Source organism: Arenibacter sp. ARW7G5Y1 (assembly GCF_003201775.1).
GTDB lineage: Bacteria > Bacteroidota > Bacteroidia > Flavobacteriales > Flavobacteriaceae > Arenibacter.
Genome location: NZ_QJJZ01000005.1, coordinates 115343 through 173013 on the forward strand (window position 1 = coordinate 115343; position 57671 = coordinate 173013).

Consider the following 57671-nt stretch of genomic DNA (forward strand, 5'->3'; position numbering starts at 1 on the left):
TACAATGGGTGCTATCGGAAAAGAACAAAAAAGTACTTACCCCTAGACTATTCTGGCAATTAAGTTTATTGGCCTCATTCCTGTTATTCGTCTACGGCTGGTTACGTGACGACTTTGCCATTATGTTGGGACAGGCCATTACCTATTTTATATATATCCGAAACATCCAGTTACAGGGTGAATGGACTAAGTTACCCCGGGCCTTTAGGGTTTTTCTATGGGTTTTTCCAGCGATAATCATAGTTTATGGCTACAATAACAATGCCTATGACCTACGGAATTTCTTCCAAAACGAAAATATTCCAACATGGCTACTATTGTTGGGAAGTATAGCCCAGGTAATTTTCACCTTTCGGTTCATATACCAATGGATCTATTCCGAGAAAAAGAAAACCTCCAGCCTTCCTTTCGGTTTTTGGCTGCTAAGTCTGGTCGGGGCATCCCTAATCCTAACCTATGCCATTTTCAGGAAGGATCCCGTCCTATTTGCAGGCCATTCATTGGGAATGATCGTTTATTTAAGAAATTTAATTATCCTTAAAAATGAAGTTCATGACGTGGTTGAAAAATAATCCAATTGCACTGATCTTACTCGCGGGAATCACCATTTTTCTATTTCAATTAAACGTTATTCCCGTCACTATCATGGAAGCCAGAAATTTTATTACGGCAAGGGAAATGATTACCGACGGCAATTGGTTACTCACCACTATGAACAATCTTCCTAGATATGAGAAACCACCTTTACCTAGTTGGATCACCGCTATTTTTGGATTGTTATTTGGGCTGGAAAATACAGCTGCTCTAAGGCTACCGACCATGCTCATGGCCATATTTTTGGGATATATTGGGTATAAATTTTCAATGCAACTACTGAACAATAAAAGACATGCACTTATAAATGCCCTTATTCTTTTAAGTTCATTCTACATAATCGTCATTACCATTGAGGCTCCTTGGGATATTTACACCCATGGATTTATGCTGACAGGAATCTATTTTTTATATAATTTTTTTGCCCTGCCCGGGAACAATTGGAAGAATAGCCTATTGGCCGCCATTTTCATTGGCCTATCCTTTATGAGCAAGGGACCTGTTTCCCTATATGGTCTTCTCTTACCTTTCCTCCTAGCCTATGGGTTTGTCTTTAAATATGAGGGCTTTGGATTGAGCAGGAAATATGTCCCCTTGGTTGCCATGATCGTCCTGGCGAGTATTATTGGTATATGGTGGTTCCTGTACGTTCGCCTTGCCGACCCCGATGCCTTCTTGGCCATAACGAAAAAAGAAACGGCCAATTGGTCCAGCTATAATGTACGCCCCTTTTATTATTACTGGAGCTTTTTTATTCAGAGTGGAATTTGGACCATACCAGCCCTCACAGGTCTTTTATATCCTTATCTTAAAAATAGGGTAAGTGATAAAAAGGTTTACCGTCTTACTTTTCTGTGGACCATTTTTTCAGTAATACTACTTTCCGTCATCCCAGAAAAAAAGGCTAGATACCTTGTCCCTGTTCTAATACCCCTAGCCATGAATACAGGTTTTTACATGGAATATGTCATTGGGAATTTCAAAAACGCCTTTGCAAAGAAAGAAAGAATACCTGTGTACTTTCATTTTGGATTATTAGGGCTTGTAGGTATTGCTTTTCCCCTTGCGGCATATTTCTTCCTAAAGGGTGGGTTAAGTGAATATTGGGGATATTACACCCTATCATCCGCGGTAATATTCAGCATAGGGATTTTACTTTTCATCCAATTAAAAAAGAAGCACCTTTTTAACTGCTTTTTGTTGACCATAGCCTTGGTGGGGGCCATAAAATCCCTGGCATTGCCACTGTCCGGGGCCTTGGACAGAAACACCCAATATAAAAGTATTTCAAACCTAGCGACTTCCAAGTCATACGAGGGTTTGAAAATCTATTGCTTTGGAGACATTGCACCTGAAATGATATGGGACTACGGTAGGGCAGTCCCCGTCCTTAAAGGGGATGAGGAAATACGAATACCCGAGGGCCAAAAATTTGCCGTTTTGGTGATTCCAGTCGAAGAAAATGAATTTAAACGTATCTTTGACCCGGAATATAGGCTTACATTAAAAAGTGTGTACGACCTAAATTACAATGCCGACCTAGGGACCAAAGGACATAAGAACCGTTTGATAAGTAATTTATATATAGTTCAAAAACGATGATGAATATCTTTTCCAAAATTGAAAAAATAGGATACATTATTCTATTGGCAATTGTTTTGTTTGGTCTTTTTTTAGGCCTAAGGGACGACATTTTTTTTGATGTTAACTATGCCCAGGAAGATGGACCTGTTGAATGGGGTACGGCCATAATGCTATTTGGTATTTTTTTACTTTCCCTATACCACCTATTAACTTTATGGAACTCCAAAAAATTATTGTGGAAAATGGGAACCTTCCTATTTGTAGTTCTTTTTCTTTTTGCCGCAGGTGAGGAAATATCATGGGGACAACGCATATTCGGAGTGGAATCAAGCGAGTTTTTTATAGAAAACAATGCCCAGGGGGAAACCAACCTGCATAATCTTGTGGTAGGTGAAAAGAAAATAAACAAAATCATCTTCAGTCAGTTATTATTCCTAGTGATGTTTATTTATCTTATTATAACCCCTATCCTATTTAGAAAATATAAATGGTTTAAAAATTTGGCAAGTACTTTTGCAGTTCCTATTGTTAAATGGCATCATACCATAGCTTTTCTAGTGACCACAATTTTGGTTGCCCTTAACCCTGCAAGCCGTAAATGGGAGGTGTACGAATTGGCATTCGCTGCAATCTTTTTCCTGATTTTTCTAGGCCCCTTGAACAAGGATATTTTTGAACGGGAACAACCAAAATAAGGTAGGCATAAAAGATTCACATACATGGAATGGAATCTTGGATCAAGACTGGTATTTGGAAACGGCCTTTAAAAAAAGCTGCTGAAACATTCCTCCCAAAAAAGTTCCGATAATAATACCGGTTACCACATCCAACGGAAAATGTACCCCTATATATATCCTACTATAAGCGACCACCGAAGCCCACAGGAATAGAAAAAATCCTATATATTTATACTTTGTCCGCAATAAGGCGGTAAAGAATGTAGCTACGGCAAAAGAATTGGCGGCATGGGCAGAGAAATAACCGAATTTTCCGCCACAGGAGCTTTTCACCAACCGCATTACTGCCTGTAATTCATGGTCATGGCAAGGCCTCAAACGTTGCACCCCGTACTTGAAAAAATTGGCCAGTTGGTCCGTTACCAATATGAGCAACGCAATAGCCACTAGGGTCATTAATAGCCGTTTTAAACCAAATACCTTATAGGTAAAAAATGCCAACAATGCATATAGCGGAACCGAACTCCATTTATTGGTCATAAAAAGCCAAAAACCGTCCCACTGGGCCGTACCTAAGTTATTTAGAAAAAGGAAGAGCTCCTTATCGTATTGTGCCAATTGGTCTATCATTACTTACTCTTCGTATCGAGAAATTTCCCTATCATAGAAAACCGTAGCCTGTTCAATTAAATTTTCCGCTTCCGCTTCCAATTCCTTTTCATCTTCCTGGGTAAAATCTTCCAACCACTCTACCTCATCATTCTCCAGATTAATTATAAATCTTGGGTATTCGGTATGTATCACGAAAATCGCTGTTGGATAATCCGTATTATCACCTAATAAAAATTTTGGAAATTCCATACTATAACTTTTTATTTAATGATCGATATCCCTAGAACAATTCCATCCTAGTAGATAACGACTGGCCTTAATATCAATCAATCTCTTGTAACGCCCTTTGGGCAATAAGTTTCTTGGTCAAATAATTAAACCGAATATACAACATTATTGCAGAGGCCGTAAGTCCGGACAACAGGCCTATCCATATCCCGGTACTCTGCAGTGGCGTATATAGACCCAGGTAAAAACTAATTGGAAAACCTATTATCCAATAGGCCACAAAGGTAATTAAAGTGGGTATCCTAACATCCTGAAGCCCCCTTAACGCTCCCAATACCACCACCTGTAAACCATCCGAAATTTGGAATACGGCCGCAACCAAAATTAGTTCGGCTGCAATCTTGATAACTTCCATGTTATCCACCATATTGGAAGCATCACCCAAATCCAGATATATTGTTGGCAGAAAATCGTTTAAGGCAACAAAGGATACGGCAAAAACAACTTCCAATATTAAGGTGAGCAAAAAAATGGATAATGAAATGCGTCTCAATTCCTTAAAATCCATCAATCCCTTTTGATTTCCCACACGGATCATTGCAGCAACGCCAAGCCCCATCCCTACCATAAAGGTCATACTGCTCAGATTTAACGCTATCTGGTTGGCCGCTTGGGAATTCTTGCCCAAAACACCACTTATCCAAACTGCTGCCGTAAAAATGGCTACCTCAAAAAACATTTGTAGGGCCGAGGGAAATCCGAGGTCAATGATTTTCTTGATGACCTTTTTCTCGATAATTCCAAAGTTAAACCCCGTAACATAATCGCGAAATTTCTTTTTGTTCTTGAGTAGTACCCAAAGAAAAATTACCATAATTATTCTGGAAATCAACGTACCCCATGCCGCACCTACAATTCCCATTTTAAGGAAGCCCCAGGAACCAAAAATTAGAAGATAGTTCAAAAGGATATTTACGAAGTTGGCAATTACCGTTGCATACATGGGATATTTGGTCTGGGACAACCCCTCGGAGAACTGCTTAAAAGCCTGGAATATAATTAACGGAACCAAGGAAAACGCCACCAAATCCAAATATGGCATGGCCAATTCCACCACTTCTGGAGGTTGCTTCATTAAATACATAAGCGGCTTGGCCAATAGAATAATCCCAAAAAGGGATATCCCCATTACTGTGCACAATAATAGCCCGTGCTTAAGAGCGCTTTTTCCTGCCCCAACATTGCCGGCCCCATCGGCTTCTGCTACCAAAGGCGTAATGGCCGTAGAAAACCCAATACCAAGGGACATGGCTATAAAAACAAAACTGTTGCCCAAGGAAACCGCGGCCAGTTCAGCAGTACCCAATTGGCCCACCATAATATTATCGGCAAACTGCACAAAGGAATGCCCCAACATTCCCAGAATAACTGGAAATGACAGGGATAAATTATATCGAAACTCCTTGGTATATTTCTGCAACAAAACGCTTTAATTTGAAGGGGCAAATATAAGGGTTAGCATTGGTTTTAGAACAATGGATTTATTCCATGTTCGGCATTAATTTCATGATCTCCCATAAATGGATGCAAAAAACCTATATCCATCTCCACCCGACGATCTGTTATATATTTCCGGGTTATATTCCAAATATGTTGGTTTTACCACAGCAGCGCATGAATAGTATTTTAAAATGCAAAAAAAATACGCTATATTTAAGACTATCATGCAAGATGGAGATCAAAGAGCTTTTAATAGAGCATTTGATACGTCAATTGAAGGATAATCACCCCCCCAACAAACTTTATTATAACCTCAACCTTTATATCGTTGTAAAAATCCCTTATATGGATAGAATTGAAAAATCTACAAAAAAAACCTATCTGATTTATACTGCCAGTATTACCCTTATAGTTTCTATTGCTGTTATAATATTTACCGAAAACCTAAATATTGCGAAATCGGATTTGCATTCCATAAATATAGCTGGCCGACAAAGAGTATTATATCAAAAAATAACAAAAGGTCTAATGGATTTTAGTGAAATCAAAGAGGCCAAATTGGCACAGGCAAAGCTAAAAACCTTGTCTGGCCACCTTAGCGAATGGGAGACCAATCATGCATATCTACTAAATGCCAATAAATCAATAGGAGATTCGAGAATAGATTCCTTGTTCGCACTCATTGAACCCTTTTACCAAAAGACAGTGATGTCTGTCAACAAAATACTTGACCAAACAGATCATGTAAATAATAGTCCATCGTTAAACATTGACGCCACTGTGGACAATCGGAATCGATATTTGGATTTTATAGATCCGATCGTTAAAGAATATGAACACAATTCCAATGCCCATTTCTCCTCCTTAAAATTTCTGCTCTATGCCCTTGCATCTGGTATAATCCTTTTCATTATATCCCTATTTTACTTTGTTATAGTACCCACAACCATCAGATTAAAAGAAAAATCACAAGCGCTGCTCACCACGAAAAACACCCTTGAGGATTCCTATAAAGAAACACACAGAAAAATGTTGGAAATAACTGCCCTAAAAGCTGATGTGGAGACCGAAGCGGAATACAAAAAAATTTTCATTGAAGAAGCCCCCAACGCCATTGCCATGTTCGATAACAACATGGGATTCCTAGCCGCCTCTAGACAATGGCGAATGGACTACAACCTTTTGGACAACAAAATTATTGGAAAATCACTTTATGAAATATTTCCTTCCATAGATGAAAGATGGAGGAAAATTCACCTCGAATGCCTCGCCGGGGCTATTCACAATGAAGATGAGACCAAGTATACTTGGCCAGATGGAAGAGTGCAATGGCTTACTTGGGATATAAGGCCTTGGTACACTTCGAAAAAGGAAATAGGGGGAATATTAATTTATACCACAGACATTACCACTATAAAGGAAAAAGAAAAAGAAAAACTAAGGATAGAGCAAATCTTGGACAAAGCCAACCAAGTAGCAAGAATTGGTACCTGGGAAGTAAATATGATCAGTGGCAAAATCCACTGGAGTAAGGTAACATGTGAAATTCATGAAGTACCGCATGACTATGTACCTAAACTTGATACGGCCATAAACTTCTTTAAAGAAGGTGCAAGTAGGGAAAAAATTCAAAATGCAGTAAAAAATGCCATTGAAAAAGGCATCCCTTATGATGTGGAAGTAGAGTTGATTACCGCTAAAGGGAAAAGCCGTTGGGCACGTGCCATAGGACAGCCAGAAATGGTAAACGGCCAATGTGAAAGACTTTATGGGGTTTTCCATAACATCAATGAAATTAAAGTTTCGGAAAATGCCCTAAATAAAGCCAATGAGGAACTTACTGCCATTTTTAATGTGAGCCCCATTTCCATTATCGGAACCGACTTCAACGGTTTAATTACCCATTTTAATAAAGGAGCCGAAAATTTATTGCAATATTCAGCTTCCGAAATGATCGGGAAAAAGACTCCGGAAATTATACATCTGAAGGAGGAAGTAATAAGACATGGCAAGGTTTTATCCCGCTTATTCGGTAAAAATATTAGCGGATTCGATGTTTTTGTTGAACATGCAAGGAGAAATCATTTTGAAACCATGGAATGGACCTATGTACGTAAAGACGGTTCACAATTTCCTGTGCAATTAATAACAACTGCCATTAGGGACAAAAATGGAAAAATCAAGGGATTTTTAGGAGTGGCCACGGATATTACAGAACAGGTCAACAATCGAAAAAAATTAATAGAAACAAAAGAAAGTCTTGAAGTACTAACCAATAAACTTACCAACCAAAACCGACAATTAGCAGATTTTGCACATATAACATCCCATAATTTACGGTCACCGGTAGCCAACCTTCAAACCTTATCCGGTTTCTATAAAGATGCAGAGAGCGAGGAAGAACGAAACGAATTATTTCAAAAATTTGAAGTTGTTATCGGCCATCTCGCCTCTACCCTGAATACCTTGGTCGAAGTTATTCAGACAAAGGACCAAAGTACAAAAGCCACTCAAGAATTGTCCTTTGAAAAAATTCTGACCAAAACCCAGGAAATCATATCGAGCCAGATAACACAATCCGGAGCCATCATAAAAAGTGATTTCTCAAAAGCCCAAAAGGTGGTTTATAACGATATATATCTCGATAGCATTTTTCTTAATCTGGTTTCCAATGCCATTAAATACAAATCCGAGGAACGAGTGCCGGAAATATATATCGAATCAAGAATTGAAGGTCGTAATACAGTACTAACGGTAACAGACAATGGACTGGGTATAAATATGGAAAAACATGGTCATAAATTATTTGGGCTCAACAAGGTTTTCCACAAACATCCGGAAGCCAAGGGGGTTGGACTATATATGACCAAAGTACAGATTGAAGCAATGGGGGGTTCTATTTCAGCTTCCAGTAAAGAAGGTGAAGGCTCCACATTTACGGTGATATTTTAATAAATTGGAGTCACTAAATACAAATATCTGGATTTAAAAAATAGACTTTGATGGATGATGCTACCAATAGGTGGTATATAGTGTTGGGGATAGTATAAAAATCAAATGCTCTTGGCTTCCTCCCAGAAAACATCCATTTCGCCCAAGGTCATATCCTTTAAGGCCTTACCGCTTTCCTTGGCTTTGTTTTCCAAATATTGGAATCTTTTTATAAATTTCTTATTGGTCCGTTCCAAAGCATTCTCGGGATTTATATTTAAAAAACGGGCATAATTCACCATAGAAAACAAGACATCCCCAAACTCTGCCTCCATGGCATCCAACTTTCCTTCCTTCACTTCTTCCTGGAATTCCTCCAGTTCTTCCTGAACTTTTTCCCATACCTGTTCAGGTCTTTCCCAATCAAATCCAACTCCCGCCACCTTATCTTGGATACGATTGGCCTTGACAAGGGCAGGAAGACCATTGGGAACTCCTTCCAAAACACTTTTTTTACCTTCCCTCAATTTTATTTTTTCCCAATTCTGTTTTACTTCTTCTTCATTTTCGACCACAACATCCCCATAAATATGTGGATGCCTATTGATGAGCTTATCACATATATCATTGGCTACGTCCGCTATATCGAAATGCTGGGTTTCACTCCCTATTTTAGCATAAAAAACAATATGAAGGAGTACATCACCCAATTCCTTTTTAATCTCCTCCAAATCATTGTCCAAAATAGCATCGCCCAATTCATAGGTTTCCTCAATGGTCAGATGCCGTAGCGTTTCCATGGTTTGCTTTTTGTCCCACGGACATTGGGCCCGTAATTCATCCATTATTGTGAGTAGACGATCAAAAGCTTGTAATTGGGCTTCCCGAGAATTCATAAAGTTGACTTTTAAGCAAAAATACAAAGTCTCTACGGTTCCAACTATCGCATGTTCCGAGTTTTTTAGCTAACTTTAGTTCCTTACTTATCGGATCGAACCAATATGACCCACATAAAATCAATTCTTCCCCCTGCCGTTATTGGCGTTGACCTTATGTCTTGGGTTATAATAAAGGATTTGGAAGGGATGCAACACCATCGTGGATGGTCATGGATCCTTCGTCTTTTATCGATTGATAATATAATTTAATGAAACCATAGATACTTAAAAATCAAACCAAACAAATGAAACCTAAAACGAACCTAAAAAAAATAATATCAACTTCTTTGATCCTATTCCTTTTTGGACTGCTACCTGCACAGGATGTATTGCAAAAAGCCAATATTTTTCTTAACAGTTTATCCGAGGAGACAAAGGCCAAAACCCTATTTACTTTTGAGGATACTGAACGTTTTAATATGAATTACGTACCCATTCCAAGGGAAGGGGCCACCTTCCATGATTTTAACGAGACTCAAAAAAAGGCGGCACTGGACTTGTTAAGGGCCTCTTTGAGCGAAGAAGGGTATCGCAAGTCCCAGGAAATTATGGAACTGGAAAAGGTCCTGAGGATTATAGAAAATAATGATAACGATAAAATGCCCGATGGCAGACCAAGACGTGATCCGCTAAATTATCACTTTTGTATTTTTGGCAATCCATCCATGGACCAACCATGGGGGTGGCGCTTTGAAGGCCACCATCTTTCCTTAAATTTCACTTCCACCCACGGTGCCATTAGTTCTTCTACCCCTACCTTTTTTGGAACTAACCCAGGTATTGTGCGCAGTACGGAATACAAGGGCAAAGAAGTACTTAAAAAAGAGGCGGAACTTGGTTTTTCCCTTGTCAACTCCATGACACAGGAACAGTTAAAAACTACTTTGTATACAGATGTAGCCCCAAGCGATATTATATCATTAACCAAAAGAAAGGCAGCATCTGTGGAGCCTATGGGAATTTCATATTCAGAATTGTCCCAAATCCAGAAGAATACTATGATGAAACTAGTGGACCTTTATATTGAGAATTACGAAAGTGATTTTGCAGCCGGTTTTAAGGATAAAATATACAAGGCGGGAATAGAAAATTTAACATTTGCCTGGGCTGGAAGCCTACAGCCCGGAAAAGGACATTACTTCCGAATTCAAGGTCCTAGCCTACTCATTGAATATGACAATACCCAGAACAATGCCAACCATGTACACACAGTAGTTCGCGATCTGACCAATGATTACGGGGAAGACGTATTGAAGGCCCACTATGAAAAAGATCACAAACATTGATTTCAGAAAACATAACCTTACATATTACGGCATATAATAACAAGATGAAAAAAGTTATAAGACTAATTTTGGCATTACCCATTCTGTTTTCCGTATCCTGTAAATCCCTACAAACCTCTTTGATTGCCAAGGATGCCGAAGTACAATTGGTGGCCACCGACTATACATTTACCGAGGGGCCAGCATTAGCTCCCAACGGTGATGTTTTTTTTACGGACCAGCCCAATGATCGTATTCTAAGATGGTCTGCAAAGAACAAATCCGTATCTGTATATATGGAGCCTTCAGGAAGGTCCAACGGACTCTATTTTGACCACCAAGGAAACCTATTGTCCTGTGCCGATGATAAAAATCAGCTTTGGCAAATAGATCCCCAAAAAAATGTCACAGTCCTAATCGATAATTTTGAAGGCAAAAAACTAAATGGCCCCAACGACCTTTGGGTGGATCCAAAGGGAGGAGTTTATTTTACGGATCCATTCTACAAACGTCCTTATTGGACGAGAACCCAACAAGAGATTGAACAACAGCGGGTATACTACCTTACGCCTGACCATAAGGATATACATATTGTTGCCGAGGACTATGTGAGGCCCAATGGCCTAATTGGCAATAAGGATGGTAGTCTTTTATATGTTGCGGACATAGGCGACAAAAAGACCTATTCATATACCATAAATCCCGATGGCAGCCTAAGTAACAAGACCCTATTTGCCGATATGGGCTCGGATGGCATGACCATGGACAACCAGGGCAACGTGTATCTTACCGGTGACGGAGTTACCGTATTTGCTCCAAATGGCAAACAAATTTTACATATCCCCATAGATCAAAAGTGGACCGCAAATGTGACCTTTGGAGGGAAGAACCAAAAAACCTTATTTATTACGGCCATGACTTCTTTGTATACCCTGAAGATGAACGTATCGGGGATTAGATAAAACCATATTTTAAAGAGATCCTTATTGAAAATTTACAACCTTGCCAATAAAGGGCCATATAGTGAGAAACTCTATAAAATGGGGAACTTGCGACAAACATTTAAAAAATAATTAATACTTGCCACAATGGAAAAAGGAATGATAAAAGTTAGCGTATTGTATCCCAACGGAGAGGGCAAAAATTTTGATATGGATTATTATTGCAACCAACATGTTAGTCTGGTTGGGGAATTATTAGGAGATGCTGTAAAGGCTGCAACCGTTGAAAAAGGAATTGGTGGAGCTATCCCTGGATCTGCTGCTACTTATGCAGCTATGGGAAATTTATATTTTGCATCGATGGACTCATTTCAGAATTCCTTTGGTCCCAATGCTGAAAAAATTATGGGCGATCTTCATAATTTCACAAATATTGAACCTATTGTTCAAATTAGTGAAGTAATGCTATGATTGGGCTAGGATGGTGCACCCTACTAGTTGTTTAATTGAAACAACTGCCCATACTTGATGCTAGTACTATTATTTTAGGAGTCGCCCTACCAAACCGTAAATAAGTAAAGAACACAAAAAATTGCTATTGGCATGTTGCTACCTATAGCATAGGGCCAGGATAAATGGAGCTTTGGGTATAGCGTTTTTGTCTGTTGAAGTTGGTTTGGAAATCTTATCTTTAGGATATCAATCAATTTACAACATGAAAAATATATTCCATTTACCTACACTTATAATCCTGCTATTATTTCTATGGGGGCCAGCAAAGGCACAATCGTCCCCCAATTCCAACCCTAAGGTTACATTAGCGGGTATTGACCGGGAACGACTAAATAGGTACGATGAATTCTTAAAAAACGAAATAGAGGAAGGAAGGATGCCTGGAGCCGTCTCCTACATAATGCGGAGAGGGGAAATTGTGCACGAAGTGGCTTATGGATACAGCAGTTTAAAAGATAAAACTCCAATTCAAAAAGATCAATTGTTCCATATTATGTCCATGACAAAGCCCATCGTAACGGTAGCTTTTATGATGTTGTTTGAAGAAGGACATTTCTCCCTAACCGATCCGGTCTCCAAATATTTACCACAGTTCAAGGACCTAAGGGTAGCCGAGGATGTTGGGCAAGGTGCAAATGGCCAAACCCAACCTGCCAATAAGGAAATTACCATTTCCCATCTTTTGACACATACGGCCGGCTTTTCACATGGTCTGGGAGGTACAAAATTGGACAACGAGATTGCCAAAGCACTTTACTCAGAATCCCATAAGAATATAGAAAACAGAGTAAACACCATGATAAAAATGCCCTTGGTAGGGCACCCGGGCGAACAATGGTACTACAGTGCATCCCCGGATGTTCTATCGCTACTTATTGAACATTTCTCAGGGATGACCACTGCGGGGTTTTTAAAACAAAGGATATTCGACCCCTTGGAAATGGAAGACACTGGGTATAATATATCCAAAGAGAATAAGGGAAGATGGATGCCCGTTCACCATATGGACAAGCAAGGAAATCTGATCAATTCCGCTGCACAATTACCTACAGAGGGCAATACTATTTTTGGCGGCACCCACGGCCTTTTTTCCAGTGCCCCCGACTATATGAAATTCTGTCAAATGTTGCTTAACAAGGGAGAATACAAAGGCAAACATTTACTGAGTCCCAAAACCGTGGATATCATGACCATGAACCAAGTTGACGACCTATACCAGGCGCCAGGGCAAGGTTTTGGGCTAGGGTTTGGGGTAACCACTAATGTGGCAGCCAGCAAAACCTTAGGTTCCGTTGGTCAATATTATTGGAGCGGTGCTTACTGCACCTACTTCTTTATCGATCCTAAAGAAGAAATGATTGTAATCCTTATGAGTCAACTACAACCTTACAGTAATTATTACGGGGAAAAAATGAGACAGTTGGTATACCAATCCCTCGTAAGGGAATACTAACCCATTTGTTAATTAAGAAGATTATTTCTATTCTTGGATGTTCTTTGAGGCAACTGTAGCAACGCTGCCTTATGCAAATATTATAGGGATTTACAAGTGGTATGTTCACAATACGTATGGTTACATACCATCAAGATTAATACAACACCAACTAATTAGGGATATTCCCGTTAGCGAACAAGCAATGTCCCCGGTCGAAAATTATTTGTCAGGAACAATATTTATTATAATTTAATCCTTTAATTTAATTGAATTGAAAAAGCTTACTTATTTATTCCTTTCCATAACGCTCCTAAGTTTTGGCCAGAAGTCACCTGCCTTTCTAAATGAGGTGAAGGACATTCAGAAAAAATATGATTCCATTTGGGATTCTTCAAAGGAAACTATAGTATTTACAGGTAGTTCCAGCATTAGGATGTGGAAAAACCTGGAATCCATGTTTCCCGACCACCAAATAATCAATTCAGGTTTTGGTGGTTCCCAATCCTCCGATCTGAACCGGTATTATAAAGAACTTATATTACAATATAATCCTAAGAAAGTTTTTATCTATGAAGGTGATAATGATATTGCTTCCAAAAAAAGGATCAAAGATATTATAGCGAACACTAGGCAAATTGTAACGAAGATCAAGGACAGCAACAAAGCCACACAGGTGGTAATTATTGCAGCAAAACCGAGTATCGCCAGATGGAACCTAAAACGAAGATACCTTAGATTGAACAGGGCCTTCGAAAAATTATGTAAGGAGGACAGTGGCATGGAGTTCGCCAATGTATGGGATGTGATGATGGACGGAAAACAAGTAAGAAAGGATATCTTTATAGGAGACGGACTTCATATGAACAGCAAAGGGTATAACCTTTGGTTCTCGGTCATCAAACCCTATATGAATTGACCCTAAGGATAGGAATAACCAAATAATACTAATACAATCAAGCTAAATGAAGAAATCAATTCTTATTAAATCACTGGTAGTGTTGATAGTTTTTACTGCTTTCGTTGCCTGTCAACAGGAAAAAAAGAAGGTAATCAATTTTCCAATGACAGATCTTAGTACGGAAAATCTAATTCCGAGGCCACTTAAGATAACGCCTACCAATAGTGCCTTTGGGTTGGATAAAAACACAATCATCTATACTTCCCAAAATGCGGCCGGCTTCCCTGAGGTGGGCAAATTTTTATCGGAAAAGATAAAATGGCAGACCGATTTGGACCTGGCAGTAAATTCAACCACCAAAGCTACCACCCAAAGGATTATTTTTATCAATCAATCGGACAGCACGGAATTTTCATCCAAGGAAGGTTACGATCTCTACATAAGCCAAGACTCCATAATCCTAAATGCAAAAACTGCCGAGGGTGCCTTTAGGGGCATTCAGACCCTTAGGCAAATTATTCCGGAGGTTAGTAATGACACCCTTTCCGAAAATAAGATGTGGTTGATCCCCACCGGTAAGATCATTGACTATCCGAATTTTGAATATAGAGGGTCCATGTTGGATGTGGCAAGACACTTCTTTAGTATAGATGATGTTAAGAAGTATATAGACGTATTGGCCTATTACAAAATAAACACCTTGCACTTACATCTGGCGGATGATCAGGGTTGGAGGATAGAAATAAAATCATGGCCCAAGCTAACAGAAATTGGAGGAAGTTCTGAAGTGGGTGGTGGACCAGGTGGATTTTACACCCAAGAGGAATATAAGGACCTTGTTGCCTACGCAGCTAAACATTTTATCACCATCGTTCCGGAGATAGATATGCCAGGACATACCAATGCGGCATCAGTGGCCTATCCCATACTAAATGGAAATGGCAAAACACCCAAAATTTATACTGGAACCGAAGTTGGCTTTAGCACTTTTGACACCCGTAAGGATACGGTTTACTCATTTATAGATGATGTAGTAAGGGAAATATCGGCCATTACACCTGGCCCGTATTTTCATGCCGGTGGCGATGAAAGCCATGTTACCAAGAAAAAGGATTTCATTTATTTCGTTTCCAAAGTGGACAAGATTGTAAAAAAATACGGCAAAAGAATGATAGGATGGGATGAAATTGTGCACGCGGACATAGACACCACTGCCATTGCACAGTTTTGGGCCAACGAAGACAATGCTAAACTAGCCGTGGAAAAGGGATTAAAAATAATATTATCCCCGGGAAAAAAGGCCTATTTGGATATGCAATATGATACCTTGTCCAAATACGGACTGCATTGGGCGGGTTATATATCTGTGGATACCGGATATGTTTGGACCCCTGAAAGATATGTACAGGGAATTAATAAAGAAAATATTTTAGGGGTTGAAGCCCCGTTATGGTCCGAAACAATAAGCAATATGGACGAATTGGAATATTTGGCATTTCCTAGGATGATTGGTTATTCCGAACTAAGCTGGAGCATTGAAGAAAACAGAAATTGGGACGATTATAAAGTAAGATTGGGCAACCAGGCGCCCTATTTGGACAAAATGAATGTGAAATACTACCCTTCCAAACTAATAGATTGGAAAAAGAGCAAGTATACCTACAAAACTATTAATAAGGACTAAATATTCACTGAACAATACTAGCGGCTATAATCTATAAATTTAATATATTGTAAGGCCCTAATTATCAGTGCTTGCCTGTTTAGCTATTTAACCCAACTTAAATACTGAACATATGAAGGCCCTTATTTTAGTAATTACCCTGCTTTTGGGACAGTTGTGCTATCCCAATTTTAATAACGATTCAATACCCAAAGCGGAGGTAGCTACAACCATGCAAAGTGTTACCATAAATGGCAGCACCATCTATTTAACGGCAAAGGCCGGTACTTTTGAGGTAAAGGATGAAACCAACAAGCCTATTGCCTTAATGGGTTTCACCTATTATGCCAAGGATTCCAAAAGAGGATTGGCAACGCAAAGACGACCAATTGTTTTCGCGTTTAACGGTGGTCCCGGATCTTCCTCTTTTTGGTTGCACATGGGTATTTTGGGGCCCAAAAGAATTGTAGTGGACGACCCAAAACCAACCCCTGCCGCCCCCTACAAAATTGTTAACAACAACTACTCTATTCTGGATATAGCAGATCTGGTAATGATCGATCCCGTAGGGACCGGTTTAAGTATTCCAACAGGAAAAGCCAAGTATAAAGATTTTTGGGGGGTGGACCAGGATATCCGTAGCCTTTCTTTGTTCATAACACAGTTTTTAATACACAATGACCGCATGAACAGCCCAAAATTTCTATTGGGCGAAAGTTATGGAACCTTTAGAAATGCGGGTCTAATGAATACTTTGCTCAACCAAGGTGTTGCGATGAACGGAGTTATCATGGTATCCGCTGTTTTTGACTTGCGTACCCTGTTGTTCCCTCCCAATGACGACCTGCCCTATATTGTTCATTTCCCCACTTATGCAGCAACAGCTTGGTATCATAACAAAATAGCGGATAAACCAGAGAATGTATACGATTTCCTTGAGACAGTTAGGTCCTTTACCGAAAACGAGTACACTCCCGCCCTTTTTAAGGGAGACGGACTTTCTGAAAATGAAAAAAGTAATATTGCATCAAAATTGGCCTATTACACTGGTACGGATACCAACTATTGGCTGAAAGCCGATCTAAGGGTTACGGCAAGCGAATTTTTTGCTGAATTCTTAAGGGACCAAGGTGAAATAATTGGCCGGTTGGATTCTCGCTTTACTGGAATAAACGAAGATCTCTTGGCCCAAGTGGGCAGTCATGACCCACAAAGCCTTGCCATTTCCCCGGCCTATATTAGTGGATTTTTAGATTATTTTTACGGCGACCTAAAAGTAAACAAAAACCTATTATACTCCATCACTGCCGGCAGAAGGGACGGATTTAAATGGGATTGGTCCCACAAAGGGAATGAAAGATGGGGTACTACGGCCGCAATCAACACCGGGATTGACATGGCCACTGCCCTATCCAGAGATCCTAACATGAAGGTCCTGATCTTAAATGGCATCTATGACCTTGCCACTGTTTTTTATGGTGTAGAACACAGCATCAATCATTTGGGCCTTAAAAAGGAGATCAAGGATAATATAATTATGGAATATTATGAGGCCGGACATATGATGTACACCCACAAACCTTCCATGGAAAAATTCAAAAAAGACGTATCCACTTTTATCCTTAACACCTCAAAATAATACTTAGGGAATCGTCCAAATAAAAGGGCCAAAAGATTTTAAATTAACCTGAAGTCTTATTTACTTGGACGATACCAACCTATTTCCATTCAAAATCCCCTTTTTCAATAGTCCAATCATTTCCAAAGAATCCAGCGCATTTTACTGCAGAAGTTCCTTGGGTCAAAACGGTTTCATCAAAAAGCAGCAAATCTGGAAAAGTAGTTCCGTTTACCAAATAATGGTTGGCATAGGCCGCTTTCATGCCAAGAATTCCCGTTGCAGTTACCACTCCAACACTGGCCACATCACTATCCGCTCTCGGAACTATAAAATACAGTCCCCAGTTGTTACCACTGATACTTCTGCTTCCAAAATTTAATTTATTATTGAATACTTGAACCGGACTATCTTTTAACAATTTGTCCCATGCGTCATTATTGTTTTTATTACCATACACAACAACATTTCGGTTAGGATAGTCCTTCAGGGAAAAATCGGTATCCGCAACCAATTCAATATTGCCATTGGCCTTGTACCAAAAGGTATCCGCATCAAATCTTGCCTTATTGTAATACCAATCATTTTCGGCTTGTGACCCTTTGGTTGCATAAACAAAAACCACGTCGTTTCTAAAGGCATCCTTAAAGCCTCCATATCTATGGGGTCCTTTTTCTTTTAAAGTGGGTTTGTCCACTATTTTCCATTCCCCGTCCAATTCCTTAAAAAATGTACTTTTTTTAACAGGAATTTTTACAGCCAATCCGTTAATTTCAATATTATTGATATCCCCTGGCAATTGGGTAAAATCTATTTCCAACAAGGACACATTTTTGGTATCTACTTTAAGAACGGTATCCCATGAGAAATCAAATGAACTAACCTCAAAAGGAATCTGTTGGTGATGGATAGCAATAAAATGTGAGGATGCAGATACCCCCGGAGAACCTGTACTAAACTCCAATTTTTTAATATCCTTGGCCTGAGGAATGGTCCGTTGTTTAAATAAGTTAAAAATTGGTTCCCAATCCACACTGTGGTCTCCATACCAATGGGTACCACCTGGATATTCATAATAGGTGAAATCTGGATGGAATTGCCCCAAACGCTCTCTCATATCACGGGCAATTGAAGTTGGAACCACATTATCCTTTTCACCATGCAGCACGTACACCCCATGATGCAGATAATTTCGAATCAATTTTAGGGTTCTACTAGGTGTTCCAGCCCTTTCCACAATATTTTCTACCGCATTAGGAACATATTCTGCCGTCATACGTTCGAACATTTTAGGAGTAATTCCATATCGGTTTCTTTGTTCCTCGGTAAGTTCGGCTATTCTCTCGGACCGTCCTCCTCTGTACAACAGCAAATCCGGATATCCGGCACAGGGCGCAATTGCAGCAAAGTGATCGGGGTAGGTAGCTCCCAAATACCATGTTCCATGACCGCCCATTGAATGCCCGGTCAAATAAATTTTACTATGGTCTGGTTTAAAGAGTCTTTTGCTCTCTGCCAGCACTTCCAAGGCATCCAATCTGCCCCAATCCTCCCAGGCAAATCCAAATGGCCGTCTATTGGTTGGGGCAACCAAATTCCCCCAATCTTTTTGTTTATAGGCATTGGCCTGATTTACCGCCTCAACAGAAGCCCCGTGCACTGAAAGAAAAAGTGCCGTACCCTCCTTATAGCCACTTTTGTTCGGAGCTACACTATAATATTGTACACTTTTATCTATATCACTTATAAAAGTTCTCTTATGATGCTTATATTTCGATTTCACATTTAAAGTCAAGGTTTCGGCAGAAACCTGCTGTCCGTTGCCATGTAGCAATTGTAGATCAACATTTACCTTTTCAAGGTTAGTGTCCAAGGGGGACGAAGGAATGGAAAAAGGGACCTTATAGACCGTGAATGGTGGAATGTCCATAACCTGACTTTTGAGTTCTTTCCCATTCACCTTGGCCACAATGGCGTGCTTCCTGACCCACTTATCAGAAGCATTTATAATCCTTATGGCGGCCTTATATTCCATATCCTCCTCCAATAAAAGATCGGGAACAGTTACATCGCGTGTAGTAAATTGTACCTCGGCTTTAGGCTCCAGTATGCGTGCCCGGATCCTAGGAAAACGACCTACCTTTAAAACAATACTATTAATCCCTTTTTTTAACCTCATGGGAATTAGGTTCCAACCAAAATCGTAGTGATCGCCTTCATATGGATATCCGTTAATGGATGCCAAGGAATGTCCGGAAGCTTCAAATAGAACCGTTTTTTCAGATCCCGAATTATAGGTAAGATATACGTAGCCCGATCTTAGTCCCCTACCCGAAAAACTATTGGTACTATCTACCTTTATTGCTGTCCATTTTATTTCATTTCCCGAATAATCAATATCAAACACCTCCCCATCCGAAACTTTTTTCCCAGGGTTCATCAGGAATTGATCAAAAACCGGATCCACAGGAAATGTGGACGATTCAAAACCGAAACTGGGTATGGTCAAAGCGAGGGCTTTGCTGAATATATGGACCACCTTTCCTTCATGGATCTCCTCCACCTTTTCCTTTCCGAAATACTCCACAATATTTCCTGTTCGTTGTTGCCCGATCAGAAAAAAGGGGAGGACAAGGAGCATTACAAAAACAATAGCACTTTTCTTATAAAATTTAGCCATGATAAAACTTATTAAGGAATTAAAACATTAATTTCCATAATTAGTAGGCCGCTGCCCAACAATTTAGACCAATAACAAATGCCCGAAGCTAAATGGAGAATAAATGTATAGTCGGGGCTATTGCCCCACTCAATACTGGAGGAAAAAACTAAAATATGGGATATAAAAAAACCTTCGTAAACGAAGGTTCAATTCATATAAATATATTAAATCTATTCTGCTTCCTTGGAAGCCTCTTCCTTTTCTTCCTCGTCCGCAAATTCCGTAATTCCATGCTCATGTAATAAATTATACCACTGAATGATTTTTTTGATATCACTGGCATAAACCCTGTCCTCATCATAGTTGGGCAGCACCTCGAACAAATATTCTTCCAATTTAATCTTGTCGTCCTTATGGCTTACCGCTGTTTTTCCTCCCTCTTCCTTTTCTTTAATTTTCTCGAAAACCACTTTTAATGGCACCTCCTCCTCCAAGGTATAGATTGCAATCTCAGATAAGACACTTACATTGTTTTTAAAACTTACGGTAACTTTTTTCCCATCCAACAAGGATTCGGCCACAAAACCTGAACGGGTTTGCGTTAATAATTTAAAAAGTCCCGGCTTACCCGCAATTGATAAAATTTTATTTAAACCCATCTGTTATTTTAGTTTCAGCGGCAAATATGCTACTTTTTGTTTATAATAGAAATAGTTTTAACGTGCTTTTTTTATGTTGGGAAAACGCATTCTATATTCCACCTTTATTTTTCCTTTGGAAATATTGGCCAACCTACCCTTTAAAAGACGTTTTTTTAAGGACGATAATTTATCGGTAAACAATATACCCTCTATATGGTCATATTCATGTTGGATTACCCTGGCCAAAAGACCATTATAGGTTTCCTTATAGGATTTAAAATTCTCATCCAAATAGGATATGGTAATGGTATCTTTTCTAGAAACATCTTCCCTGACATCCGGAATACTAAGACAACCTTCGTTAAAGGCCCATTCCGTACCGGTCTCCTCCTCAATACGCGCATTGATAAAAACTTTCCTAAACCCTTTTAATGCACTTTGTTCTTCTTCCGTAAGATCGTCGTCATCCGCAAATGGAGTGGTATCCACTAGGAACAACCTAATCGGCAACCCAATTTGGGGAGCGGCCAAACCTACACCATTGGCATTGTACATAGTGTCCCACATATTGGCCACCAGTTCTTCAAATCTTGGAAAATCCTTGTCTATATCATCCGCTACCTTCCTTAGTACCGGGTCTCCATAAGCAACTATTGGTAAAATCATACTACTATTTTCTATTTAAATACGCCTGAAGGATAATGGTGGCACTAATTTCATCGACCAAGGCCTTATCCCTTCTTTGCTTTTTATTAAGGCCACTGTCAATCATGGTCTGAAACGCCATTTTGGAAGTAAAACGCTCGTCCTGACGTTCTACAGGTATCTTTGGAAAGACACCTTCCAAGGTTCTTAAAAAGGGCTTGATCAATTCCTCGGATTCGGAAGGAAGGTTATTCATTTGCTTTGGTTCCCCGATCACAAATTTTTCAACTTTCTCTTCGCTGACATATTTCCTTAGAAAATTCAAAAGTTCCTTTGTATCAACGGTAGTCAGGCCAGAAGCGATTAATTGCAACTCGTCCGTAACGGCAATTCCCGTTCGCTGCTTTCCATAATCCAATGCTAAAATCCTTCCCACACAAATTTTTTGCAAAAATAAGGGATAAATTGTTATAAGTGCAAAAACAAAAGGTTAATTACCAACTAGCCCTTATATTTGCTAAAATTTGAATTATTAAAGATGAAAGAACTAAGAAAAACAATAGAAACAGCCTGGGAAAATAGGGACCTACTTAAGGACATTCCAACTCAAACCGCTATACGGAAAGTCATAGATCTTTTGGATAACGGTACCTTGCGTTGTGCAGAACCTATTGCCGACGGTTGGCAAATAAATGAATGGGTAAAAAAGGCAGTGGTACTATATTTTCCAATACAAAAAATGGAAACCTTGGAAGCGGGTATCTTTGAATATCACGATAAAATGCCACTAAAAAGAGGGTATGCCGAAAAAGGCATTCGCGTTGTACCCAATGCAGTTGCCAGACATGGATCATATATTTCCGCAGGTACTATTTTAATGCCCAGTTATGTTAATATTGGAGCCTATGTGGATGAAGGTACCATGGTAGATACTTGGGCCACCGTTGGTAGTTGTGCCCAAATCGGTAAAAATGTACACCTTAGTGGCGGAGTAGGAATTGGAGGGGTTTTGGAACCCTTACAGGCGGCCCCGGTAATTATTGAAGATAATGCCTTTATTGGATCCAGATGTATTGTTGTGGAAGGTGTGCGTGTAGAAAAAGAAGCCGTGTTGGGAGCCAACGTGGTCCTTACCGGCTCCACTAAAATTATAGATGTTACCGGGGACAAACCTATAGAACGTAAAGGATTGGTACCTGCAAGATCGGTCGTTATCCCAGGAAGTTATACCAAAACTTTTCCGGCCGGGGACTATCAGGTTCCATGTGCCTTGATCATTGGTACCCGAAAAGAGAGTACCAACAAAAAAACCTCCCTAAATGATGCGCTAAGGGAATACGACGTTGCTGTTTAAAGCCAGAAAATGAAAACAATTCTTGTAGATGCTTGGAATACCTTTGTTACTGAAAAGGGAATGGATTACGATCTAAAAAAATTATTGGACACTTATCCCAATCCCAAAATCATCTTGACAAATGCCAGCAAACAGGAATGTATTAGCTTTGGAATTGTAAATATGCCTTATCAGGTTTTTAGTTTGGATCATAATCCCAACAAGACCGATAAGGCATATTATCTAAAAATGTTAAATTATTTTAAATTAAAACCCAATGAGGTTGTCTATTTTGAAAATCATGTAGAAGCTATAAATTCTGCCACCTCCGTTGGTATAAAGACCTTTCCTTACAACAAGGAACATAATCTGGATGGACTCCGAATTTTCCTAAATAACAATTTAGACCAAACATTCCCGCATTATGGCATATAACATAACCCTAGAAGGAAAAAATAAAGTTATAGCCGAAAGAATGCTCAAAAAAATGGCTACTATTTTCGACCGATGCAATATTGACTATTGGATTGAAGGTGGAACATTATTGGGTATTAAAAGGGAAAACAGATTGTTGCCTTGGGATAACGACGTGGATATGTCCATGAACCATGACCAATTGGATAAATTGGACTGTTTTTATTCAGAATTAAAAAAGGCTGGTTATAGGACAAGAACAAGGTACTTTGATAAAACTTCCGAATTTTTTACCAAGGGCAACATCAGAATGTTAAAAATAAGGGAACGCCGATTTTTTGGATTGATCAAAGGAGCTGTTTGCCTGGATGTTTTTATTAAGTATGAACATGGGGGGAATAGTTACTGGGAAATTGACAATAAAACAAAATTTGTCCCTAGCAAGTTTTATCGCACCTTTGACCATATTACATTTAAAGGTTTCGATTACAAAATACCAGCACTGACAGAAGAATATCTTAGCTATAGATATGGAGATTGGCAAAAACAGGTGAAAAATTGGGATACTTCCAAAGATGACAATGCAATAGCCTAAGTGGCTTGGGGCTGCAATTGTAATGTTTCCTTTAAGATAGTGCTACTAACATTTTCTGTATAGGCAACGTATTCCACAGGGCAATTCGTTTTTGGGAATTTGCCCTTCCAATCGTCCCCAACGGAAATAGCGTCTATATTATACTCATCCACTATACGTTGTTTATTTTTATCTGTCTGGGGTATAACTTCATCCACATAGTTTATTGCCTGGACTAGTTTTACCCTTTCCGTAAAAGGGATAATAGGCAACCTCCCTTTTTCTTTCAAAATAAGTTCATCGGTAGAAACGCCCACAATTAAATGACTGCACATTTGCTTTGACCTTTTGAGAATGTTAAGATGTCCAAAATGAAAAATATCAAAACAACCGGACGTATACATTTTATTATATTTTTTAACCTTTTTACTGTGCTTTACCTTTATAGCAAGGGTATTACCCTTCTTAAGTTTTATAATGTAATTTTTATTATCAAAAAAAACTCCAATATTCTTTACAATCTCCAACATCTCTGACAAAGCGTCATCAATTTCACACTTACAGCTTATATACAACGCTACCTGATCATCCGGATCAGTAACAAAGTTCCAGTTTGGATATTTCGAAGTAAGAATGTACAGATAAGTTTCAGTCATTTTTAAATAATCCTATAGTTTGTATATAATGTGTAAAGGTAATAAACGGTATTGGACAAAATTTATTTTACCTAAGTTATTACATATTGGTCTATCCAACTCCCCTATTTATAAAATTATCCTAACAAAAGCCTCAATAAATTACCAACTCCACCAGACCCACATAGCTATGCACTGCCAATGCCCTTGTAGAAAAGTCCAGTTGTTTCAAAGAAATTCCCAGTAACAATTAGCCTTTTGTTGTTCCATCTTATGTAAACTACTTGTAATTTGATATACTATAATTGTTTTTTTTTTGTTATCTATTGAGTAAGATCATTATGGATTTTAGTGATTTCAACGCAACTATTTCTAATATTACTATCTAATAAGTGGTACAAATTTCGAATGCATGATAGATCAGAGGGAAAAAATATCGGCCTTAATAATCACTTATAATGAGATGGGATATATTGAAAAATGTATCGATTCCATAGCGTTTGCAGATGAAATTATTGTGGTGGATTCGTATAGTACGGATGGCACCTATGAATATCTAAACAATCACCCCAAGGTTAGGGTTATCCAACACGAATTTGAAAATTACACTGCCCAAAAATCCTTCGCCCTAAAACAGGCTTCACACGATTGGGTTCTTTTCCTGGATGCCGATGAAGTTGTTACGGACAAGTTGAGGAAGGAAATAAAATGTAAGGCCAAGAAGGATTCCGAACATTGCGCATATTGGTTCTATAGGAAATTTATGTTCAAAAACAGCCGCCTGCGCTTTAGTGGATGGCAAACCGATAAGAATTATCGCCTTTTCAGAAAAAGTAAGGCTCAATTCAGTAAGGAAAAAATAGTGCATGAAACGCTTATTGTAAAGGGTTCCACTGGAATATTGAAACAGAAATTAATGCACTATTGCTACAAGAACTACGAAGATTATAGATATAAAATGCTAAAATACGGGCGACTAAAAGCTAAGGAAGCCCACCAGAAAGAAAAAAAATTCAACTACCTTCTTTTAATTTTCAAGCCGATTTGGAAATTTTTCAACCACTACATAATTAGATTGGGAATACTGGATGGAAAAAAAGGTATTACCATATGCTATTTGAATGCCCTGGGCGATTTTGAAAGGTACAGGGAATTACAGCGTTTGGGTAAAAAAGAAAAAATGGCCTATTTTTTAGTAGAATCATAATTGCATATAGAATTCCTCAGGAGATTATTTCCCCGGATCCACATAAATATTCCTCCCATATCAATATCCCTTAATCAAGGCATTGTTCACTTATTCCTTATTTTGATTTACCTTGATCCCGTTGGTTCCTGATCCTATCAATCTGCGGATGATCTGTGCCAAGGGTCAAATCCCTTGAAGACTTCCTGCTATCTATCCTTAAAAATTATAAACCATTATTTACATATCTTTGCCCCCACCCTTAACTTTGCATTAAGTTATAGTTAAAAAGTATAGGACCTGTCTTGTTCTGGACTAGTCATTAAAAAAATATAAAAATCATGAAAATTGTCATTTTAGCAGCAGGTATTGGATCAAGACTTGGAAACCCATTTCCTAAACCACTAACCCCTTTAAAAAATGGAAAATGTATCATGGAGATGCAGGTCAACAATCTGGATGATGCTTTCGACTTAGATGACATTAACGTTGTAGTTGGTTTTAAAAAAGATTTAATAATGGAACGCTTTCCCGAACTAACCTATATATACAATCCATTTTTTGATCAGACCAATACTTCCAAAAGCCTTTTACAGGCTCTAAGAAAAAATAGGGACAAATCCGTGCTTTGGCTTAATGGCGATGTTGTTTTTGACGTAAATCTTTTATCGATCCTAAAACCATACATTACTAACAATCAATCGTTTGTTGCCGTAAATACCAGTAAAGTGGCAGAGGAAGAGGTTAAATATACATTAAAGAACAATTATATTGAGAAATTGTCCAAGACGGTAAAAAATGGGTTAGGGGAAGCAGTAGGCATCAATTTTATTGCAGCCCAGGATATAAAGAGTTTTATCACCCGGCTTGAAGAATGCGATGACAATGATTATTTTGAAAGAGGTTTGGAAATAGCCATAGAAAAAGACAATCTTAAAATTAGTGCTGTTGACATTTCCGATTATAATTGTATGGAAGTTGATTTTAAAGAAGATTTGGAAAATGCCAATACCCTATTTCAAAAATGAAAGTAATTTTATTTTGCCAAAATGCATATGCCTTTGGTATCCTAGCTCCCATTCGGGATGTACTACTGGAACAGGGACACGACTTTCTTTGGTACATTTCCGGGAAACTTTTGGACAATTTTCCGTATAAAAATGAAGATTATACGGTTAGCACATTAGACTTACAACTCTATAAAAGTGATGCCATTTTTGTGCCTGGCAATGAAGTACCTTATTATGTTCGGGGACTTAAAGTCCAGGTTTTTCATGGTCTTGCCGGTGAAAAAAAAGGGCATTTCAGGATACGGCACTACTTTGATCTCTATCTTACCCAAGGCCCGTATTTCACGGATAAATTCAACGAGCTAAAAAAAATACACAAGAATTTTGATGTGATTGAGACAGGCTGGCCAAAATTGGATGTATACAGCACGGAAAAAAATAAATACGATTTTGAAAAGAAAGCCATACTACAGCAATTTAACACGGATAAAATTGTTCTGTATGCCCCTACCTTTTCTCCCAGCCTTACCTCTGCCCCATATCTCATAAAAGAAATAAGAAATCTTGCCGAGACCACTGGGTATGTAGTCCTCATAAAGTTCCATGACCTCATGGACCAAAAATGGATAAAGGAGTACAAAAGATTGTCCAATGAAATACACAATGTACTTTTCAAAGAGGACAGAAACATAATTAAATCGCTGTTACAGGCAGATATATTGGTTAGCGACACCTCTTCTGTAATATACGAATTCATTCTCCTGAACAAACCTGTAATATCCTTTAAGAATATTGCCGAGAAGGTATTGTGGGACAACTCAAAAGCATACACCGGGCTTACCGAGAAAGTTTTGGATAATTTTCACTTTGATCCCCACGCTGCGGAAAGGGCATACATAAACATGCAATTTCACCCTTACCAGGATGGAAATTCGGCACTTCGCATGGTAAATGCGGTAAAAGAGCATCTAGAAATCCATGGAGTGCCCGAAAAAAGAAAACTATCCCTGGCCAGAAGGATCAAAATAAATTCCATGTTCGGTAAACCAACCAAGAACATCTATGTTGGTGAAAAAAGAAATAAAATTTCTGCTATTCTCATTACGTATAACGAGGATATCCATATCAATGCCGTTTTGGAAAACGTAAAATTTGCAGATGAGATTATTGTTGTGGATTCCTATAGTACGGATGGCACTATCGAAAAGATAAAGGAGCATCCGGAGGTAAAATTGATCCAACGTACATTTGTTAATTATACAGATCAAAAGTCCTATGCCCTCCAACAGGCAACAAATGACTGGGTACTTTTTCTGGATGCGGATGAAAGGGTTCCGGATCGGCTTAGAAATGAGATATTGGAAACCGTTAATTCCGGCAAACCAACAGCAGATGCTTATTACTTTTACAGAACCTTTATGTTCAAAAATAAGGTTTTGCGTTTTAGTGGCTGGCAGCGGGATAAGAATTATAGACTTTTCAAGAAAAGTAAAGTACACTTTACAGAAGATAGGATAGTACACGAAACATTGGTGGTGGACGGACAATCCGATGTGCTCAAAAACAAGCTAATTCATTACTCCTATAAGAATTACGAAGACTATAGGGGGAAAATGATAAAGTATGGACAAATGAAGGCAGTGGAGGAACTTAAGAAAGATTACGATCCCAACTTTTACCACTTTGTATTCCGCCCATTTTACAAATTTTTTAATCATTATATTTTAAGATTTGGCATCCTTGACGGCAAAAAAGGGATAATCATATGCTATCTAAACGCCTTGGGAGTATATTCCCGGTACAAGGAATTAAAGAGATTAAGGAATATAAGACAATAGACAATTATGAAAGATTTGCTTTCCGAAGTAAACCAATGCTGTGATATACTTACAAAGGGAGGTATAATTCTGTACCCCACGGATACCGTTTGGGGTATTGGCTGTGACGCAACAAATGTGGCTGCCGTAGAAAAAATTTATACCCTAAAGCAAAGAGCCAATTCCAAGACCATGATCTGTTTGGTGGCCAATGATTTTATGTTGGAACAGCATGTTGAAAAAGTACCGGAGCTGGCCTATGATATTATGGATCTTGCTACCAAACCAACCACCATTGTATATGAATCACCTAAGGGCGTCGCTTCAAATTTAATCGCCAATGATAACACTTTGGCCATTAGGGTAGCTTCTGATCAATTTTGTCAGTACCTGATAAAGAAATTTAAAAAACCGATCGTATCCACTTCTGCCAATATAGCGGGGCAGCCAACCCCCATTTCTTACAAAGAAATATCCGATGGGATTTTAAAAGGTGTGGACTATATAGTAAATTTGGACCGCGATAAAATTAATAGTACCCCATCTTCCATTATTATGCTCGGTAATGATGGTACCGTAAAAGTGATCCGAGAATAAGAATGACATATAGACAGCACGAAGAAGCCTTAAACAACCCAGTATTTTCTATCATTTCCGACGCAGCCAGGGAACTTTCATTGGATTCTTACGTAATCGGAGGCTTTGTTAGGGACTATTTGTTACAAAGGGGAACCCCTAAGGATATAGACATTGTTGCTATAGGCAGCGGAATAGAATTGGCAAAATTGGTCGCCAAGAAATTACCCGGAAGTTCGGAAGTTAGCATCTTTAAAAATTTCGGAACCGCTATGATCAAATTTAAAGACACCGAAATTGAATTTGTAGGGGCAAGAAAGGAAAGCTACCACAGGGACAGTAGAAAACCTGTTGTTGAAAATGGAAGTTTGGAAGATGATCAAAAAAGGCGGGATTTCACTATAAATGCCTTGGCCATTTCACTTAACCCTGAGGACTACGGACAACTTTTAGACCCTTTTGACGGAATTGGGGATTTAAAAAGACAATTGATAAGAACTCCTTTGGACCCGTCGATCACCTATTCCGATGATCCTTTGCGAATGATGCGCGCCATAAGATTTGCTACCCAGCTAAATTTTATTATTCATCCTGAATCCTTACAGGCCATTTTGGATAATAAGGAAAGAATTAAAATTATTTCCAATGAGCGCATCGTGGACGAATTACATAAAATTTTGGCCAGTAGCAAACCTTCAATCGGGTTTGCCCTCTTGCACGAAACTGGACTTTTATCTTATATAATGCCCGAATTGGTTGCGCTTCAAGGCATTGAGGAGATTGAAGGGCAACGGCACAAGGATAACTTTTGGCATACCCTGGAAGTGGTTGACAACATTTCCAAAAATACGGATAATGTGTGGCTACGTTGGGCTGCCCTATTACATGATATTGGAAAAGCCCCTACCAAAAAATTCGATAAAAAAATTGGATGGACTTTCCATGCACACGAATTTGTAGGGTCCAAAATGGTTTACAAATTATTTAAGCGACTTAGGCTTCCTTTGAACGAAAAAATGAAATTCGTACAAAAAATGGTACTTATGAGCTCTAGGCCCATTGTGCTTTCCGAGGATTTTGTAACCGACTCGGCCGTTCGAAGGCTGATTTTTGATGCAGGTGAGCATGTAGAAGATTTAATGACCCTCTGTGAAGCCGATATCACTACCAAGAATCCAAAAAAACAAAAAAGATACAGGAACAATTTTAAGATTGTCCGTCAAAAAATCGAAGAGGTCGAAGAGAGGGATCATATAAGGAATTTTCAACCCCCAATTAGTGGGGAGGAAATTATGAAAACTTTTAACCTAAGACCTTCCAAGGAAATAGGAATGATCAAGGAAGCCATAAAGGAAGCTATTTTGGAAGGTGATATTCCCAACGAATACAATGCAGCCTATACCCTAATGTTGCAAAAAGGAAAGGAAATGGGACTCAAAGCCGAATAAACCTTCCAGTGCATTTTACATTTATAAAAAACCTGTTCCTCCAGTGAAACGATATTTACCTCTGGGATAAATCCTTGGTTCCTAACCACAGGAAAGGGATATGCGTCTCGGGAAACAACCAAAATTATGGGGATGGCTCCAGTATCAACTTATAACACAATTACTACTTTTAATATAAGGGCCGTACAAATAAATTCCCCATTGCCTTAGCGGTTTTTTTAAGAAAAGAGTGGTAGTTTTGTAGGACCCTTTGAAAGATCCAAATGCAAATAAAATTTACAAAAATCGCCAAGATCAGTCTAGTTTTGGTCTACTTGGTAATTGTGGCCGGCGCAGTGGTAAGAATGACAGGTAGCGGTATGGGATGCCCGGATTGGCCAAAATGTTTTGGTTATTATATTCCCCCTACAGATATATCGGAATTGCAGTGGCAACCGAAAAAGGAATTTAAAAAAGGACAGGTCATTATTGTAAACGAAGCCTTATGGGTAGCCAAGGGCGACTTCAGTACCTCCTCTAGTTATAATGCCAATAACTGGGCGCCTTACACTAAGCACGACTACGCTATTTTTAATCCATCCCATACATGGACCGAATTTATCAACAGGCTATTTGGTGCACTTGCAGGGCTGGGTACCTTTATAATGGCCATAGCCTCTATAACATATTGGAAGAAAAGGCCCAGTATCACTATACTTTCCTGGGTGGTAGTCTTCGGAATGGGTTTCCAAGCGTGGCTTGGCGCCACGGTGGTATATTCTGTTTTAGCTCCGGCCAAAATAACCATCCACATGGTCATGGCGCTGGTCATAGTAGCCCTTATCCTGTACTTGATCAATGCTACCAGTATTGGGAGGAAGTCTTTAACACCTGAAAAGGTAACGAGAAACCTAATGATCTTTGTTCTTTTAACCACCTTGGTACAGGTTATTTTGGGCACACAAGTGAGACAGTTTGTAGACGTTCAAACAGACCTTTATGGTGAAGACGCCCCCAACTTATGGCTACATAATGCCACCCTATCATTTTATATCCACCGTTCATTTTCTATAATCGTAGTCCTTTTGAACTTGGTCCTTGCAATAAGAATCTATAAATTAAACCTTGGCTATTCCAAAATAAAATGGGTATTGGTCCTTCTACTCTTGGAGGTTATTTCCGGGATGGCCATGTACTATTTGGATTTTCCTTTTGCCACCCAGCCATTACATCTTGTACTCGCATCTGTTTTATTCGGATTTCAATTCTATTTGGTTTTGGAAGCTCTAAATGCTTTTAAAACCATCAAAACTTTGTAACTTTGCCACCACAAAAAAAGGAGCCGATGATTTATAAAATAAGGATTATTCTGGATGCAGAGGATGATATTTTTAGGGATATTGAAATTGAGGACAGTAATTCTATGGAAGACCTTCACAATGCCATTACCCAAGCTTTTGGCTTTTTAGGAAATGAAATGGCCTCATTTTACACCTGTGATGAGGAATGGAGACAAGATGAGGAAATTGCCTTATTTGATATGAGCGAAAATGGCTCCGATGTTCGTTTAATGAACGAGATTGCATTACAGGACATACTTACCGAACATTCTCCCAAGCTTATTTATGTCTATGACTTTTTAAGTATGTGGACCTTCTTCGTTGAGTTGGCCGATATAGTGGAAAAAGTGGATGCACAGACCTACCCCAATACCCTTTTCAGTTTTGGGGAATTACCTGACTCCCCACCAGAAAAAAAGTTTGAAGCAGATGAAGACGAATTTGATTTTGACAATACCCTTGACAATTACGAAGATTTGGATTTTGATGAAAATTGGAACTAATAATTCATGTAGCTGCAGAGAAAGATAGTGGCACATTAGCATCGGCCATTAACACAAATAACCATTAAATATTTCCCATAAATCCATGATCAACTTATATCCTACCCAAATTGAAACTATTTCCATACATCGTGTGGGAAACAAAAATAAAAGCGAAGGTATTTTTCTTTCCGAGGAACCATTCTCGCTTAACGATGAAACTACAGGGCTGTTAAAGGAGTACTTTTTTAAACCTTTTAGGGAAAAAGAGGAGAATTACTATTGTTTCTCCCATGAATCCGACCTTGAATTTAACGAAGTCTACAAAATTGTTTCCGACATTTTTGAAGAGCCCAGTAGCCTTCATGCCAATTCAAAAAAAATTGCGACACAATTATTCGACCAATCCAACCATCCACACATTAAAAGCGGTGAGGTTTATGTTGCCTATCTTACAGATTTAATGTTGGACAACGTAAAGGTGAATGCTGTGGGCATATTCAAAAGCGAACTTAAACACGATTTTCTACAATTTCAGGAAAAGGGAAACAGTTTGGATATTTTGGTGCAGCAGGGCATCAATATCAATAAATTGGACAAGGGCTGCCTCATTTTCAATACGGATAAGGAAGAAGGCTTTAAAGTACTTTCAGTAGACAGCAATCGATACGATACCAAATACTGGTTGGAAAATTTCTTAGGGGTGGATGCTTTGTCCGACGATAATTTTAAGACCAAAAACTACTTGAAATTCTGCCAGAACTTTGCCAAAGATGTAGTTTTACCGGCCGAGGACAAGCAGCAAGAGGTGTTGTTCATGAACAGGGCCGTGAATCATTTTGCCAAAAATGACTCTTTTGAAGAGACCAATTTCCTAAACGAGGTTATGGAGAACCCGGAACTGATTCCTGAATTTAAACACTACAAAGTGGAAAAAGGGCCCAAGTACAGTATCGAGGATGTCTCTACTTTTGACATTGCCAACAAAGCGGTTTCCGACGCCAGAAAAAAAATTAAAAACGTCATTAATCTAGATACCAATATCCAGATAAAACTTGATTTCATCAATCCGGAATCGGCCCAAAAATTTGTAGAAAAAGGCTGGGACGAAGAGCGCCAAATGTACTACTATCTAGTCTACTTTAACAAAGAACAGAAAAGCTAGAAATTTCCAGAAACTATCTGCCCCATATAGTTAAAAGGTATCCAGGGTTACAAAAAAAGGCCTAAGAAATATGTCTTCGGCCCTATTCTTTAAAATATATTTAAAGAGGTTATCAAAAAATATGGAGTGTGGACCTATAAATTGATCTTGTTCTCTATAATTTGTTTCATACTAACATCTTCATAATTTCTCTTAACGAAATCCAATGCAAGTGCCAGGACTTCCCCCATGGTCTTACATTTTTTAAAGTCGATATCCCCTGTAAGATCATAAATGTGCTGTGAAAGGGCCGCAATATTATCGTCATTGGATATATCATCGGTCTTGACAATCGAAATTAATCTCTTAATACGGTTCCCAGAACTCAGAATTCTTTTGGCCACAATGGAACGCTCCTCTATTTTGTATTGATCAACGGAATTACGTTGTAACTTCTCCTTGACCAACATAACCATTTTATAGTTCTCCTTAAAAAATTGGGGCCTGTACACTTTCAATTTTCCCTCGTAACACTGCTGGTCAAAATCTATAGCCCTTATTTTATATACCACATGATCAAAATCGTGGGTAGGGACAATAACATAGTTATAGGACCGCATATCCCCTAAAAGACGTATCATACATCGTTCATTGAACTTAACAAATTCCTTGGCCAACTGTGATTTTTCCGATTCCGTACATTTAGGTAAAAAATCCTTGATAAACACATCACCCGGAATACCGGCAATATGTTCCTCTATCAACGTATCCCCATATACCAAAAAGTTAAGGTTATAGGGCGATAACATATGCTCCAGTTCCAGTCCATAAATCCTGGAGGCATCGGTCCTTTTCACATAGAAATAAGTAAAATTGTCATTCAGTATATTCCTTACCTTGATCCTAAAGGGCTTGGAATTACCAAAAGTACAGTAGTCTACCGCATCTACATTTAAAAATGGAAAAATGCTATTGCTTCCATCGGAATGAAGTATGGAATATACTTTCTTAAGACTAATATCAATTTCAGTCCTGTCGAACTCACTGTAATACACCCGCACCCATAGCGTGTCCTCCTCTTTGGAATCGTAGACCACAATAGACCCTGAAAAGCGCAACAGATCCTCATAAAAAATTGGAATTTCAATTTTTCTGCTATAGTGCTCCAAATAGGCATCCAATTTACTATTGACTGGAAAGGCAGGCTTTTTCTTGGACATTAATCTTTCGGACATGGAAAAAACTTTAATTTGTAACAAAATAACGATTTCTTCGACAAGTAAGTACAAACTATCATAAAAACTATCCCATTTTGGAAACTATACTGACCGTAAACCAACTTACCAAAACATTTGGATATCTAACTGCCGTAAAAAACCTTTCCTTTAGTATTGAAAAAGGCAACGTATATGGCATCTTAGGACCCAATGGTAGTGGAAAATCGACCACCCTGGGAATTGTATTGAATGTAGTGAATAGAACCGCTGGTAATTTTTCATGGTTCGGAGGCACTATCTCCACCCACGATGCCCTCAAAAAGGTAGGTGCCATTATTGAACGCCCCAATTTCTATCCATATATGACGGCCATCCAAAATCTGAAATTGGTCTGTAAGATCAAAGAGGTACCACAGGATAAAATTGAAGAAAAATTGGAAATGGTCGGACTACTGGAAAGAAAAAACAGCAAGTTCAGAACTTACTCCCTGGGAATGAAACAACGCTTGGCCATTGCCTCTGCCCTTCTCAACGATCCGGAAATTCTAATTTTGGACGAACCTACCAATGGTCTGGATCCGCAGGGAATACATCAAATAAGGGAGATCATAAAAAAAATTGCGGCACAAGGCACTACTATTCTTTTGGCATCGCACTTATTGGACGAGGTAGAAAAAGTTTGCAGTCATGTAATTATCCTTAGAAAAGGCGAAAAACTCTATTCGGGCCGGGTTGACGAAATGTTGACCAGTTATGGTTTCTTTGAGCTAAAGGCAACAGATGAACCTGCATTGTTGACCTACTTGCGCAACCAAGGCAGTTTTGGCCCCATTAAACAGGAAAATGGCGTGATTACCGCAATTTTGAAGGAAGAAATGCAGGCCAGTACCTTAAATCAAGACTTATTTAATAATGGGATTGTGCTATCGCATTTGGTGAAACGCAAAGAAAGTCTTGAGGAACAATTCCTTAGCTTGACCAACCATAAGGAATAACTGGTATAACACCCTTAAACGCATATAGTTATGTTACGATTATTACAGATAGAATTTATTAAATTATGGAACAATAATGCAAGCAGGGTACTTATCATTTCCTATTTTGTCCTTATCCTCTGCATGGCCTTGTTGGCCGCTATAAAATTTGACATTGGCCCCATACAGTTCCACGTGGCCGAACAGGGCATTTTCAATTTTCCATATATATGGCATTTGAATACTTGGATTGCAAGTGGATTGAAGCTCTTTTTTGCGATTATCATTGTATCCATGATGGCAAATGAATACAGCAATAAAACTTTAAAGCAAAATTTAATAGATGGGTTGAGCAAGAAAGAATTTATTGCCTCTAAATTCTTGACCGTTTTTGCCTTTTCGGTTATTTCCACCCTTTTCGTTTTTATAGTTTCATTGGTTTTAGGACTTTTTTATTCCGATTTCACGGAAGTATCCATCATATTTTCCGATTTGGAATATTTAGTGGCTTATTTTTTTAAATTATTGGGTTTCTTTTCCTTCTGTCTTTTCCTTGGAATTTTGGTAAAACGATCTGCCTTCGCCCTGGGCTTTTTAATTATTTGGTTCGCTATTGAAAATTTGGGTATCCGGTTTTTAGTCTGGTGGCTGGCCGGAAAGGAAGCATCCGCTTCCGTAATGAAATACCTCCCCTTGGAATCCATGAGCAACCTGATCAAAGAACCCGCCTCAAGGTTTAAAGCAGTACAAAGTATGGTTGAGCAAGTAGGAGAACAATTTAATAAAGACTATGCCGTACATTCTTATGAAATATTGATTGTGGTTTGTTGGACGGTAATTTTCATATATCTTTCCTATGCCCTGCTTAAAAGACGCGATCTGTAAAGCCTGTAGTGTGAACACAAAGCCCTTTCGGCACTATTTAGTACAATGAACATAACTATGTCCGCAATTAGTTGTAGAAGTACTACCGTATTGCCCACTATTTATTAATTTTAGGTCATAAAACGAATATGATTGTTTAGCCTAATCCCTCCAAGGAAAAGATTGGACCAGATCATAGGAATACAAGAATACACTGTACATGAAATTTAAAGTTGTTTCCGAATTTAAACCTACTGGTGATCAACCCCAGGCCATAAAACAATTAAAAGAGGGGCTTGAGGCCGATGAGCGCTATCAAACCCTTCTTGGAGTAACAGGTTCCGGAAAAACTTTTACAGTTGCCAATGTCATAGAGCAGGTACAGCGACCTACCTTGGTATTGGCGCATAATAAAACCTTAGCCGCTCAATTATACTCTGAATTTAAGCAGTTTTTTCCTGAGAACGCGGTTGAATATTTTGTCTCCTACTATGACTACTATCAACCCGAAGCTTATATTCCATCAAGCGGCACCTATATAGAAAAGGACCTTTCCATTAATGAAGATATTGAAAAACTGCGCTTGAGTGCCACCTCTTCCCTATTATCGGGTAGAAGGGATATTTTGGTAGTGGCCTCGGTTTCCTGTTTATACGGTATAGGAAATCCTGTGGAGTTTCAGAAAAATGTTATAGGAATTGAGAAGGACCAAGTTATTTCCAGAACTAAATTCCTACATCAATTGGTACAAAGCCTGTACTCGAGAACTACTGCCGATTTTAGAAACGGAAATTTTAGGGTAAAGGGCGATGTAGTGGACGTTTTTCCGAGTTATGCCGATCATGCCTTCAGAATTCACTTTTTTGGGGACGAAATTGAAGAAATTGAGGCCTTTGACCCCTACAAGAACAAAATTCTGGAAAAGTATCAACAACTAAATATTTATCCGGCCAATATGTTCGTAACCTCCCCGGATGTACTACAGAATGCCATTCATCTAATTCAGGAGGATATGGTACTGCAGGTGGCCTATTTTAAAGAAATCGGGAAACACTTGGAAGCAAAACGCCTGGAAGAGCGTACTAATTTTGACTTGGAGATGATACGGGAATTGGGATATTGTTCAGGGATCGAAAACTATTCCAGGTATTTGGATGGCCGCGAACCCGGAACCCGACCCTTTTGTTTGTTGGACTATTTCCCAAAAGATTATTTAATGGTTGTTGATGAAAGCCACGTTACCATCCCACAGGTACACGCCATGTATGGGGGCGATAGATCAAGAAAGGAGAACTTGGTGGAATACGGCTTCAGGCTACCAGCAGCCATGGATAACCGCCCTTTAAAATTTGAGGAATTTGAAGCCCTTCAAAATCAAGTTATCTATGTAAGTGCCACCCCCGCCGACTACGAATTGGAACTAAGTCAAGGGGTATATGTAGAGCAGGTAATTAGGCCAACAGGTCTATTGGACCCCATAATTGAAGTGCGCCCCAGCTTGAACCAAATTGATGATCTCATAGAGGAAATCCACATAAGGGTGGAAAAGGATGAACGTACCTTGGTAACCACCTTGACCAAACGAATGGCTGAAGAATTGGCCAAGTATTTGACAAGAATAAATGTGCGCTGTCGTTACATACACAGTGATGTGGATACCTTGGAACGGGTAGAAATAATGCAAGATCTGCGCAAAGGTGTTTTTGACGTACTCATTGGAGTGAACTTGCTAAGGGAAGGTCTGGATCTTCCAGAGGTCTCCCTAGTGGCCATATTGGATGCCGACAAGGAAGGATTTCTGAGAAGTGCAAGATCCCTCACCCAAACCGTTGGGCGTGCAGCCAGAAACCTAAATGGAAAGGCCATAATGTATGCGGATAAGATTACAAACAGCATGCAAAAAACAATAGACGAAACGAACTATAGACGTGAAAAACAAAGCACCTATAATCTTGAGAACAATATTACTCCCACGGCCCTAAATAAAAGTTTGGACAGTGTTTTGTCCAAAAATTCCGTTTCCACCTATCATTTCGAAAAAGAAGAAATGAAGGCAGCAGAACCCGACTTATTATATCTGACCAATCAGCAAAGGGAAAAAATGATAAGGGACAAAAGAAAGGCTATGGAAAAAGCGGCAAAGGAATTGGATTTTATGCAAGCTGCAAAGTTAAGGGACGAAATTAAATCGCTTCAGGAACAGGAATAAAAATCCATCACGACCGTTGAATTGATCTTTCACCTTAATTTTCCACAACAAAAAAGCGCTTCGATTTCCCGAAGCGCTTTTCCAACCAACCAACCAAACTATTGTATGTCACACAGGACACACAACTACTTGTAAACTTATGCTATTTCAATTAACCTTTTAGGCTTTGGCAAGGCCTCTTCTTTTTTGGGAAGAACAAATTTTAGGATTCCATCTTCGTAGGTAGCGTTAATTTTATCCAGGGAAATTGTTTCTGGTAAACTAAACACTCTCTTGAAAGATGAAAAAGTAAATTCCTTCCTGGTATACCCGTCATCTTCCTTATTTTCCTCATTTTTTACTTCGGAAGAAATTGTTAGGATGTCATTGTCGATTTCCACATTAAAATCTTCCTTCTTCCTACCGGGTATTGCCAGCTCCAATACATACTCACTATCAGTTTCCTTTACATTGGCGGCAGGTACGCTCTGTTTAAAGTGATCTACCCCACCAAACCAATCTGGTCTTAAAAATTCATTAATTAAGGATGGAAACACAACATTATTTCTTTTTACTAGACTCATGATTTTTATATTTTAAGTTATACTTTAAATTCTCATGAGCTAAAAGGCAAATGTTGTACCGAATGAATTTTAATGACATTATGTCGTCTTATTGAAGATAAAACAAGTCATTATGTCATCCTATTAATTATTATAAGCCTTGAATATATTGATAAGGACGGAGGGCGGGACTACCTTGTCAGGATAATTGTGCATCACCGTAAGAACCTGTTCTATGGCCGCTTGGGGAAGACCAAATCCCAGACCTATATTGTGCAGCAGTTCTATTTCGACCAAACGCTGTTCCTGGTCCACATTCATAAGCAGTACCAATCTATGAAACTGAAGGATACGCTCCGCTTCGGATTTAAGCATAACCTTTTCAACCTTCTTATGAAAGAGGGAATCGAAGGTTTCCTTGTCAACATCCAATTGTTTCGCTACGCCCAGCAAAAAATCATATTCCGAATCCTTGATCTCCTTGTCTACCTTTGCAAAAGAAATCATTTGGGAAAGAATGCCCAACTTCTCAAGATACGTACTCATAAATTACAGTTTAACACTAAGTTACGTTAAATAGGATGGATTTCTTGTTTTAGTTGCAGGAAAGTACACCCAAACTAGCACCACATCCTATTTTTTTGTAATATCTTGTGAAAAAATTTATTATATGACCAATAATGATGTTCTTAAAAAATTAAGGGTTGCCTTAAAATTAAGGGATGATGAAATTGTAGAAATTTTAAAATTAGTCGACTTTAAAATTACTAAAAGCGAGTTGGGCGCTTTTTTTAGAAAAGAAGATCACCCCAACTATGTGGAATGTGGCGACCAAATTTTACGTAATTTTTTAAATGGGCTGGTCATACATTACCGTGGAACCAGGGAGAATCCAAAAGACCCGAAATTATCTTTGCCCAAACCTAAAAAAGAGCCCATTTTCAAAGCCCATCAAAAACCAGGATTCAAGGAGCAACAAAAAAAGAAAATAGACCACGACATTACCCCCGTTAAATACAAAAACAAAAAAAAGTCCTGATCTTCCAAGACTGGGCCGGATAACCTTCCGTTTTTTTCTCAACTTATAATAATATAAACACAGCTATCATTGGGCATACCATTTAACCTATATTTTTGAAATGGCCACAACCGGCTTGGTACGTTGGACGCTTATTGAACGATATTTGTAAAACCCTATTCAACAAAAAAGGCCGCACTGTTACAGTGCGGCCTTTTTTGTTGATTTCTATGCTTACTGGGCATTAGGCCAAAACTTCCTTCACCTTATCTGCCGCTTCTTGAAACTGAACCGCGGAATGTACGGCCAAACCAGAATTATCGATAATTTCCTTGGCCAATTCAGCATTGGTTCCCTGTAATCTTACAATAATAGGCACCTTTATGGCATCTCCCATATTTTTATAGGCATCCACTACTCCTTGCGCTACACGATCGCAACGAACAATACCTCCAAAAATATTGATCAGGATACATTTAACAGCAGGGTCCTTCAATATAATCCTAAAGGCCTCTTCTACCCTTTTGGCATCTGCGGTTCCACCTACATCCAAAAAGTTGGCTGGTTCGCCACCGGCCATTTTAATAAGATCCATGGTTGCCATTGCCAATCCTGCACCGTTCACCATACAACCTACATTTCCATCCAAATCGACGTAGTTGAGTCCTACGGCCCTTGCCTCTACCTCAATTGGATTTTCCTCTAGCAGATCCCTCATTTCAGCATATTGCTTTCTTCGATAAAGTGCATTATCATCAATGGATACTTTTGCATCCACGGCCATGATCTTATCATCGGAAGTCTTGAGAACAGGGTTTATTTCAAATAAACTCGCATCGCTCTCAACATAAGCCTTATATAAACTTGTAACAAACTTGGTCATTTCTTTAAAAGCCGTACCGGACAACCCCAAGTTAAAAGCTATTTTTCTTGCCTGAAAAGGCAAAAGTCCGGTAGCCGGATTTATTTCCTCGGTAAAAATTAAGTGGGGCGTTTTCTCTGCCACCTCCTCTATATCCATTCCACCTTCGGTAGAATACATAATCATGTTTCTCCCTGCGGCCCTGTTCAATAAAACGGACATATAAAATTCACTGGTTTCACTATCTCCAGGATAATAAACATCCTCGGCAACCAAAACCTTATGTACTTTTTTACCTTCTGCCGAGGTTTGCGGAGTAACTAAATTCATGCCTATGATAGCTCCAGCAATATCTTCTACCTCACGTAAGTTCTTCGCCAATTTAACTCCTCCTCCTTTTCCCCTGCCACCTGCGTGTACCTGGGCTTTAATTACATGCCAACCGGTTCCGGTTTCCTGGGTCAATTGTTTGGCAGCGTCCACTGCTTCCTTGGCATTATAAGCCACTAAACCGCGTTGAATGCGTACTCCAAAGCTCGCTAAAATCTCTTTTCCTTGATATTCGTGAAGGTTCATAAATTGAAGGTTCTATTTGTTCAGTTGCAAAAATAGGAAACACAGCGGATTTACCCTAATTAAATAAAACAGAAAAATGCATACCGCCACAGACAAGCAACTTGGACAGTCAGTTAGATTGAAATGGACAAATAATCAGGTCAGGTGTTTCCAAATTGCAAAGACACAAACTCCAAAACAAACCCTGCCACCCAATTATGGAAAAAGGCCAAGAGTCAAGGCATCACGCCAAAAACTAAGCCAAAATTACAGCATATCCGTACCTCCATCGCATGTCTATACATTTCTGATTTTGAAACAGGCCATAACAATTGGATTTTTCCACGAACCTGCAAGAATATAACAGAATAATAAATTTCCAAGAGCAAACCTGGCCATCCGAGATCAAGCTAAATTTTAAAATCCATAAAATCTATAGGGTCGAAATTTTTAAAATGTCCGTTCATCCCTATCATTTCCTTGGATTGGTTTACCTGTTTCAACACCTGAATGGTATTTGTTAAATGTGCTTTAATAAACAAGAGGCGCTCACTAAAATAGGCCATTTTCAAGAGTTTGTATTCCTGTGACAGGGAAAGTCCTATCTTATGAATCAATTGATAAATATTGAAATTTTCATCCGTAAGCCCCATGATGGGCACATCCATTAGGCCATAAAGTTCAACGATCAGATCAAGGACGTTTTTCTTTAAACTTGCAACACTGTCGTCAAAATAGGGCATATACTCCACCCTACCAGCAGCGTACAATTTGCCGTCCATAACTTTTTGGAAGGTATTTATTTTAAAGGTGCGCCGGCCAATACAAATAATATCGAGTTCTCCTGTATCATAGGTTTTTATTATTTCCTTTAATTCCAGTTCCGCTCCGTATTCCATTTCCCCTTCAATATATACTGGAACCCCAAAATTCGTAGTCGTTTCCCTAACATCCCTTATCAATTGTTTGTAGCGCTCTTCAAAAATGTGAAGGGCCACAATTTCACCCGGAAAAAAAACGGACGGTAAAGGAAACATAGGTAGCAGCATAAAATTTTATTACAAATTACAAGGGACAACTCAACAATTAATCAAGTACAACTCAAAAAATGTTACATTATTAACAATATGTTACATTTTTCAACTATTGCTATATATTTTTGCTCAAAAACAATAAGTAGTCTAGATTTGCATAAAATTTTTAAAAATGCGAAACACTGACTTATTAAAGATAGCAAAAACTTATGGTGATCCAGTCTATGTATACGATTCTGAAAAAATAATTTCCCAGTTTCATAGATTGACCAATGCATTTAAAGACGTAAAGAAATTACAATTAAATTACGCCACAAAGGCACTTTCAAATATAGCCATTTTAAGATTGATGAACAGTTTGGGAAGTGGCTTGGATACAGTTTCCATACAAGAGGTACAATTGGGGCTCATGGCCGGTTTTAAACCCGCCTCCATTATTTTTACGCCAAATGGGGTATCCTTGGAAGAGATTGAAGAAGCTGCCAAATTGGGAGTCCGCATCAACATTGACAATTTATCCATTTTGGAACAGTTTGGAAGCAAGCATCCGGATATTCCTGTATGCATTAGGATAAATCCACATGTAATGGCCGGAGGAAATTCCAAAATCTCCGTAGGTCATATAGATTCCAAATTCGGCATCAGCATTCACCAAATACCCCATTTGCTCCGTATCGTTAACTTGACTAAAATGAAGGTGAATGGGATACACATGCACACGGGAAGCGATATATTGGATATAGATGTATTCCTTTACGCCTCCGAAATTCTTTTTGAAACGGCCAAAAATTTCCAAGATCTCGAGTTTATAGACTTCGGAAGTGGATTTAAAGTTCCTTACAAAGAGGGGGATATTGAAACCAATATTGAGGAATTGGGCAAAAAATTAGGAAAACGTTTCAATTCTTTTTGCAAGGAGTATGGCAGGGAATTGACCTTGGCTTTTGAACCCGGTAAATTTTTGGTAAGTGAGGCCGGTTTCTTCCTGGCAAAAGTTAATGTGGTAAAACAAACCACATCAACTGTTTTTGCCAGTATCGACTCTGGATTCAACCATCTTATCCGTCCCATGTTTTATGGAGCCAATCACAGCATTGAAAATATTTCCAACCCGGAAGGACGTGAACGCTATTACTCCATTGTAGGCTATATTTGTGAGACGGATACGTTTGCGAGCAATAAACGCATCAGCGAGATTTCAGAAGGTGACATCCTTTGTTTCAAAAATGCGGGCGCCTACTGTTTCACTATGGCCAGCAATTACAACTCCAGATTTAGACCCCCGGAGGTTTTATGGCATAAAGGAAAGGCAATCCTTATAAGGGAAAGGGAATCTTTTGACGACCTTATAAAAAATCAGATCGATGTAAAGGACCTATTCACAGCTGTTAAAGAAAAGGTAATAGCAAAATAAAATTGCTGAATTTTCGTTAGTTTTGATGATGTTAACGGACTAATCCTTTAAAAAATGGTCATGAAATCAGTTTCCAATACATTTTTCAAAATAGTTGTTTTATTTGGCCTAGCCATTTTACCCATCGGTAGCATGGCACAGGAAGTAAAATGGCTTAGTTGGGATGAAGCGGCCAAACTGGCGGAAACTGATCAAAATCCAAAGAAAATTTTCATTGACGTCTATACCGATTGGTGCGGTTGGTGCAAAAAAATGGACAAGGACACCTTTCAGAATGCAGAAGTTGCGGAATATATGTCCAAAAACTACTACATGGTAAAATTGGATGGTGAAGGTAAGGAACCCATAGTCTTTAAGGGCAAAACCTTTAAGTTTGTTCCTTCCGGCAGAAATGGGTACCACGAATTTGCAGCCGCACTGATGCAAGGTAAAATGAGTTATCCCACAACCATATTTTTAGATGAAAAAATGAATATGCTCTCTCCTGTTCCGGGCTATCAAAAACCCGAACCTTTCCTGAAAATAGCTAAATATTTTGGTGACAATATACACAAGGAGAAAGATTGGAACACCTATGATAGTGAAAGCAAATAGTAGGACGAGATAAATATAGATAAATAAAAAAAGCCGGTAAACCGGCTTTTTTTATTTATCTATATATCCAAGTATAACCTACCTGCTATAGTTGGGTGATTCCTTGGTAATAGTTACGTCATGTGGATGGCTCTCATTGATGCCACTTGCTGTAATCTTAACAAATCTTCCTGTCTCTTTTAACGTTTCAATATCCTTGGCCCCGCAATATCCCATCCCGGCACGAAGCCCCCCTATAAACTGATGGATACTTTCATAAAGATCTCCTTTATACGGTACCCTACCTACAATTCCTTCCGGCACCAATTTTTTGATATCATCTTCCACGTCCTGGAAATATCTATCCTTACTACCTTGTTTCATGGCTTCCACAGAACCCATCCCCCTATAGGATTTAAACTTACGCCCTTCATAGATAATCGTCTCACCTGGTGACTCTTTTGTCCCTGCCAACAAGGAACCCAACATTACCGTATCGGCGCCAGCGGCGATAGCCTTGGGTATATCTCCAGTATATCGTATTCCTCCATCGGCAATCACCGGCACCCCACTTCCCTTAATAGCGGCAGCTACTTCCAAGACCGCCGAAAATTGGGGAAAGCCAACTCCTGCTACCACACGAGTGGTACAAATGGAACCGGGACCTATACCGACTTTCACAGCATCGGCTCCCGCCTCTACCAAATACTTCGCGGCTTCCGCTGTTGCAATGTTACCTACAATAACTTCCAAATCGGGAAATCTCTTTTTTACTTCCTTTAATACCGTTACCACACCCTTGGTATGGCCATGTGCAGTATCTATCACAACGGCATCTACCCCTGCGTTCACCAAAGCTTCCGCCCTATCAACGGCATCACCGGTAACACCTAATGCCGCAGCCACCCGTAATCTTCCATAATGATCTTTATTAGCTATAGGTTTTTGGGTAAGCTTTGTAATATCCCTAAAGGTAATTAATCCAACAAGCTTGTAATCCTTGTCTACAACTGGTAATTTTTCAATTTTATTTACCTGTAAAATATCCTCTGCCTGCTCTAAGGAGGTCCCTTCCGCTACGGTAACAAGATTTTTGGAAGTCATGACCTCGGAAATGGGTCGATCATTATTTTTTTCAAAACGCAGATCCCTATTGGTGACAATTCCGATCAATTTACCTTCGCCATCTACAATAGGTATTCCACCTATGCTGAATTCCTTCATGTTTGCTTTGGCATCCCTGACCTTCGAATTTAAAGGTAAGGTAACCGGGTCTATGATCATACCACTTTCCGCTCGTTTTACCTTGCGTACCTTCAGCGCCTGCTGTTCTATGGTCATGTTCTTATGCAATACACCAATTCCACCCTCCTGGGCAATGGCAATGGCCATACGCGATTCGGTAACGGTATCCATAGCTGCCGAAACGATGGGAACATTGATCGTAATGTTTCTAGTAAATTTTGTTTGAATATTGACTTCCCTGGGAAGTACTTCTGAAAAAGCTGGAACCAAAAGTACGTCATCGTACGTAAGACCTTCTCCAACAATTTTATTTAGGTGAGCTTGCATAGCAATTAAAGATTAATTGCGTGCAAATATACTACATTTTAAGGAACTGATAAACAGATATTGTGTTAATTGACAATTACCCTTTTCTTACACAATTGATAGACCACCAAGAAGGCAGCAATACTATAGCTGATGGTCATTACAATTCCGGAAAGAATAACCACATATTTCATCCACAATAGCCCCGACCACAATAAATAAATGCCTCCAAAAGTTAAAATCACGGATAACAATGGTTCAATGGTCAAGAACATTTTAAGTTTATAGGGTATTTTGGTAAGCCAAACGAGACCGCCAAGTAGAAAAAAAATGAGCGACATGGAAAGAATATGGGTATGGATTATGGTTAGCATTTCCCGTTTCCCTTTTTTAAACTTCATTACCTCGGCCTGTTCATCGTTCTCATTTCCCAAATAATTTTCCACAATTCCATGGGGTGAGGTCGTACTTGTTTCGGAAACAAATAACAGGCCGGTATAAAAACCGATGCTCAAAACCAGAACAAAAGTGGCAACAAACCATTTTATTCCCTTGGGCAATGTCAGTAATAGACCATCATACCCCATTAAAACATCTTTTTTTCTTGCAGGATTCCAACGGTTTGCAAAAGATTATCCAGTGATGTAGTCATGGATCGCACCGAAATTGTTGCGCCGGCAATACCGTCTATATTGGTTTCATGACTAACCCTATCCTTTCCCGTTTTTCCGGTAAACTGTCCCAGCCATCTTTTACTTCCAATTTCCCCACCATATTCCTCTCGATAAATCAAGACTTTTGAGTGGATGATTTCCAAATTGGGATTAAAGATGACCAGATAATCGAACTGCGCCGTTTTACTGGGGGCCTGATCAACAAAGGCATAACCCAACAAGGTTTTGCCCTGTTTTATTTGAAAGAAATTATCCTGGGTAATTTTGGTTGGAAGTTGTTCGTTAACTGTCTTTGAAACCGTAACGGGTATGAAGGTATAGTTGGTAGTATCAAATACCCTCTCCACTTCCTTATCCATTTTCTTCTGGACATTTTTCGGGATTCCAAACCCAAAAAATACCATTGAAAATATTGTAAAAACAACTGTTATCCGTTTTCGAGAATTCATGCCCCAAATATACCAATTTAGAATCATTTTTAATAATGTTGAGGATATTTAGCGAAATGCATCGAAAACCTCTTTTTTCTGAATTAGAACCAAACCCCTATACCAAAATTCAATACATTCTGCAGATCACTATTGTCCACTGCGTCGGATCTAAATTGATAATCCCCTTTCAACACAACCCCAGGGGCCAAATGATAGGTAAGACCTGTTGTTACATCCGTTCTGTTATAAGCGTCGTTCCTTATTAGTCCACCAGCTGTATCGGCATGGGTATCAAATTTTTCATATCTGGCAAAAGCGAACAATTTTTGTTCCTTGCTAGCTGGCAATAGGTTATAGGCACCTTCCACATACCAACCTTGCAAGGCGCTACCTAAATTTCCACCCGTCAAGGCATTATAATCCTCTGTATCGGAAAGGGAGGCATATATAAATTGCCCCCTAGCGGTAAAATTCCCCAATGCATATCGTGCATCCAAGCCAACCATTGATATTCCAATATTTGCTCCTGTAAGTTCCTCAACATCATCGGTTGCCTGGGTTTTTCCAAAATATCCTGAAAGCCCCAAACGCAGGCCGGGGATTCCATAATAATCCAATTTGGTTGAAAGGGTTGGACTATCTACTGTAGATTTGATTCCCTTTTGTCTTCCGCCCCTTAATCCACTGGAGCCTTTCAATGCTCCACTGATGCCTCCTTCGCCATCCGCTTCGGTAGATTTAAAGCCATTGAATATATAGGCTTGATACCCCAAAGAAAGATCGTTTAACCTACCAAAAACACCAACACCAAGCTCCCTCCAGGTGGTGGGGACTATAACATTGTCCATGGCCGGACGTTCTGTACCGTTAAAAGTTGTGGGTTCATGGTATTCGTTAACGATTCCCATTGGCACCAACATAAGTCCACCTCTTAAATTAACACTATTTCCAAGATTATAGTTAACAAAGGCCTGTTCTATGTATACCTCCTCAACGTGCTCAAATTCTATCTCAGTAACAAATTGGGCCTTATCATTGAATCTATATCCCAAAAGCAGTACCAACCTTTGAACATCCAACTCTCCATTGTCACCTTCAGGCTGATTGTAAAGCATTTCCCCATAAGCCCCTACAGTAACCGCCGACCCATAATTACCAGAAAGTAAACGTTGGGCCGCATTCAATTGTTTCTGGGGATCTAAGGTGATTGAATCATTAGCGGTTTGAGCAAATACAGCAGTTGCGAATAGTAAACCGAATAGTAACGAAATTCTTTTCATTATACGTTTGTTCTTATTTGGATTGGATAAATATAATTTTCGGGTGCAAATATAAGTGCCCCGACCAATCTGGCAAAGTTAATTTATACTAAATCTAAATAAATGAGAAAATTTAACAATTGGCGAAACCCATTGTTGTATGTTTTTTTATCGGGATTAAAGTGAGATTAATTCCATTGGAATGCAAAGTATTCGCATGGTTCGGAACCTATATTCTTAATGGCATGGGGTACATTTGAAGGCAAAAAATAAAAGTCGCCCTTATTGGCCCTATAAACCTCGTTTCCAATTTCCATTTCGGTTTGCCCACTAATTACCAGCACGACCTCTGCCGCATAGTGGGTATGGGGCTCATGGCTCTTTATATCTGGATTTAATGTTGTAACATGCATTTCATAATAAGGACACATGGCCGTGGAACGATGAAAGTAATTCCTAACCCCTCCCTTGTCATGTGCTTTAAATTCCAAAGCAGCAAAATCAACTATCTGTGATCCACCATCCTTTTTACCCCTTTTCAAATCCAGTTCGGATTTTGATTTATAAATCATCGTATAGTAGGTACTTTTTGGAGTTATACTTTTTACAGCACCTTTATCACCGGGCATTATAACTATCACACTGTTTTTGCCCACCATTTTATTTTTGCCCTTGACTTTTACTTGGATTTGCCCTTCCTTAACAATCAATATCTGCTCCTTATCCCGATGATACACTTTTTGGATATCCAATTTATCTAAGAGTTGTACCATTTTAAATTCCATTTCGGAAAAATGTACGGTCTCCCCTTTTACCATTGAATAATCGGTAGCACTGTCCGTAGATTGGTAAACTCCCTCCCTTATCCTTTTGGGAACTACATCACTCCATAGCCAGGCCAGGGATTCCGGTAAAATTGCGCCTCCATGTTGCCCGTTATGACCTCCCGTACCCCTTTCAAACTTAAAATTGTATCCTTTATACGTCAAGGCCGATTCCATCTGTAGGTTTGCTAACCACCAATCCCCGTATTGATTGTTCAGATCTTGGGAACCGTCCTGTAAAAAAACTTTGATGTTTTTGGCCTTCTGGGTTCTGATCATGGAAGGATAATTGTGTCCACCCCTTATATCCGTGAAACTTCCAATATGGCTCATTACCTTATGAAACGCCTCAGGATAAAACCAGGCAGCCGAAAAGGCACATATACCCCCTGATGACATTCCTGCAATGGCCCTGGACTCAGGATTCTTGGAAATATTATATTTTTTTTCAATTTCGGGTATCATCTCCTCTATCAGAAATTTTCCATAAGTATCCGAAACCGTATCATATTCCAGGCTTCTATTTGAAGATCTCCAAGGGCTTTCCACTTCAGGAGCATCCAAGGCATGTCCAGGATTTACAAACAGCCCAATGGTCACAGGCATCTTCCCCTGTGCAATAAGATTATCAAAAACTACGGGGACTTTAAATTGGCCCAAGGTGTCCACATAGGCATGGCCATCCTGAAATATCATTAAAGCTGTTGGCACGTCATTATTGTACTGACTAGGTATATAAAGATAAAAGTCCCTGGAGGTATTGGGATAAATTTTGCTTTTCCAATTATATTTACTCACCTTACCCTTTGGTATTCCTTCATAGGATTTGGAATTAGGCCCTATTTCATAATTTTCTTGGGAATGGACCAAGGGTGAAAACAATAATACAAATGGACATAGTATATAAAACAATAAGGAGTGTACTAGAAGATATTGATTTTTCATTTTGGAGTAGTTAGTATGTTGGTTCTGCAACAATATAATCAATATATCGGCATCATATACATATTATACTTTTGACCAATAGGTTGCTACCTGCCCTAATACGACCAGGATCATATTTTTACGATTGTCTTTTCAATACTGGGAGAATAAGTCCGATGCCTTATTATATGCCGCTTCAAAAGCCATCCAATTAACATTGGTGTCGGCCTTGACAGCTGTAAAATAGGATAACATTTTTTCTGTGGGCATATTTCCTGTTAGCTCATCCTTTGCCATAGGGCATCCCCCAAAACCTTGTACAGCTCCATCAAATCTGCGACAGCCTGCCTGATATGCAGCATCGACTTTTTCATGCCATTTTGCCGGTGTAGTATGCAGATGCGCTCCAAATTCAACTTCAGGGAATTTTGGAATCAGGTTGGAAAATAAATAGTCGATTACTTCTGGGGTCGAAGATCCCACCGTATCCGAAAGTGATAAAATCTTCACTCCCATTCCTGCCAATTTGGTAGTCCATTCTCCTACTACCCCAACACTCCACGGATCCCCATAAGGGTTACCGAACCCCATGGAAATATAGGTAACCACTTCCTTGCCTGAGTCATCTGCTATCCTTAATATCTCTTCCAAGGTAGCTACCGATTGAGCAATGGTCTTGTGTGTATTTCGCATTTGAAAATTCTCCGATATGGAAAAAGGATAACCCAAATAGTCAATGGAACTATGTTCAGCGGCATCCATTGCTCCCCTCACATTGGCAACTATAGCCAATAGTTTACTGCTGGTCATGGACAGGTCCAATCGGGATAGTACTTCGGCCGTATCCACCATTTGTGGAATCGCCCTCGGCGAAACAAAACTCCCAAAATCGATAGTATCAAAACCACAATTCAAAAGGGATTGAATGTACGTTACCTTTTTTTCTGTTGGAATAAAAGTTTTGATACCCTGCATGGCATCTCTTGGACATTCTATTATTTTAATGGTATTGGACATTCCCCTGCTTAAGCTTTATCAAAATTAATATTATTTATCAGATATCAACAGATAAACAGCAATACCCAAAAAAACGACAATCTGAAGCCATTTCAAGATTTTCCCCAATTGCCTGTGCTCAGATAAATAATTCGAAATAGTTCCCGAAAGGATGGCTATTACACTAAAAATAGTAAATGACACCAATATGAATATCCCGGCGAGCACGTAGAATTGCACAACAATATTTAAATAATTACTGAACAAAAACCCAGGAAAAAAAGCCAGAAAAAATATTGTAACCTTGGGATTAAGAACGTTCATTATAAATCCTTGTTTATAAAGGGCCCCCAATGATTTCCTTTTCACGCCCCTGTCGGATATTTCCAGATGATCACTACTCCTAAATACCTTATACGCCAAAAAGACCAGGTAAATAGCTCCGAACAACTTTATGACAAAAAATAAATTTGGATTTTGCTTAATTATAGCGGAAACCCCAAAGGCCAGTAAGGTGGCATGTACCAAACAGCCCGTCATTAGTCCCGCGACCGTGGCTATTCCATATTTCTTGCCATTGGTCATACTCTGGATCAGCACAAAAATATTGTCCGGCCCCGGGGATATAGCCAACGCTGCCGTAGCCAATACGAACGTTAATAAAATATCGTAATTCAATTTGCTGTTATTTTATGAATGGACAAAGGTCTGAAATTATCAATAATTAGTAGTTTTTCATATAAATATATGGCATAAATCGCAGGAAAAGACTTGGTCTTCTTAAAGACACCGACTCAAGGACCAGCGGAATCAACCAGAAACCGTACCATAGAAACAGCATCTGTTCCATTATTGTATTTCTTTAAGCCAATGGCTTTGGACCTACTTCCGTAACCTAAACGGTGGATAAATATCCCACCAACGAACTACCTTATGTATCTTTTTTATATCTTCCACAAAAATTAAATTATGAAACCAGTTTTTTATACCGCAAGCTTATTGGCTGCAATATTATTAATGAGTTTTAACAGCCCTAATACCTATAATTTGAAAGAGGATACAAGTATGGAAAATTCCAAAAAACAGGACAGCGTATTACGCCATGTAGTACTTTTTAAATTTAAGGCCAACACCTCCAAAGAGGACATTGCAAAAGTAGAGGCCGCTTTTAGTGACCTACCTGCTAAAATACCGCAGATAGTAGGTTATGAATGGGGCCTTAACAATAGCCCTGAAGGTTTGGACAAAGGGTTTACCCATTGTTTTTTCCTGACTTTCAACAGCGAAGAAGATCGTGCCATATATCTACCCCACCCAGACCATAAGGCTTTTGGCGCTATATTGACTCCACATTTGGAAGATGTTACCGTGGTGGATTATTGGACCAAGTAATAAAAAAATAGTCGTCATTTATTGAGGCTTCCAAAGAAAAATAGGAAATAAAAACAGGCTTGCCCATTACGGGATAAGCCTGTTTTTATTTTAAAAAAATATAAGGAACAAGAACTATCCCTTTCAGTTGATGGACCTTTTAATAATGGCCTTATTGATTCTCTTTATAAGCGCCGGGCCTTCATAGATAAAACCTGTATATAATTGGACCAAATCAGCACCAGCGTCCAATTTCTCAAGAGCATCTTCCGCTGAATGAATTCCTCCGACCCCAATAATAGGAAATGCTTTATTGCTTTTTTGGGACAAAAACCGTATAACTTCTGTACTTCTGTTGCCAAGTGGTCGCCCACTTAAACCTCCGGTTTCTTCTTTTAACAAAATATCGGATTTCAAATTATTGCGGGCAATAGTTGTATTGGTAGCAATGACACCATCTATGTCCGTATCCTGGACAATGCCTATAATATCCAGTAATTGGTCATTTGTTAGATCGGGCGCTATTTTTAAAAGTATTGGTTTCGGCTTACTGTCCTTTGCTTTTGCCAATTTGGTATTTTCCTTTTTCAATTCCTTTAACAAAGCCGTCAAAGGTTCCCTATCCTGAAGTTCCCTAAGGCCGGGAGTATTTGGTGAGCTAACATTTACAACAAAATAATCCACATGGTCGAACAGGGCATCAAAACATATTAAATAATCCTTTGCTGCAAGTTCATTGGGCGTCACCTTGTTCTTTCCTATATTGCCACCGATCAATACACGATGCCTCTTTTTAAGATTTTCAACAGCATCGAAAACACCCTTGTTATTAAACCCCATTCTATTTATGATGGCCTGGTCCTTCTTTAAGCGAAACAAGCGTTTTTTGGGATTTCCCTCCTGAGGCTTGGGAGTCAAAGTACCTATTTCAATAAAGCCAAATCCAAAGTCGGAAAGTTCATTGTACAACTTGGCATCCTTGTCGAAACCTGCTGCCAAACCTACTGGATTTTTAAATTTCAACCCAAACAATTCACGTTCCAAACGAGGGTCATTGACCAAATATATGGCCCTAAATATCCCGGCAAATCCTAAACTGGAAAAAAAGCGAATGGTCTTAAAAATAAAATGGTGAACCCTTTCTGGATCAATTAGAAAAAGGATTGGGCGGATAAGCTGCTTATACATTTAATTTATTTTCCGCAAAAATACAAACTACCCGAGCTAAACCATCTTAAACACAGGCTTTTTATTAACATTTAGCATAAGTTATTCCATTACCACCTCTAGTGGCTTCCGGGATACTTCCTGACAAAGCGCAACGTATCTTTGGTATTGTTTTTCATTGAAAAGTGCTAACAGTTTAAGATCGTATTTTTTAAAAATTTGCTTCATTCTTTCCTCCAGAACCTTATACTTCGCTCCCAAGGCCGTTAAATCCTCAGGCGTACTTTGCGGGTGGGTTTCAAAAAGGTTTTTCCGTTCTTCGTCCAATAATCGGGTTTCAATTTCCAGTGCCGCCTTAAACTCCTCCAAGTTGGTTATCTGATCATCTTTAAGTTGAAATATCTGTATTATGGTATCCGATTCCGTAGCTCCAATGGCCAAACTACATTCCTGTTGCGCCTGTGTAGACATACAAAATCCGACAATAAGAACCAAGGTTGAAAAAACTTTTTTGAACATAGATTTTTGTGCTGGTTTAAAATACAAATATAAGGTATAAATATAATGACTTGCCGCGCCAAAAGGCATCTTTAAATATAAACAAATTGAAGAATAAAAGGTATTAAACCTCAGGGCAATCCTGTCTGCCGACATAGGCAGGCCTGTCTGCCGACAAAGGCAGGCCCTGAACCCAATAATAGGAACCGACCCAAGGGTAGAGGTATTGAACCTAGATCCCGCCGAAATAAGGCGGGATTAGTTCAACTTGCAATTTTTAGTGCGTCTTACCGACTTCTCAAAATTGAGTTTCACCAATAAAATACATAAGTGGAACATTACACTGGCATACCAAATCAGATGGCACCGAGCAATAGGGCCCACCATATAATCCAAGACAGTTGTCACAGCAGGACTAAATAAAAAATAATAAGCTGTATTTTTGATTAAAATTTAGTTTTATGCAACACATTATAGACCGGTTCATTAGTTATATAACCATAGACACCCAAAGCGACCCTAACTCCAATACCACTCCTAGTACCGAAAAGCAATGGACACTTGCCCATAAATTAGTGGAGGAACTCAAGCAAATAGGAATGGAGGATGTTGTTATTGATGACAAGGCTTACATTATGGCCACATTACCCGGTAATATGGAAAAGGAGGTACCTACAATTGGGTTTATTTCCCATTTTGATACTTCTCCAGATTTCACGGCCACTGACGTAAAACCACAAATAATCAAGGATTATAATGGAGGCGATATTGTTCTGAACAAGGCGGAAAATATTATTCTCTCTCCTAGTTATTTCGATGACCTGTTGCTGTACAAGGGCAATACCCTTATCACCACAGATGGCACCACATTGTTAGGTGCCGATGATAAGGCCGGAATTACAGAGATCATTACGGCCATGGAATATTTAATACAACATCCGGAAATTAAACATGGTACCATTAGAGTAGGTTTTACCCCGGACGAAGAAATTGGCCGCGGCGCACACCATTTTGATGTTGCAACCTTTGGAGCCGATTGGGCCTATACAATGGATGGCAGCCAAATTGGGGAATTGGAGTATGAAAACTTTAATGCGGCAGGTGCCAAAATAACGATTAAGGGAAAAAGTGTACATCCTGGGTATGCCAAAGGTAAAATGGTCAATGCCATTTTGATCGCAAACGATTTTATTTCCCAATTACCAGGACATGAAGTTCCTCAAAAAACTACGGGAAGGGAAGGTTTCTTTCACGTGCACCACATTAAAGGGGAAATTGAGCTTGCCGAAATTGAACTGATCATAAGGGATCACGACCTTAAAAAATTTAAACAGCGTAAAGAACTATTACATCATATCACGGAAAAATTAAATGCGGAATACGGGGAATTCGTAACGTTGGATATCAAGGACCAATATTTTAATATGCGCGAAAAAATTGAACCTGTAATGCATATCGTCGATATCGCCAAAGAGGCTATGGAAAGCTTACATATTAAGCCCATAATCAAACCCATACGAGGTGGCACCGACGGTTCACAACTTAGCTACATGGGACTTCCATGCCCCAATATATTTGCAGGCGGACATAATTTCCACGGTAAATATGAGTATGTCCCAGTGGAAAGCATGCAGAAAGCGGTGGATGTTATCGTAAAAATTTGCGAAATTACAGCCGCAAGGGAGTAAGCTATACTGCTCTAAAACCTTGCTTTTAATATCTCTGTAAGGCATCATGAACAATCAGGAAAAGATAGAAGCCTATTATGCAAAAGAACAACCCTTTAAGGAAGCCATAGGGCTTTTGCGGAAATTGACCCTTAAAACCGAACTTTTGGAAACTTACAAATGGGGTGTTCCGGTATACACCATAGATAAAAAGAATGTTCTTGGTATTTTGGCCTTTAAACATCATTTTGGAATATGGTTCTATAATGGCGCCTACTTAAAAGACCCAAAAAAAGTACTGGAAAATGCCCAAGAGGGTAAAACAAAGGCCATGAGACATTGGAGGTTCACCTCTATAACCGATATAGACAAAGCGGCCGTTTTAACCTATTATCATGAAGCTATTGCCAACCAAAAAAAAGGATTGGTACTAGTTCCCAAAAAAAATATACCGATTGCCATACCCTCCTTGTTAAAAAAAGCTATGGAAAGCAACAATGCCTTAAAAACAAATTTTGAAAGCATAACACCCTATAAGCAAAGGGAATACTGCGAATACATTACGGAGGCCAAACAAGAAAAAACAAAAATCGCGCGCTTGGAAAAAAGTGTCGCACTCCTATTACAAGGGCTGGGGCTGTACGACAAATACAGGAAGGGGTAGAAAGTGGTCAGTAGTCAGTAGTCAGTAGTCAGTAGTCAGTAGTCAGTATCAAAAAAATAAATGGAATTGGATATTCCAATCCTGTCCTGATGTATTTGATTTATTTCGTGGTATTTTCCAATACTATTATTGACGGTCCGTTGGACAGCCATTTTTGGCCCAGGCCAGTCGTATCCCCTAATGGTAAAAAATACACAAAAGACCCAAGGGCCAAGTCAATATCCCCATCCGCATCCATATCCTCCGCATCCATTACGATCCATCGTCCTTTGAACGATTCCGGAAAGGAGTAGGCCTCAAATTTCATATTACCCTTATTTTCCAGATATACGAAACTCTCTTCTGGAGTGCTGGCATAGTCAGGAAAAAATGAAATGGCAGCAATATCCAAGTCCCCGTCCAAATCATAATCTCTGGGCATTGCTTTATAGGCCCCGTTTAAATGGTAGAAGTAAGATTGCTTAAAATTTAATTCCCCATCGTTAAGAAATATATAAACACCGTGATAGTCTTTTAAGATGGGGGTTTTATCAGCATTATCCCCACAGACATATAAGATATCATCCAAACCATCGCCATTAAAATCTACCAACTCCATATACTGGGAACCGTTGAGAGGAAGAAAAGACAACAATCTTTTGGCCAAAAACGTGCCATCTCCCTGATTTTGATAAAATACAACCCCTTCATCCCCTTGGGCCATAAGCACAAAAATATCTTGGAGACCATCCCCATTGGCATCCTTTATCACTGCAGTAATGGCACCCGACCTATAGTCTAACTCCCTCATCGTATATGTATCGCCTCCCATATTTTCGTACCAAACCAGTTTTCCGGTTTCATTGCCGTATTCACAGGCAACCACGTCTTCCAATCCATCGTTATTTAAATCCCCATATGCCATATTTACCGGCCTTTGCAAATTGGGAATCACCTCATTGGAAGTGTATGAATCTGTTGTTCCCTTGGTAAATATTTTTTGTAAAGCCCCATCCGACACGTCATTGGGAAAAATGTTTTTCCCTGCAGTTGTCAAATAAATAGTATCATAACTTTCGTAATAATGCACAGGCGCCGTTTTAAGTCCAAGAACAAAATCC

General features: G+C 39.1%; 55 protein-coding genes (2 of these 55 running past the window's edge). 31 read left to right on the plus strand and 24 right to left on the minus strand.

Features of this window, described 5'->3' with window-relative positions:
* The 3 genes in view from C7972_RS09225 to C7972_RS09235 are tightly spaced (each overlapping or abutting the next) and all read left to right on the plus strand, a layout consistent with a single transcriptional unit that may run on beyond the window.
* Nucleotides 1–572, plus strand: partial view of a lipid-A-disaccharide synthase N-terminal domain-containing protein gene (locus C7972_RS09225; protein ID WP_110355886.1) — the 3' portion only. The gene continues 67 nt to the left of window position 1, outside the view; only the last 572 of its 639 coding nucleotides appear in the window; its start codon lies beyond the left edge, outside the window; the stop codon is at nt 570–572.
* A complete protein-coding gene (locus C7972_RS09230; RefSeq protein ID WP_110355887.1) occupies nt 553–2196 on the plus strand; it encodes a glycosyltransferase family 39 protein in 1644 nt (547 codons plus the stop codon). Before C7972_RS09225 ends, C7972_RS09230 begins: the two co-directional genes overlap by 20 nt.
* On the plus strand, nt 2193–2873 hold the full coding sequence (locus tag C7972_RS09235; protein WP_258364804.1) for a hypothetical protein: 681 nt from the start codon (nt 2193–2195) through the stop codon (nt 2871–2873). The genes C7972_RS09230 and C7972_RS09235 overlap by 4 nt, the downstream gene beginning before the upstream one ends.
* A 42-nt stretch (nt 2874–2915) precedes the next feature.
* On the opposite strand, the gene C7972_RS09240 is transcribed toward C7972_RS09235, so the two are convergent.
* The 3 genes from C7972_RS09240 to C7972_RS09250 all read right to left on the minus strand — a co-directional run bounded on the left by C7972_RS09240 (nt 2916) and on the right by C7972_RS09250 (nt 5178).
* Nucleotides 2916–3485, minus strand: coding sequence for a phosphatase PAP2 family protein (locus C7972_RS09240; RefSeq protein WP_110355889.1), 570 nt, complete (start codon nt 3483–3485; stop codon nt 2916–2918).
* Nucleotides 3486–3488: 3 nt separating this feature from the next.
* Nucleotides 3489–3716: a hypothetical protein gene (locus tag C7972_RS09245; RefSeq protein ID WP_110355890.1), complete on the minus strand. Its 228-nt coding sequence runs from the start codon at nt 3714–3716 to the stop codon at nt 3489–3491.
* A 73-nt stretch (nt 3717–3789) separates the two neighbouring features.
* Nucleotides 3790–5178, minus strand: coding sequence for an MATE family efflux transporter (locus C7972_RS09250; RefSeq protein ID WP_110355891.1), 1389 nt, complete (start codon nt 5176–5178; stop codon nt 3790–3792).
* Nucleotides 5179–5540: 362 nt separating this feature from the next.
* Between C7972_RS09250 and C7972_RS09255 the strand changes: the two genes are divergently transcribed.
* Nucleotides 5541–8147 (plus strand): PAS domain S-box protein, encoded by a 2607-nt coding sequence (locus C7972_RS09255; RefSeq protein WP_181422846.1) that lies wholly within the window; start codon nt 5541–5543, stop codon nt 8145–8147.
* A 101-nt stretch (nt 8148–8248) separates the two neighbouring features.
* Here C7972_RS09255 and mazG read toward each other — a convergent pair whose 3' ends face one another.
* Nucleotides 8249–9022, minus strand: a complete 774-nt coding sequence (gene mazG, locus C7972_RS09260) for a nucleoside triphosphate pyrophosphohydrolase (RefSeq protein ID WP_110355893.1) — start codon at nt 9020–9022, stop codon at nt 8249–8251.
* Between the two features lie 287 nt (nt 9023–9309).
* Between mazG and C7972_RS09265 the strand changes: the two genes are divergently transcribed.
* The 7 genes from C7972_RS09265 to C7972_RS09300 all read left to right on the plus strand — a co-directional run bounded on the left by C7972_RS09265 (nt 9310) and on the right by C7972_RS09300 (nt 17418).
* The gene (locus C7972_RS09265; protein WP_110355894.1) at nt 9310–10350 is read left to right on the plus strand and encodes a DUF3500 domain-containing protein; all 1041 of its coding nucleotides are present in this window, start codon (nt 9310–9312) and stop codon (nt 10348–10350) included.
* Nucleotides 10351–10394: 44 nt separating this feature from the next.
* Complete coding sequence (locus tag C7972_RS09270) at nt 10395–11291, plus strand: SMP-30/gluconolactonase/LRE family protein (protein WP_110356063.1); 897 nt, start codon at nt 10395–10397, stop codon at nt 11289–11291.
* Nucleotides 11292–11417: 126 nt separating this feature from the next.
* Nucleotides 11418–11741: an EthD family reductase gene (locus tag C7972_RS09275; RefSeq protein WP_258364805.1), complete on the plus strand. Its 324-nt coding sequence runs from the start codon at nt 11418–11420 to the stop codon at nt 11739–11741.
* 244 nt (nt 11742–11985) lie between these two features.
* On the plus strand, nt 11986–13236 hold the full coding sequence (locus C7972_RS09280) for a serine hydrolase (RefSeq protein ID WP_110355895.1): 1251 nt from the start codon (nt 11986–11988) through the stop codon (nt 13234–13236).
* Between the two features lie 253 nt (nt 13237–13489).
* A complete protein-coding gene (locus C7972_RS09290) occupies nt 13490–14134 on the plus strand; it encodes a GDSL-type esterase/lipase family protein (protein WP_258364806.1) in 645 nt (214 codons plus the stop codon).
* Between the two features lie 46 nt (nt 14135–14180).
* Complete coding sequence (locus tag C7972_RS09295; protein ID WP_110355897.1) at nt 14181–15800, plus strand: family 20 glycosylhydrolase; 1620 nt, start codon at nt 14181–14183, stop codon at nt 15798–15800.
* Nucleotides 15801–15912: 112 nt separating this feature from the next.
* The gene (locus tag C7972_RS09300; RefSeq protein ID WP_110355898.1) at nt 15913–17418 is read left to right on the plus strand and encodes a S10 family peptidase; all 1506 of its coding nucleotides are present in this window, start codon (nt 15913–15915) and stop codon (nt 17416–17418) included.
* Nucleotides 17419–17497: 79 nt separating this feature from the next.
* On the opposite strand, the gene C7972_RS09305 is transcribed toward C7972_RS09300, so the two are convergent.
* From C7972_RS09305 to ruvX, 4 genes are all read right to left on the minus strand, one after another.
* Entirely contained in the window at nt 17498–20077 is a 2580-nt protein-coding gene (locus C7972_RS09305; protein WP_258364807.1) for a prolyl oligopeptidase family serine peptidase, read from the minus strand.
* A gap of 212 nt (nt 20078–20289) precedes the next feature.
* Nucleotides 20290–20718 (minus strand): DUF5606 domain-containing protein, encoded by a 429-nt coding sequence (locus C7972_RS09310; protein ID WP_110355899.1) that lies wholly within the window; start codon nt 20716–20718, stop codon nt 20290–20292.
* Nucleotides 20719–20775: 57 nt separating this feature from the next.
* Nucleotides 20776–21366 carry a peptide deformylase gene (gene def / locus C7972_RS09315; RefSeq protein ID WP_110355900.1) on the minus strand — a complete coding sequence of 197 codons (591 nt, stop codon included), beginning with the start codon at nt 21364–21366 and terminating at the stop codon, nt 20776–20778.
* A 4-nt stretch (nt 21367–21370) separates the two neighbouring features.
* Nucleotides 21371–21781: a Holliday junction resolvase RuvX gene (ruvX, locus tag C7972_RS09320; protein ID WP_110356067.1), complete on the minus strand. Its 411-nt coding sequence runs from the start codon at nt 21779–21781 to the stop codon at nt 21371–21373.
* 102 nt (nt 21782–21883) lie between these two features.
* Between ruvX and C7972_RS09325 the strand changes: the two genes are divergently transcribed.
* From C7972_RS09325 to C7972_RS09335, 3 genes are read left to right on the plus strand one after another with little or no spacing between them, the layout of a single operon-like run.
* Nucleotides 21884–22699 (plus strand): 2,3,4,5-tetrahydropyridine-2,6-dicarboxylate N-succinyltransferase, encoded by an 816-nt coding sequence (locus tag C7972_RS09325; protein WP_110355901.1) that lies wholly within the window; start codon nt 21884–21886, stop codon nt 22697–22699.
* Nucleotides 22700–22708: 9 nt separating this feature from the next.
* Nucleotides 22709–23113 (plus strand): hypothetical protein, encoded by a 405-nt coding sequence (locus C7972_RS09330; RefSeq protein WP_110355902.1) that lies wholly within the window; start codon nt 22709–22711, stop codon nt 23111–23113.
* Nucleotides 23103–23687: a LicD family protein gene (locus C7972_RS09335; protein ID WP_110355903.1), complete on the plus strand. Its 585-nt coding sequence runs from the start codon at nt 23103–23105 to the stop codon at nt 23685–23687. The genes C7972_RS09330 and C7972_RS09335 overlap by 11 nt, the downstream gene beginning before the upstream one ends.
* Here the strand turns inward: C7972_RS09335 and C7972_RS24085 are convergent.
* Complete coding sequence (locus C7972_RS24085) at nt 23684–24322, minus strand: adenylyltransferase/cytidyltransferase family protein (RefSeq protein WP_220020884.1); 639 nt, start codon at nt 24320–24322, stop codon at nt 23684–23686. The two genes, C7972_RS09335 and C7972_RS24085, sit on opposite strands and share 4 nt — an antisense overlap.
* A gap of 391 nt (nt 24323–24713) precedes the next feature.
* On the opposite strand from C7972_RS24085, the gene C7972_RS09345 reads away from it, so the two are divergent.
* The 8 genes from C7972_RS09345 (at nt 24714) to C7972_RS09380 (ending at nt 33304) form a co-directional block, all read left to right on the plus strand.
* Nucleotides 24714–25508 (plus strand): glycosyltransferase family 2 protein, encoded by a 795-nt coding sequence (locus tag C7972_RS09345; RefSeq protein WP_110355904.1) that lies wholly within the window; start codon nt 24714–24716, stop codon nt 25506–25508.
* A gap of 320 nt (nt 25509–25828) precedes the next feature.
* Nucleotides 25829–26515, plus strand: a complete 687-nt coding sequence (locus C7972_RS09350; protein ID WP_110355905.1) for an NTP transferase domain-containing protein — start codon at nt 25829–25831, stop codon at nt 26513–26515.
* Nucleotides 26512–28335 carry a CDP-glycerol glycerophosphotransferase family protein gene (locus C7972_RS24300; protein WP_110355906.1) on the plus strand — a complete coding sequence of 608 codons (1824 nt, stop codon included), beginning with the start codon at nt 26512–26514 and terminating at the stop codon, nt 28333–28335. The genes C7972_RS09350 and C7972_RS24300 overlap by 4 nt, the downstream gene beginning before the upstream one ends.
* 6 nt (nt 28336–28341) lie before the next feature.
* Nucleotides 28342–28911: an L-threonylcarbamoyladenylate synthase gene (locus tag C7972_RS09360; protein WP_110355907.1), complete on the plus strand. Its 570-nt coding sequence runs from the start codon at nt 28342–28344 to the stop codon at nt 28909–28911.
* Nucleotides 28912–28913: 2 nt separating this feature from the next.
* Nucleotides 28914–30338, plus strand: coding sequence for a CCA tRNA nucleotidyltransferase (locus C7972_RS09365; protein WP_110355908.1), 1425 nt, complete (start codon nt 28914–28916; stop codon nt 30336–30338).
* A gap of 263 nt (nt 30339–30601) precedes the next feature.
* Nucleotides 30602–31636: a heme A synthase gene (locus C7972_RS09370; protein ID WP_110355909.1), complete on the plus strand. Its 1035-nt coding sequence runs from the start codon at nt 30602–30604 to the stop codon at nt 31634–31636.
* 26 nt (nt 31637–31662) lie between these two features.
* Nucleotides 31663–32160 carry a hypothetical protein gene (locus C7972_RS09375; protein WP_110355910.1) on the plus strand — a complete coding sequence of 166 codons (498 nt, stop codon included), beginning with the start codon at nt 31663–31665 and terminating at the stop codon, nt 32158–32160.
* An 85-nt stretch (nt 32161–32245) separates the two neighbouring features.
* Nucleotides 32246–33304: a nucleoid-associated protein gene (locus C7972_RS09380; RefSeq protein WP_110355911.1), complete on the plus strand. Its 1059-nt coding sequence runs from the start codon at nt 32246–32248 to the stop codon at nt 33302–33304.
* Between the two features lie 134 nt (nt 33305–33438).
* Here the strand turns inward: C7972_RS09380 and C7972_RS09385 are convergent, their stop codons facing one another.
* Nucleotides 33439–34518, minus strand: coding sequence for a hypothetical protein (locus C7972_RS09385; protein ID WP_110355912.1), 1080 nt, complete (start codon nt 34516–34518; stop codon nt 33439–33441).
* 77 nt (nt 34519–34595) lie between these two features.
* On the opposite strand from C7972_RS09385, the gene C7972_RS09390 reads away from it, so the two are divergent.
* The 3 genes from C7972_RS09390 (at nt 34596) to uvrB (ending at nt 38547) form a co-directional block, all read left to right on the plus strand.
* Nucleotides 34596–35495, plus strand: coding sequence for an ABC transporter ATP-binding protein (locus C7972_RS09390; RefSeq protein ID WP_110355913.1), 900 nt, complete (start codon nt 34596–34598; stop codon nt 35493–35495).
* Between the two features lie 30 nt (nt 35496–35525).
* Nucleotides 35526–36359 carry an ABC transporter permease gene (locus C7972_RS09395; protein WP_110355914.1) on the plus strand — a complete coding sequence of 278 codons (834 nt, stop codon included), beginning with the start codon at nt 35526–35528 and terminating at the stop codon, nt 36357–36359.
* Between the two features lie 199 nt (nt 36360–36558).
* Entirely contained in the window at nt 36559–38547 is a 1989-nt protein-coding gene (gene uvrB, locus C7972_RS09400; RefSeq protein ID WP_110355915.1) for an excinuclease ABC subunit UvrB, read from the plus strand.
* A 137-nt stretch (nt 38548–38684) separates the two neighbouring features.
* Here uvrB and C7972_RS09405 read toward each other — a convergent pair whose 3' ends face one another.
* Together C7972_RS09405 and C7972_RS09410 are read right to left on the minus strand one after the other, a co-directional pair.
* Nucleotides 38685–39110, minus strand: a complete 426-nt coding sequence (locus tag C7972_RS09405; RefSeq protein ID WP_110355916.1) for an Hsp20/alpha crystallin family protein — start codon at nt 39108–39110, stop codon at nt 38685–38687.
* 123 nt (nt 39111–39233) lie between these two features.
* Complete coding sequence (locus tag C7972_RS09410; protein ID WP_110355917.1) at nt 39234–39635, minus strand: TerB family tellurite resistance protein; 402 nt, start codon at nt 39633–39635, stop codon at nt 39234–39236.
* A gap of 124 nt (nt 39636–39759) precedes the next feature.
* Between C7972_RS09410 and C7972_RS09415 the strand changes: the two genes are divergently transcribed.
* Nucleotides 39760–40128 (plus strand): DUF1456 family protein, encoded by a 369-nt coding sequence (locus C7972_RS09415; RefSeq protein ID WP_110355918.1) that lies wholly within the window; start codon nt 39760–39762, stop codon nt 40126–40128.
* 223 nt (nt 40129–40351) lie between these two features.
* On the opposite strand, the gene sucC is transcribed toward C7972_RS09415, so the two are convergent.
* Nucleotides 40352–41545, minus strand: coding sequence for an ADP-forming succinate--CoA ligase subunit beta (gene sucC, locus C7972_RS09420; protein ID WP_110355919.1), 1194 nt, complete (start codon nt 41543–41545; stop codon nt 40352–40354).
* 389 nt (nt 41546–41934) lie between these two features.
* On the minus strand, nt 41935–42573 hold the full coding sequence (locus tag C7972_RS09430; RefSeq protein ID WP_110355921.1) for an LON peptidase substrate-binding domain-containing protein: 639 nt from the start codon (nt 42571–42573) through the stop codon (nt 41935–41937).
* Between the two features lie 157 nt (nt 42574–42730).
* Here C7972_RS09430 and lysA point away from each other — a divergent pair, with 157 nt between their 5' ends.
* Both lysA and C7972_RS09440 read left to right on the plus strand, forming a co-directional pair.
* Nucleotides 42731–43972, plus strand: coding sequence for a diaminopimelate decarboxylase (gene lysA / locus C7972_RS09435; RefSeq protein WP_110355922.1), 1242 nt, complete (start codon nt 42731–42733; stop codon nt 43970–43972).
* A gap of 60 nt (nt 43973–44032) precedes the next feature.
* Nucleotides 44033–44566, plus strand: a complete 534-nt coding sequence (locus C7972_RS09440) for a DUF255 domain-containing protein (protein WP_110356069.1) — start codon at nt 44033–44035, stop codon at nt 44564–44566.
* Nucleotides 44567–44644: 78 nt separating this feature from the next.
* Here the strand turns inward: C7972_RS09440 and guaB are convergent, their stop codons facing one another.
* From guaB to C7972_RS09475, 7 genes are all read right to left on the minus strand, one after another.
* Nucleotides 44645–46117 (minus strand): IMP dehydrogenase, encoded by a 1473-nt coding sequence (gene guaB / locus C7972_RS09445; RefSeq protein WP_110355923.1) that lies wholly within the window; start codon nt 46115–46117, stop codon nt 44645–44647.
* A gap of 65 nt (nt 46118–46182) precedes the next feature.
* Nucleotides 46183–46683, minus strand: a complete 501-nt coding sequence (locus C7972_RS09450; protein ID WP_110355924.1) for a hypothetical protein — start codon at nt 46681–46683, stop codon at nt 46183–46185.
* Complete coding sequence (locus C7972_RS09455; protein ID WP_258364808.1) at nt 46683–47246, minus strand: FMN-binding protein; 564 nt, start codon at nt 47244–47246, stop codon at nt 46683–46685. Before C7972_RS09455 ends, C7972_RS09450 begins: the two co-directional genes overlap by 1 nt.
* 56 nt (nt 47247–47302) lie before the next feature.
* Nucleotides 47303–48481: a porin gene (locus C7972_RS09460; RefSeq protein WP_110355925.1), complete on the minus strand. Its 1179-nt coding sequence runs from the start codon at nt 48479–48481 to the stop codon at nt 47303–47305.
* A gap of 167 nt (nt 48482–48648) precedes the next feature.
* Nucleotides 48649–50229, minus strand: coding sequence for a cupin domain-containing protein (locus tag C7972_RS09465; RefSeq protein ID WP_110355926.1), 1581 nt, complete (start codon nt 50227–50229; stop codon nt 48649–48651).
* A gap of 132 nt (nt 50230–50361) precedes the next feature.
* Complete coding sequence (locus C7972_RS09470; protein ID WP_110355927.1) at nt 50362–51225, minus strand: hydroxymethylglutaryl-CoA lyase; 864 nt, start codon at nt 51223–51225, stop codon at nt 50362–50364.
* 30 nt (nt 51226–51255) lie between these two features.
* Nucleotides 51256–51882 carry a LysE family translocator gene (locus C7972_RS09475; protein ID WP_110355928.1) on the minus strand — a complete coding sequence of 209 codons (627 nt, stop codon included), beginning with the start codon at nt 51880–51882 and terminating at the stop codon, nt 51256–51258.
* Nucleotides 51883–52173: 291 nt separating this feature from the next.
* Between C7972_RS09475 and C7972_RS09480 the strand changes: the two genes are divergently transcribed.
* Nucleotides 52174–52596, plus strand: a complete 423-nt coding sequence (locus C7972_RS09480) for a Dabb family protein (RefSeq protein WP_181422847.1) — start codon at nt 52174–52176, stop codon at nt 52594–52596.
* Nucleotides 52597–52719: 123 nt separating this feature from the next.
* On the opposite strand, the gene C7972_RS09485 is transcribed toward C7972_RS09480, so the two are convergent.
* A complete protein-coding gene (locus C7972_RS09485; RefSeq protein ID WP_110355929.1) occupies nt 52720–53763 on the minus strand; it encodes a quinone-dependent dihydroorotate dehydrogenase in 1044 nt (347 codons plus the stop codon).
* 81 nt (nt 53764–53844) lie between these two features.
* Nucleotides 53845–54261, minus strand: a complete 417-nt coding sequence (locus C7972_RS09490; RefSeq protein WP_146216291.1) for a hypothetical protein — start codon at nt 54259–54261, stop codon at nt 53845–53847.
* Between the two features lie 440 nt (nt 54262–54701).
* On the opposite strand from C7972_RS09490, the gene pepT reads away from it, so the two are divergent.
* Both pepT and C7972_RS09500 read left to right on the plus strand, forming a co-directional pair.
* Nucleotides 54702–55928, plus strand: coding sequence for a peptidase T (gene pepT, locus C7972_RS09495; protein ID WP_110355931.1), 1227 nt, complete (start codon nt 54702–54704; stop codon nt 55926–55928).
* A 46-nt stretch (nt 55929–55974) separates the two neighbouring features.
* The gene (locus C7972_RS09500) at nt 55975–56571 is read left to right on the plus strand and encodes a DUF1801 domain-containing protein (protein WP_110355932.1); all 597 of its coding nucleotides are present in this window, start codon (nt 55975–55977) and stop codon (nt 56569–56571) included.
* A 100-nt stretch (nt 56572–56671) separates the two neighbouring features.
* Here C7972_RS09500 and C7972_RS09505 read toward each other — a convergent pair whose 3' ends face one another.
* On the minus strand, nt 56672–57671 hold the 3' portion of the coding sequence (locus C7972_RS09505) for a VCBS repeat-containing protein (RefSeq protein ID WP_110355933.1). The gene runs 578 nt beyond the window's last position; the window shows 1000 of its 1578 coding nt (coding positions 579–1578); its start codon lies off the right edge, out of view — the gene reads right to left on this strand; the stop codon is at nt 56672–56674.

Coding starts and splice junctions, on each gene's coding strand:
- C7972_RS09325 (WP_110355901.1), top strand. CDS start 21,884: ATGAAAGAACTAAGAAAAACAATAGAAACAGCCTGGGAAAATAGGGAC.
- uvrB (WP_110355915.1), top strand. CDS start 36,559: ATGAAATTTAAAGTTGTTTCCGAATTTAAACCTACTGGTGATCAACCC.
- C7972_RS09365 (WP_110355908.1), top strand. CDS start 28,914: ATGACATATAGACAGCACGAAGAAGCCTTAAACAACCCAGTATTTTCT.
- C7972_RS09430 (WP_110355921.1), bottom strand. CDS start 42,573: ATGCTGCTACCTATGTTTCCTTTACCGTCCGTTTTTTTTCCGGGTGAA.
- C7972_RS09335 (WP_110355903.1), top strand. CDS start 23,103: ATGGCATATAACATAACCCTAGAAGGAAAAAATAAAGTTATAGCCGAA.
- C7972_RS09370 (WP_110355909.1), top strand. CDS start 30,602: ATGCAAATAAAATTTACAAAAATCGCCAAGATCAGTCTAGTTTTGGTC.
- C7972_RS09310 (WP_110355899.1), bottom strand. CDS start 20,718: ATGGGTTTAAATAAAATTTTATCAATTGCGGGTAAGCCGGGACTTTTT.
- C7972_RS09440 (WP_110356069.1), top strand. CDS start 44,033: ATGAAATCAGTTTCCAATACATTTTTCAAAATAGTTGTTTTATTTGGC.
- C7972_RS09385 (WP_110355912.1), bottom strand. CDS start 34,518: ATGTCCGAAAGATTAATGTCCAAGAAAAAGCCTGCCTTTCCAGTCAAT.
- C7972_RS09380 (WP_110355911.1), top strand. CDS start 32,246: ATGATCAACTTATATCCTACCCAAATTGAAACTATTTCCATACATCGT.
- C7972_RS09405 (WP_110355916.1), bottom strand. CDS start 39,110: ATGAGTCTAGTAAAAAGAAATAATGTTGTGTTTCCATCCTTAATTAAT.
- C7972_RS24085 (WP_220020884.1), bottom strand. CDS start 24,322: ATGACTGAAACTTATCTGTACATTCTTACTTCGAAATATCCAAACTGG.
- C7972_RS09330 (WP_110355902.1), top strand. CDS start 22,709: ATGAAAACAATTCTTGTAGATGCTTGGAATACCTTTGTTACTGAAAAG.
- mazG (WP_110355893.1), bottom strand. CDS start 9,022: ATGAATTCTCGGGAAGCCCAATTACAAGCTTTTGATCGTCTACTCACA.
- C7972_RS09375 (WP_110355910.1), top strand. CDS start 31,663: ATGATTTATAAAATAAGGATTATTCTGGATGCAGAGGATGATATTTTT.
- C7972_RS09480 (WP_181422847.1), top strand. CDS start 52,174: ATGAAACCAGTTTTTTATACCGCAAGCTTATTGGCTGCAATATTATTA.
- C7972_RS24300 (WP_110355906.1), top strand. CDS start 26,512: ATGAAAGTAATTTTATTTTGCCAAAATGCATATGCCTTTGGTATCCTA.
- C7972_RS09460 (WP_110355925.1), bottom strand. CDS start 48,481: ATGAAAAGAATTTCGTTACTATTCGGTTTACTATTCGCAACTGCTGTA.
- C7972_RS09275 (WP_258364805.1), top strand. CDS start 11,418: ATGGAAAAAGGAATGATAAAAGTTAGCGTATTGTATCCCAACGGAGAG.
- def (WP_110355900.1), bottom strand. CDS start 21,366: ATGATTTTACCAATAGTTGCTTATGGAGACCCGGTACTAAGGAAGGTA.
- C7972_RS09235 (WP_258364804.1), top strand. CDS start 2,193: ATGATGAATATCTTTTCCAAAATTGAAAAAATAGGATACATTATTCTA.
- C7972_RS09470 (WP_110355927.1), bottom strand. CDS start 51,225: ATGTCCAATACCATTAAAATAATAGAATGTCCAAGAGATGCCATGCAG.
- C7972_RS09270 (WP_110356063.1), top strand. CDS start 10,395: ATGAAAAAAGTTATAAGACTAATTTTGGCATTACCCATTCTGTTTTCC.
- C7972_RS09410 (WP_110355917.1), bottom strand. CDS start 39,635: ATGAGTACGTATCTTGAGAAGTTGGGCATTCTTTCCCAAATGATTTCT.
- C7972_RS09395 (WP_110355914.1), top strand. CDS start 35,526: ATGTTACGATTATTACAGATAGAATTTATTAAATTATGGAACAATAAT.
- C7972_RS09280 (WP_110355895.1), top strand. CDS start 11,986: ATGAAAAATATATTCCATTTACCTACACTTATAATCCTGCTATTATTT.
- C7972_RS09295 (WP_110355897.1), top strand. CDS start 14,181: ATGAAGAAATCAATTCTTATTAAATCACTGGTAGTGTTGATAGTTTTT.
- C7972_RS09345 (WP_110355904.1), top strand. CDS start 24,714: ATGATAGATCAGAGGGAAAAAATATCGGCCTTAATAATCACTTATAAT.
- C7972_RS09450 (WP_110355924.1), bottom strand. CDS start 46,683: ATGGGGTATGATGGTCTATTACTGACATTGCCCAAGGGAATAAAATGG.
- C7972_RS09415 (WP_110355918.1), top strand. CDS start 39,760: ATGACCAATAATGATGTTCTTAAAAAATTAAGGGTTGCCTTAAAATTA.
- C7972_RS09230 (WP_110355887.1), top strand. CDS start 553: ATGACGTGGTTGAAAAATAATCCAATTGCACTGATCTTACTCGCGGGA.
- C7972_RS09500 (WP_110355932.1), top strand. CDS start 55,975: ATGAACAATCAGGAAAAGATAGAAGCCTATTATGCAAAAGAACAACCC.
- pepT (WP_110355931.1), top strand. CDS start 54,702: ATGCAACACATTATAGACCGGTTCATTAGTTATATAACCATAGACACC.
- C7972_RS09360 (WP_110355907.1), top strand. CDS start 28,342: ATGAAAGATTTGCTTTCCGAAGTAAACCAATGCTGTGATATACTTACA.
- C7972_RS09305 (WP_258364807.1), bottom strand. CDS start 20,077: ATGGCTAAATTTTATAAGAAAAGTGCTATTGTTTTTGTAATGCTCCTT.
- C7972_RS09485 (WP_110355929.1), bottom strand. CDS start 53,763: ATGTATAAGCAGCTTATCCGCCCAATCCTTTTTCTAATTGATCCAGAA.
- sucC (WP_110355919.1), bottom strand. CDS start 41,545: ATGAACCTTCACGAATATCAAGGAAAAGAGATTTTAGCGAGCTTTGGA.
- guaB (WP_110355923.1), bottom strand. CDS start 46,117: ATGCAAGCTCACCTAAATAAAATTGTTGGAGAAGGTCTTACGTACGAT.
- C7972_RS09265 (WP_110355894.1), top strand. CDS start 9,310: ATGAAACCTAAAACGAACCTAAAAAAAATAATATCAACTTCTTTGATC.
- C7972_RS09240 (WP_110355889.1), bottom strand. CDS start 3,485: ATGATAGACCAATTGGCACAATACGATAAGGAGCTCTTCCTTTTTCTA.
- C7972_RS09455 (WP_258364808.1), bottom strand. CDS start 47,246: ATGATTCTAAATTGGTATATTTGGGGCATGAATTCTCGAAAACGGATA.
- lysA (WP_110355922.1), top strand. CDS start 42,731: ATGCGAAACACTGACTTATTAAAGATAGCAAAAACTTATGGTGATCCA.
- C7972_RS09300 (WP_110355898.1), top strand. CDS start 15,913: ATGAAGGCCCTTATTTTAGTAATTACCCTGCTTTTGGGACAGTTGTGC.
- C7972_RS09255 (WP_181422846.1), top strand. CDS start 5,541: ATGGATAGAATTGAAAAATCTACAAAAAAAACCTATCTGATTTATACT.
- C7972_RS09490 (WP_146216291.1), bottom strand. CDS start 54,261: ATGTTCAAAAAAGTTTTTTCAACCTTGGTTCTTATTGTCGGATTTTGT.
- C7972_RS09245 (WP_110355890.1), bottom strand. CDS start 3,716: ATGGAATTTCCAAAATTTTTATTAGGTGATAATACGGATTATCCAACA.
- C7972_RS09350 (WP_110355905.1), top strand. CDS start 25,829: ATGAAAATTGTCATTTTAGCAGCAGGTATTGGATCAAGACTTGGAAAC.
- C7972_RS09465 (WP_110355926.1), bottom strand. CDS start 50,229: ATGAAAAATCAATATCTTCTAGTACACTCCTTATTGTTTTATATACTA.